This window comes from Streptomyces kronopolitis, from assembly GCF_050953795.1.
Taxonomy (GTDB): domain Bacteria; phylum Actinomycetota; class Actinomycetes; order Streptomycetales; family Streptomycetaceae; genus Streptomyces; species Streptomyces kronopolitis_A.
Map to the genome: position 1 here is coordinate 6444929 of NZ_CP191850.1, position 56972 is coordinate 6501900.

Below are 56972 nucleotides of genomic sequence, written 5' to 3' on the forward strand. Positions count from 1 at the left end.
CCTCCGCATGAGCCGCTCCATCCGCTACGGCGAGCTGAATGACCTGAACGGTTATCCGGAAAGCAGTGGTGTACAAGTGAAAGAGAGAGAAGAAATGCAGCAGAGCACGACGCGGCTGAGCGGACAGCAGGCCGACCCGGAGTTCTTCCGCTTCGAGGAGCGCGGCGAACTGGACTACGAACTCGTTCTGGACGTCCTGCACGGCCGCAGGCTGGGAGTGATCTTCCGGGACGTCATACCGCCGGCGGCGCGCAAGGACCTGACCGAACGCTTCTGGGCCAGCCCCGCCCGGCATCATCGCGAGGGCGAGCCCTCGCACTACGTCGGCGCCTACCACTGGAACAAGGACGTCGACACCTACCTCGACGAGTCGGCCGCGGTCGCCGAGCACGTCCAGCAGGTGATCGACGCCCCCGACTCGCCCTGGCACGTGTTCCGCCAGGGCGTGAACGAGGCTCTGGGGCAGGAGGGCGCGTCCCTCCGGGTGGCGCAGATGAACGGCCGCTCGGCGTGCGCCGCGCTGATCCGCGCGTGGGACAAGGAGGGCGACTTCTCCCTCGACCCGCACGAGGACGAAGCGCAGTGCAAGGACCCGCGGCAACACGGCTTCGAGGTCCAGCGGGTCCTGGACCACCAGATCTGCGCGGTCAACATGTGCACCGAGCACACCGCCGGAGGACGGCTGGTGATCTGGAACATCCGTCCCGACGACGCGACCCGGCGCTCGCTCGGCATCGAGCAGACGGGACTGCCCTATCAGGCCGCGGACCTGGCGGACTTCGAGGAGCTGCGCCTGGACATCCGCGAGGGTGACGTCTACGCCTTCAACGGCGCCTTCGTGCACGCGGTGGACGCCAACGCCGGCAACCGCACGACGGTGTCCTTCATCATGGGCTTCACCGACCCCCGGACGGTCGTGAGCTGGACCTGAGCCCGACCGGGCCGGCGGCCTGACCGACCGCCGCAGACACCTCCAGGGCCCGCCTCTCCCCGAGCGCTCACCGGCTTCGTGCGAAGCCGTGAACGCCCCGGCGCGAGAGGCGGGCCCTGGCGATGTCCACGGTGCGGTGGGCCCGGGGCGGCGGGGTGTCCGCCGCCGACGGCCACGCCGCGGTCGAGGTCACCCGGTGGCGGGCCTCAGCAGTACGGTCCCCAGAGTTCGCCGTCCAGGGCGGCGGACACCACGGGCGAGGTGTCGCGCAGGCCGGCGAGCAGGGCGCGGTTGTGCGCGCGGATCTCCTCGTCGTGTCCGGCCAGCGGGCTGTCCTCGGACAGGTCCAGCAGCCACAGCGGCTGCAGCGTCGCACCGCGCAGCGCCTTTCCTTCCGCGGTCCCGGCGCCCGCGTGCAGCCGGCGCACTCCCGGGAGCCGCGCCGCCATGTAGTACGTGAGGTTGAAGTACTCGGCGGCCGAGACGAGTTGGTCGTGGTCGAGGCCGTGCGCCCGCAGGTAGACGGTGTCACCGCAGCGGTAGTACAGGCAGAAGCCGACGGGCGGTTCGCCGGGGCGCGAGCACAGCACCACCTCGGCTTGCGAACCGGCGAGTTCACCCTGCTCGCGGAAGGACTCTGCCATCGGGGCCACGTCGACGGTGCGGCCGTAGCGCAGCAGCGAACGGGCCAGCAGCCGGGCGACGTCCTGCCAGGACTCGGAGAGCGTCCGGTGCTCCAGCTCGTACCCGGCCCGCTCGAACTTCCGTACTTCGCTGCGGATACTGCGGGCTCGGCCTCCCGACAGCGATTCCAGCCAGGCGTCGTAGCCGCCGGGCGGGATCTCGATCCAGGCATCGGTCGTCAGCGCGACCGGCGCGGTCCGCACCCCCGCCGCGCGCAGCGCCCCCACGTCCTCGGTGGTCAGGTACATCGCCACGCGGGCGGTCTTCGACTCCTCGTGCAGGGGTGAGCGCAGCGCGCGGACCGCGTCGAGCACCGCGGCGGCGGCCTCGGTCCGATCGGTTCCCTCGCCGGTCAGCAGGTGTGCCAGGTAGCCGCGGCGCTGGCCGATGAGCAGGCCGTCCGGCGCGGGTGCCGGCAGGCCGCGGGCGGCCAGCAGGTCGTGCCACCGCAGGCCCGGGGTGGGCTCGTCGGTCACCGCCGCCACGGGGATCGCGGCCCGGCCGCCGCCCGGGGTCTGCACGTGCAGTCCGCCGGAGACCGCCCCGGGTTCGAGGGCGCACACCCGCAGCCACAGCGCCGACGAGTAGAACCTGCCGTCGGCGAGCCGGTCCCACTCGGCGTCCCCGAGGCCGCCGATGGGATCGGCGAAGGTATCCGTCGTGGCGGTCATGGCGCCTCCCCTGTTCTCTGCCGGACCGTGCCCGCGAGTGCGCTGCGCGATCGGACGCTGAATGTGCCGAACATCGTGCGTGAGTGATATCCGGTCGTGTGCGGCCGGTGAGTGACGGGTGGCGGCGAGCGGCGGGTCGATTTTCCCGAGACCGCCGGCCGGCGCCGGCCGCACAGATGAGACGTTGCCGCACGGCTGCGGGACACTTCTCATTTGGATGTGCCGACACTCTAGTCTCCGCGCGGAAGTCCGGTGTCCGCACAGGGCGTTGGCAGCCCCATGTGAGCGCGGAATTGAGTGAGAATTCAGTCGTGCCGGAGACCGGGGTGACACGGTGACACCCGCGGGCCGAGGAGCCCGGTCAGCACCGAGCAGGAGCGGAGACCGCATGTCGGCGGAGCGGGTAACGGCCCAGTACAACGAGGAGTTCCGCACGCCGGGCAGCGGCTTGCCCGCGGTCGCCCGGTACGTCAAGGACTACCCGACGCTCGCACCGTGGCGTGGCGAGTATTTGGCCAGGCCCCTCTTCTTCGCCGAGCGGGAGATTCGCGAGTTCGCCGATGACCTGCGGCACCTTGTCGACATGCTCATTTCCCTGCCGGACCGGATGTTCGGCGGCGATCTGGAGGCGTTCCGGTCGGTGCTCGGCATCGATGACGGCCACTGGGACGTGATTCGGCAGTTCGGTGACCTGACCCCACCCCACTTCGGCCGGGCCGACATGTACCACGACGGCACCTCGTTCAAGCTCCTCGAAACCAATCTGGGGAGCGAGTCCGGCGGCTGGGGCCTGGTGAGTGAAATATCCCAGGCGATGATGGAGGTCGACGCCTTCGCCGACTTCGCACGCCGGAACCGGCTCGGTTACGTGCATCCCATTCGCGCCGTGGTGGAGGCGCTGCGCCGCTTCGGCGCCCCGGTGGCACCCGGCCGCGAGCCGGTGGTGGCCATCCTGGAATGGCGTGGTGGTCTGAAGGACTACGGCGACCTCTGGCGCAACTTCCAGTCCGCGCTGCGCTCGGCGGGCCTGAACGTCCTGCTGGCCGAGGTCGGTGACGTGCACGAACGCGGCGGGGCGCTCTACCTCGGGGACACGAAGATCGACGTGGTCAACCGCGCCTTCGTCCCGGACCAGATCGCCGAGGAGCCCGGCGGCTGGGACCTGGTGGCACCCCTGCTGCGTGCGCACCGGGCAGGTGGGACGCGGTTGTGGACCCCCTTCTCCAGCAACGTGTTCGCCAACAAGGCGTGCATGGCGCTGGTGTCGGACCCGGCGCGGCGGCGCGACTTCAGCGCGGAGGAGTGCCGGCGCATCGACCGGGTGCTGCCCTGGACCCGACTGGTCAACGCTGATGTGCTCGCGTCTGACACCGACCTCGTCGAGGAGTGCCTGGAGCGGCGCGAGGAGCTGATCCTGAAGGCCAACGCGCGCGGCGGCGGAGCCGGCGTCGTGGTGGGCTGGGAATCGGACGCCGCCACGTGGCGACGGGCTCTGGAGAACTCCGCCGTCGAAGGATGTGTCGTACAGCAGAGAGTCAGGCCGCGGTCGGAGCTGGTGGTGGACCCGATATCCGGGGAAACCGAGGAATGGCATTCGTCCTACGGCATGTTCTACACCCCGAAGGGCTGCGCGGGAGCATTTGCCAGGATGGTGCCGGCCGGTTCGGGCAGCGTCATCTCCCTCATGGCGCATGCCGAGGCGCGCAGTGCGGCCGTCTTCCACCAGAGCGAGCGGCCCGTCTGGGGCGAAGTGCCTGTTGTGGGCGCACCGCCCGCCCCTGCGGAGAAGTAAAGAGAAGTCATGATGTCGCAGCATTCCCCCCATCCTTCGGCGTGGCGGCGGGTTCAGACGGCCTGGGGCCTGCCGGACCTCGCGGGGAAAGGCCGCTTCGTCACGGCCAATTTGATCGACAGCCTGGGAAACGGGCTGGTGATGGCGTTCACCGTCGTCTTCTTCGTGAAGACGACGTCGCTGTCACTGGTCGCCGTCGGCGCCGCACTGACCGTCGGTCAGCTGCTCGTCCTGCCCGTTCCGCTGTTCATCGGGCGCCTGTTGGACTCCTGCGGTCCGCGCCTCGTGGTCGCCGCGGGCAACTGGATCTCGGTGGCCGGATTCCTCGGATTCCTGTTCTCGCACGCGGCCTGGCAGATCGTGCTGTGGCAGTTCGTGGTGCAGCTGGGGGCCACCGCCTTCTGGATGGGCAACAGTCCGCTCACCGTCCTGGTCGCCCGGGGCGCCGAGCGGGCCCGCTGGTTCGGCTTCGTCCGTGCCCTGCGCAATGTCGGCGTCGGTTTCGGCGGCGCGGCGTCCGCGGTGGCCCTGAGCATCGGAACCGTCGCCGGGCTGCGGGCGGTCATGGCCGTCAACGTGGTCACCTTCGCCGTCGCGGGCTGGCTCGTGCTCACCCTGCGGGGCGTGGACGCGGGCGAGACGGCCGGCGCCGGGACCGCGGAGCCGAAGTCCCCGGAGCCGGAGCAGGCGGCGGGCGGCACCACCGGACAACCGCCGGCCGGCTATCGCACCGTGCTGAAGGACACGCGGTATCTGCGGCTGGTCGCGGCGAACATCTCCTTCGTCTTCGCCTCCACGGTGCTCTCGGTGCTGCTCGCCGTCTACGCGGTGGACAACCTCGACGTCGGCGCCTGGATCGTCGGCGTGATCGTCGTGCTGAACGCGGTCATGGTCGCGCTGCTCCAGACGCTCGCCAGCCGCTGGATCGAGTCCCGCCGGCCGGTGTCGGTGCTGGTGCTGGCCCTGCTGTGCAACGCGGCGGCGTTCGCCGTCTTCGGCACGCTGCTCGTGCTGCCCGGCTGGGCGGTGATCGCCGGGATGCTGATCGCGATGGTGCTCTACACCGTGGGCGAGATGCTCAGCTCGCCGCCGACCAGCGAACTCAGCGTGGTGATGGCCCCCGAGCATCTGCGGGGCCGCTACCTGGGCGTCTACCAGCTGTCCTGGTCGGTCGGCGGGGCCGCCGCCCCGGCGCTGCTCACGGCGCTGTTGGAGGGCGGTGCGGCGCTGCCCTGGGTGTTCCTCACCGCGATCAGCGTGCTGGCCGTACCCCTCGTGCTCGGACTCGACCGCCGACCCGCGGCCACGGACGAGGCCGCACCGGCCGGGGACGCCGCCCCCGTGGAGCAGTTCGACGGCGACCCCGTCGGCTGAAGCCTTCCCCCCCGCCCGTCGTGCGCGCCTCGCATTCGACGCCGACCGCCGACCGGCAGCACGCTGGGCGGCGGTCGGCGTTTGTGTGTGCGCCGTGAGAGGTGCGCCGTGAGCCGGTCCGTGGCCCCCGGCCTCGGCGTACGGGACGACCATTCGCCGCGCGCCGCCCGGCCCCGCCCCCTGCCACCCCACCCCACCCCACCCCACCCCACCCCGCCCCGCTCCGCACGCGGAAGCCGGCGCAGCCGTGGTGCTTGATCGGCTGCGCCGGCGGGTGACGCGGCGGTCAGGTGGCGGTCAGGCGGCGAACGGGACGAGGCCGGTGTGCTCGGGGCCGCTCACCGCGGTGTGTCCCCCTCCAGGGCCTCGGCGAGGGCCGCGAGGGTGGGGTGTCGGAAGACCAGGACCGGCGGGACCCGGCGCCCGAGTCGCTCGCCGAGCTTGCCCGCGACCGTGGTGAGGGTCAACGAGGTGCCGCCGACGTCGAAGAAGCTGTCCTCCGGACCGAAGTCGTCCTCGACGCCCAGGCACTCCCGCCACACCTCGGCGACGAGGAGCTGCTGCTTGGTGACGGCCCGGCGGGTGGTGGGGGCCGGGGCGGACACCGGGCGGGGGTCGGGCAGCGCGGTGCGGTCGACCTTGCCGTTCGGGGTGAGCGGGATCTCGCCGATCACGGTGTAGCTCTGCGGCAGCATGTACGGCGGCAGTTGCTCCGCCAGGTGGGCGCGCAGTGCCGCCGGCTCCGGGGCGGGCCGGTCGGGGTGCTCGGGGATCAGGTAGGCCGCCAGCTGGTCCGCCCCGGCGGGGGTGCGGCGCACGGCCACCACGCAGTCGGCCAGGGCGGGGTGGCTCTGGAGCGCGGACTCGATCTCGCCGAGCTCGATGCGGAACCCGCGCACCTTGACCTGGTGGTCGTTGCGGCCGAGGAAGACCAGATTTCCGTCGGGCAGCAGCTGGACCACGTCGCCCGTGGCGTACATCCGGGCGCCGGGCTCCGTGGCGTACGGGTCGGGCAGGTACGCCGCGGCCGTGCGGGCCGGGCGGCCGAGGTAGCCGCGGCCGACCGCGCTGCCGCCGACGTACAGCTCGCCGCGGCAGCCCGGGGCGACCGGGCGCAGCCGCGGGTCCAGCACGTAGAGGTGCGCGTTGTCGGTCGCCCGGCCGAACGGGACGCTCGGCCGATGGGCGTGCCGGCCGAGCAGCTCCTCGGTGATCGGGCAGAACGCCGAGGTGACGGTCGCTTCGGTGGGCCCGTACTCGTTGAAGACCTGGCACCCCGGCGCGGTAACGGACAGGATGCGGCGGGCGATGTCGTGCGGCACGGCCTCGGCACCGGTGAACACCAGGCGCACGGAGGCGAGTCGCGCCGCGGCATCCGTACCGGACTCAAGCAGGATCCGCATCTGCGAGGGCGTCGCGTTGAGCGTGGTGATGCCGCGCTCGGCCACCTCCCGCAGGAACTCCTCGGGGTCGTAGGCGGCGGTGGGGCTCGCGAGGTGCAGTTCGGCGCCGGACACCAGGCACTGGAAGATCTCCCAGACCGAGTTGTCGAACGCCACCGAGTGGTTGAGCAGGGCCCGGTCCCGTCCGCCGAGCCGGCACAGCCGCTGGTTCCACTCCAGGAACCCGGTGATGTTGGCGTGGGTGATCGCGACGCCCTTGGGGTTGCCGGTCGAGCCGGACGTGTAGATCACGTAGGCGAGGTGGTGCGGTTGCGCCGCCTCGGCCGGTCCGGGATCCGCCCCGGGCTCCTGGTCCACCGCGACGAGCCGCACGCCGTCGCCGAACAGCGCCGAGGCGGGGTGCCCCGGGTCCGCGACGACCAGGCGTACGCCCGAGTCGGCCAGGAGGTACTGCAGCCGGTCCGCCGGGTAGCCGGGGTCGAGCGGGACGTAGGCGCCGCCCGCCTTCAGCACGCCCAGCAGGGCGATCACCAGCTCCACCGACCGTTCCAGGCAGACACCGACCAGGCTCTCCGGGCGCACGTCCGCGGCCCGCAGTTCCCTGGCCAGGGCCGAGGCCCGCGCGTCGGTCTCGGCGAAGGTCAGCGACCGGCCGTCGCCCACGACGCAGGGCGCGTCCGGGGTGGTCCGCACCTGGCGGTCCCACAGGCGCACCAGGGTGGTCGGCTCGGGCAGCGGCTCGGTCCGGTCGCCGAGGGCGAGGGCGCGCAGCTCTGCGGCCGAGACGATCTCCAGCTCGGACAGCTGGGCCGTGGCGTCGGACACCATCTGCTCGATCACCCGCAGGAGGTGCCGGCCGAAGCCCCGGACGAAGTCCGCGTCGAACAGGTCGGTGGCGTACTCGACGGAGATGCTGAGGTCACCGGATCCGGCGGCGTGGTCCGTCACGTCGAGGGCGAGGTCGAAGCGGGCGGTGCCCAGCCGCCCCTCCAGCTCCTTGCGGTCGTACAGCTCGGTGAAGTGGCCGGCCACCGGCTCCTCGTGCAGGGCGAAGAGCACCTGGAACAGCGGGTTGCGGCTCAGGTCGCGCTCCGGGCTCAGCTCCGCCACCAGTTTCTCGAACGGCAGCTCCTGGTGCGCGTACGCCTGCCGCGCGACCTCGCGGACCCGGCCCAGCAGCTCGCGCCAGGTCGGGTCGCCGGACAGGTCGGTGCGCAGGACGAGGGTGTTCACGAAGTAGCCGACCACCTCGTCCAGTTCCGGGCGCGGTCGGCCGCCTGCCAGGGTGCCGACGGCGACATCGCTCTCGTCCGCGTACCGGCCGAGCAGCACCTGCAACGGGGCCAGCAGGCCCATGAACAGGGTGACGCCCTCGGCCCGGCACAGTGCGCGCAGCCGGTGCGCCGAGTCGGCGGGCAGGCGCAGCAGTTCCCGGCGGCCGCGGTGGCTCGCGACGGCCGGCCGGGGCCGGCTGGTCGGCAGCTCCAGGGCGGGCACGCCGGACAGCCGGGTGCGCCAGTGGTCGAGCAGCCGCTCCCGCTCGGCGTCGGTGAGCCGCTCGCGCTGCCAGGCCGCGTAGTCGGCGTACGTCACGGGCAGCGGTGCCGGGGCGGGGCGGCGGCCGGCGGCGAACTCCGTGTAGAGCTCGCCCAGTTCCCGCACCATCAGGTCGACCGAGACGCCGTCACACGCGATGTGATGGAACGTCAGCAAGGTGAGGTCGCGGCTCGGGGTGCGCAGCACGTCCGCGCGCAGCAGCGGGGGGCGGTCGAGGGCGAAGGGGGCGCGGATCCGCTCGGTCAGCAGCGCGTCCAGGTCCTCCTCGGCGACCTCGGTGCGGCGCAGCGGCACCGGCTCCGGCTCGCGCGGTTCGGGGCGGCCCCGGCCGGCGACGGCGACGAGGGCCGTGCGCAGCGCCGGGTGCCGGCGCACCAGCGCGGACAGGCATTCCTGCAGCAGCGTCAGATCGACCCGCCCGCCGGGCAGCCCCAGGGCGACCGGCAGGTGGTAGGCGGGCACCGCGTCGTTCAGCTGCTCGAAGAACCAGATCCGCTCCTGGCCGAAGGAGAGCTCGGCGGTCGCGGCCGTGGGGATCGGCTCGTCGTCGGAGGGGGCCACGCCGTCCAGCGCGGCGGCGAGCGTGGCGGGCGTCGGATGGGCGAAGACCGACTGGGCGTCGACCGGCACGCCCAGCTCCGCACGCAGCCGCGCCACGGCCCGTACCGCGGTGAGCGACTGGCCGCCCAGGCCGAAGAAGTCGTCGTACGGGGACACCTCGTCGAGCCCGAGCACCTCGGCCCATACGCGGCACACCGCCGCGGTGTGCGGCGGCAGCGGGGCGTAGCCGGGCAGCGGTCCACCCGCCCGGACCGGGCTGTGCGGGAGCCCCCGCACGGCGCCGCGGTCGGCCTTGCCCGCGGGGGTGCGGGGCAGGGCGTCGAGCACCGCGTAGCCCTGAGCCACCATGTGGGCGGGCAGCCGCCGCGCGAGGTGGTCACGGACCTGGCGGGGCAGGTCGTCGGACGTGCTCCGCGCGTCGTGCGCGGGCACGAGGTAGGCCACCAGCTGGTCGCCGCCGGCCGCCTCCCGGTCCACGACCACCACCGCGTCCGCCACGAGGGGGTGGCTGCGCACAGCGGCCTCGACCTCGCCGAGCTCGATGCGGAAGCCGCGCACCTTGACCTGGTCGTCGTTGCGTCCCAGCACCTCCAGCGTGCCGTCGGCGGACCACCGGGCGAGGTCGCCGGTCCGGTACAGGCGCCCGGGAGTGTCCCCGAACGGGTCGGGCACGAACCGGTCGGCGGTCAGCGCGGGCCGGCCCAGGTAGCCGCGCGCCACGCCGGCGCCGCCGATCCACAGCTCGCCGGTGACTCCCGGGCCGACCTCCCGTCCGCTCTCGTCGACGACGTGCAGCCGGGTGTTCGACAGGGCCGTGCCGGTCGTGACCCGGTCGGCCACGGCGTCGATGCGGGCGGCGCCGGCCCACACCGTCGCCTCGGTCGGCCCGTACAGGTTCCACAGGGTGCCGCCGGTGGCGAGCAGGTCGCGGGCCAGCTGCGGATCGAGCGGCTCACCTCCCGACAGCAGTACCCGGCCGTGCCCGTCCGTCCAGCCGGACGCCAGCAGCATCCGCCAGGTGGTGGGGGTCGCCTGGACGACGCTCACCCCCGCCCCGGCGAGGGTGGCGGCCAGCAGCTCGGGGTCGGTGTTGGCGGCGCGCGGGGCCATCACCACCGTCGCTCCCCGGGTCAGCGGCAGGAACAGCTCCAGTATCGAGATGTCGAACGACAGCGGGGTCAGCGCGAGGACCCGGTCGTCCGCCGCGAGGCCGGGGCGTTCGGCCACACTCCGCAGGAACGAGGCGAGCGCCGCGTGGTCGACGGCCACGCCCTTGGGCAGGCCGGTCGAGCCGGAGGTGTAGAGGACGTAGGCGAGGTGGTGCGGGTGCACCACCGGGGCCACCGGCGCGGCGGGTTCCGCGGGGAAGTCCTCGACCAGCAGGACGTCGCGCGCGCCGGACGCGAGGGCCTGCGCGCGGTGGTCCGCGTCGCACAGCCACAGCCCGGCTCCCGCGTCGGTGGTCATGTGCCGCAGCCGGTCGGCCGGGTAGCCCGGGTCGAGGGGCAGGTACGCCGCGCCCGACTTCAGGATGCCCAGCAGGGCCACGACCGTCTCGACCGAGCGGCCGAGACACACGCCGACCAGGCACTCCGGTCCGATGCCGCGTGCCTGCAGCTCGGCGGCGAGCGCCGTGGCCCGGCGGTCCACGGCGGCGTAGGTGGCGCGGTGGGCTCCCGCGACGACGGCGACCCCGTCGGGTGTCGCGGCTGCCTGCTGCTCCCACAGTGCGACGAGGGTGGTCGGCGCCATGAACGGTCCTTTCTCAGCCCCGTGCGGGGAGGGTGCGCGTGATCATCTCTGCCAGCTGTCGTTCGGCGCCGCGCACATAGAGGTGAGGGGCGCCCGGGAACAGATGCAGGGCACAGTCGGCCGAGGTGTGCTCGTGCCAGCCGGCGAGCTCCGTCCGGTCGACGCTGTCGTCGTTCGAGCCGGCCAGAACGGTCAGGGGACAGGGCAGGGGTGCCTCGGCCCGGGGCGTGTACGTCTCGCACAGCGTGAGGTCCGCGCGCAGCAGCGGCAGCAGCAGTTCCTGCACCTCCGCGTCCACGCCCTCGAAATCGGTGGTGGCGAGCAGCTCGTCGTCCGGCAGCGTGTGCCGCGGGTCGCGGTCCGGCAGGCCGGGGGCGCGCATGCCCGACAGGAACAGGTGGTCGGGCAGGCGGGTGCCGAGCGCCCGCAGCCGCCGGGCCGACTCGAAGGCGATCAGCGCGCCCATGCTGTGCCCGAAGAAGGCGTACGGCAGGTCCGTGCGGTCGGCGAGGTGCGGCGCGAGGGCGGTCACGGCCTCGTCCATGGACGTCAGGGCCGGCTCGGCGAACCGGGTCTCCCGGCCGGGCAACTGGACCGTGCAGACCTCGACGGTCTCCGGCAGGTACGCCGCCAGCCGGTAGGCGGACGCGCCGGCTCCGGCGTGCGGGAAGACGAACAGGCGCTGCCGCGCGGTGTGCTCACGGCTGCCGAGCCCGCGCAGCCAGGCCGCGGCCAGGCCGGTGGCCGTCATCGTGACGCTCGCACGGAGCGCGGGGTCAGGTCGGTCCACACCTGCTCGATGTGGTCCAGGCACTCCTGGCGGGTGCCCTGCGCGCCGGTGGCGGTCCAGCCGGCGGGCAGGGCACGATCGGCGAACCAGACCGAGTACTGCTCCTCGTGGTTCACCACGACGACGTACCGGTCCTCGGTGGGGCGCGGGGCGGATGCGGCGCTCATGCGTCAGACCCCCACCCCGGTGAAGAAGTCGCTCTCGCGGCGGCCCCGGCCCGCGGCCACGACCCGGTCGTGCACCCACTTGCCGACGGCGAGGTCGAGTACGCCGAGTCCGAACGGCGAGAAGACCGCCGGACGCCCGTGGTCCCGGCGCAGCCGCTCGCGCAGCAGGTCGCCGAGGGTGCCGTCGACGAAGTCCCGGTTACCGGTGCGCTGTTCGGTCAGGTGCAGCGAGGTGCGCTCGCGTACGGCGTGGTCGACGTCGTCGGTGACGTTCTGGGCGGCGAGGATCATCTCGGGGGAGAGGTCGCGCAGGGACAGGTGCAGGACCACCGGGTTGTGTGCCAGCAGCCGGGGGTCGTGCAGGTGCGGTGCGCCGGCCACGGTGGCCAGCACCACCAGGTCGCAGTCGGTGAACGCGCCCTCCACCGTGTCGGCGATCACGATCTCGGCCTCGGTGTGCTCGGCCATGACGGCGCCGAAGCGGCCCGCCGCCGCCGGGTCGAGGTCGAAGAGCCGGAAGCCGTCGATCTCCCAGTCGAGATCACGCAGGAACCGCCACACGTGCTGGGCGATCAGGCCCGTGCCCACGATGCCGACCCGGCGGGCGCGGCGGGCACCGAGCAGCGTCTGCGCGCCGAGCACCGCGGAGGCCGCGGTCCGCGTCGCCGAGATGATCGAGGACTCCATGCAGGCGAACGGGTAGCCGGTGACGCAGTCGTTGAGGATCAGCGTGGCCGAGGCGCGGGGGATGCCGTGCTGCGTGTTGTCCGGGAAGCTGGCGATCCACTTGTTGCCGGCGACCTCGAACTCGCCGCCCAGGTAGGCGGGCAGGGAGATGATGCGCGACCGGTCCTGGTGCGGGAAGCGCAGGAACGAGCTGTGCGGGTTCGCGCTCTGTCCCGCGTCGTGCGTGAGGTAGGCGGCACGGACGACGTCGACGAGCTCGGGACGGTGCCGGTCGGTCTCGGCGGCGATGTCGCTCGCGCCGATCACGGTCATGGGCGGTGGGGCCAGGGTGGACACGGGGTGGTTCTCCTTCAGTTGGCGGCCAGGACTTCGACGCCGGCGGGCTGTGCCGCTTCCGCGCGCAGCTGCTGGACCCATGTGGGGTCGTAGACGGTCTGGGCGTAGGCATGGCCGCGGTCGGCGGCGATGAAGGCGACCCGGGGACGGTGCGCCCCGGGACGGTGACGAGCGAAGTAGTCCTGGACGGCGGCATAGGTGCTGCCGGTCGAACCGCCCGCGTACAGGCCGTACGTGGTCACCAGGTCGGCGCAGGCCTCGACGGCGCGGACCTCGGAGACGATCTCGACCTGGTCGATCAGTGCCTGCTCGCACAGCGGCGGCACGATGCTGGAGCCGATGCCGGGGATCCGCCGCTTCTTCGGCGGGCCCCCGAAGATCACCGAGCCTTCGGTGTCGACGGCGACCACCACGCAGGCCGGGTAGGTCTCCTTGATCCGGTGGGACAGCCCGGCGATCGTGCCGCCCGTGCCCACGCCGACGAAGAGGTAGTCGAGCGGGCCGGCCTGCGCGATCAACTCACCGGCGGTGAAGCGGTAATGCGCGTCGCGGGCATCCGGATTGGCGTACTGGTTGGGCCAATAGGCCGAATCGAGTTCGACCAGCAGTTCCTGCACCCGGGACAGCCGGGTTTTCAGGTAGCTGCCCGCGGTATCACGGACGGATACCTTCTCCACCCGCCCGCACAGCAGCCGGAGCTGGGCCTCGGTGGCCTCGTTGCAGTTCGGATCGATGACCGGAACGAACGAGATGCCGAGCATCCGGCAGTAGAGAGCCAGGGCCAGCGCGAAATTGCCGGACGACGACTCGACCACCGTGGTGTCCTGCGTTATCTCCCCGCGACCGATTGCCTGTTCCAGAATCCACAGTGCCGAACGGTCCTTGGTACTTCCGGCGGGATTGCAGAATTCCAGCTTGGCAACGACGTCGCACTGCTCGTCCGCCAGAGGAATCAGCGGAGTTCCCATGAGGCCCCTGCGGATTTGCTTGGTCCGTTCGATCAGCAATTGATCAGCACGCCTGTCGAGCATGGGGCGAGTGTGGCACGGGGCCGGTCGGGGCGGCTCAATCGCGACTCAAGTGCGGTGCGGTAAAAGCCTGTCGGCATAAAGAGAGCTGTCGTGCTGTCGTGCCACAGCGGAAAGCCCGCTGCCCCGGTGCGGCACACCGGGGCAGCGGGCTTCTCGGCCGTGAGGTCGGCACGGCGACGGTGGAGCCGTCCGTCCGGTGGTGGCTCCGCTGTCGTGGTCGGGTGGGCTGTTATGCGTGGGCGCTGATGATGCCGCCGGTGCTGAGGACGAGGTAGATGCCGTTGGCGTCGAGGCCGGCGTCGTGCTGGTGGGTCTCCAGGGTGGCGGCGACGCCGTCGTGGCCGATGATCTGCGCGCGGTAGCGCAGCTCGCCGAGCTTGGTGACCTTGGCCTTCCAGCCGCCGGCGAGGGTGAAGGTGCCAGGTCCCTGGTGTCCGCCGCCCATCCAGGAGTGGACCTGGCCGTCGAGGGTGAGGGTGACGAACATGTCGTTGGCGTCGAGTCCGTCGTCGTGGCCCTTCGTCTCCAGCGTGGCCAGGACCTCACCACGCGCCACGATCTTGGCCCGGTAGTGCTGCTCGCCGAGCTTGGTGATCTCGGCCGTGCTCACACCGTCCGCCAGACGCTGGGTACGGACCGGGGAGGCCGCCTTGCCACCGGCGAGCTGCACTCCCGACCAGCCGCCGGCGGCGACCGAGTTCGTGTGCGCGGTGCTCGCGGGCTTCGCGTCGGCGGCGTTCGCGCCGGCGCACACGGTCAGGGTCAGGGCGGCGGCCGCGGTCAGGGTCGCGGCGGCCGCGCGCAGGGTGCGGCGACGAGCGGTGCGGACGGTGCTGGTGGAGTTCATCTGGGGTCCCCCGGGGGCGGTCGTGGTGGGTGGTTTCCTCGGTACGCCACCACTCTGTTCGGGGCCGCTATCGTGAAGCTGCCGCTCCGCTAACACCTGGCTAACGCCCTGGTGAGCGACGGTAAGACGCCGAGCAGAGGACGAAGAACCGTGCTGTGGCGGGCCAGTTGGGGTCACCCGGGCGCTCGGGAGAACCAGGGGCTTCAGCTTCACGAAGTCGACGCACCATCAAACTCGTTACTCCTCCTACGCGTTCACCACCCGGGACTCGCGTCACCGGCTGCCCAGGCCGAGGGGGTATCGGCGGAGTTGGTGCTTTGTGGTGGATTCGTAACAGCGGCATTTGGGACGCAACGCACGGGACCCGAAGCCCCTCTGGTGGGGCAGCGAGGCGCACCAGGCGCCTTCGCAAGGGGGTGGGTCTCACCAAGTGAGGAGATCCACGGGAAGGAAGTCCCATGACCAGGACGAAGAAGACCGGGATGAAGGCGCGGGGCGGCCGGGTGGCCGTGATCGGTGCGATGGGTCTGGCCTCGGTGGCGCTGGCCGCCGCACCGGCGTTCGCCAAGGGCGGTGTGGACATCACGGCCCCGCACACGGGCCAGGTCGGCAAGACCATCACGGTCAAGGCGCACGGCGACGACGACAGCGCCGGCTTCCTGCACCAGCTGTGCCTGGAGGAGAACGGCTTCGGCGAGGGCTGGCACCAGGAGAACTGCAGCGCCGTGGTCGACGGCGAGGCGCAGGTCACCGCGAACGGCACGTCCGCGCGCCGTGGCGACCTGCAGTTCCGTGCGGTGCTGTACGGCCTGACCAGCAAGCACGACCAGAAGCCCGTGCGTCTGCACGCCTCTGACGTGGTGACGGTGCACGTGCGCTGATTCCGTCAGCGCGGCCGCGGGCAGCGGATACGAACACTGCCCGCGGCCACGCGTCCCGCCGGGGTCCGGGGGCAGTCGTCATACCCCCGAGCCCGGCGGCCATCGCATCGGGACCTTCATGGGTCCGGTGGAGCCACGGTGGCGGTCACTGCCAATCGGCGGGCCTGAAGTGCAGTCGCTGGTCCTTCGGCGGAGAGGTGGATGCGTCCGCAACAACGGCGAGTTCATGGGCCTTTCCGCCCGGAAGGGAGAGGTTCCCCTTTCCGTATCCCTCGGAGTCGATCACATAGGCCGTCCGGTAGGAGCCCTTGTCAGGAAAGACCCAGGTGGAGGTGCTCTCGTTGCATGTGCTCGCGATGATCCACTTGTCGGACTTGGTCAGGCACTTCCCGGTGTGATCCCCGTCGTCAACCACGATGTAGTACTCATCGGTCCGATAGGGGCGGTCCGACTGAATGAGTCGGAAGGTGGTTCCGCCCGCGTCGGAGCCATCGTTCGCAACGAGGTGGTCATCGGTACGGACCTGCAGCATCGGACCGTTTGCCTGTGAGGAACTCTGCGCCACAAGCTGGATCTTCAACTCGGTGCCGTGCTCGGGGTCGACGTGATGCGGGTTGTCGAATTGGTGAATGAAATCGCAGCCCAACGCCGCGGCTTGTGCGTACATCAGCAGGAACTGAAAGCCGCCACCATGGTTGGGTCCGCCGAGTCCCCCGTTGCTGGACACGGCCGATACTCCGTGCCAGTCCATGGAGTTCTTCAGGCTGTCGCACGCGGGGCTGTCGGCCGCGTGTGCCTGACCGGTCAGGCCGATGGTGACGAGGGCGGGCAGGCTGAGCATGGCGAGTGCGGCGGCCAGGGGTGCCCGTCGAAGGCGCTTGGACATGGAGGTACTCCCGGGGGATCGGAAATGCGGCCGCCAGCTGCATGCGGCCGGGGGGATGGAGGCATTGCACGAGCCGCGCAATGCGGTGCGCCGGTGTCTGCCAACCGTGGGCGAACCGGCCTCTCCATGGTCTCCATGACCTTGGTGTGCAGCGCGCTTACTTTCGTCAGGCCCCTGCCCCCTCCAAGGGGAGGTGGGGATGGCCGGTCATCCGGCTTTCGTGCCCAAGCGCGCACGGTAGGCGATGCGGGCGGCCTGGACGCGGTTGTCCGCTCCCAGGCGCGTGAGGATCTCACTCACGTACCCCTTTACCGTGCCTTCGCTCATCCCCAGTTCCGCACCGATGGCCGCATTCGACATGCCGCGGGCCAGCAACGTCAGGACATCACGCTGTCGTCGCGTCAGCTCCCTTACCAGAGCGGCCTCTCCGTCGGCGGTGGTGAGTGGTGCCGCGCGGAGGACGGCATCGATGACCCGGCCCGTCACGGAGGCGGCGAAGGCTGCCGTGCCGGCGGCGACGTCGCGCAAGGCGGTGAGGAAATCGCCGGGTGGGGCGTCCTTGAGGAGAAAACCGACGGCGCCGGCGGCGAGGGCCTGCTCGACGTAGTCCTCCTCGTGCCCGAACGTGGTCAGGACCAGGACGGCGGGAGGGGCGGGCATGGCTCGCAGGGCGAAGGTGGCGGCGATGCCGTTCATGCCGGGCATCCGGATGTCCATCACGACGATGTCGGGCTGCAGGCGGCGTGCTTCTTCCAGTGCCTGACGGCCGTCCCAGGCTTCGCCGACCACGATGAGACCGTCCCCGGACTCGATGATGGTGCACAAGCCGGCCCGTACCGCGGCGTCGTCGTCGACAAGCAGGACGCTGGTCACCCTGTGGCACTCCCTGATCGCGGTGGGTGCTGCGAAGCCGTCCGGGCGCTGGCACGGACCGGCGGGGCGAGTAGAACGGTATGTTGCACCCAAATGCATACTTATATATCAGAGTGTTCGTCACGTGAGTCTCGCGTGGGCACTGGGGGTACCGACGGTGCTCGTGCGGACGTCGGACGGGCGCGGAAGCGGAACGGGAGACATGGTGGCCATCCGAGTTCTGATCGCCGACGACAACGAGATCACCCGGTGGGGCATCAAAGCGATCATCGAGTCCAGTGTGGACATCGAGGTGGCAGCCGAGGCCGGTGACGGCCAGGAGGCCGTGGACCTGGCCGTCACCGCGGCGCCCGACGTGGCGCTGCTGGATGCGTCGATGCCGCGCCTGGACGGCATCGCTGCCGCCCGCGCGATCCTCGCGCTGCCCCTCGCTCCGCGGGTGGCGGTCTTGACGGCGTTCCATGACGACACGCTGGTGCACCGGGCCGTTCGTGCCGGTGTCAGCGGATTCCTGCTGAAGGACACAGCGCCGCCGGAACTCCTCAATGCCGTTCGCGAATTCCACCGGGGCCACCGCGTCCTGGGGCCCGCCGTTGCCCGCCGCCTCATCGATCACCTCTCCGAGCACACCTCGCGCCTCACCTCCGACGAGCGCCGTCGCCTCGATGCCCTCACGCCCCGCGAGCGCCGGACGCTCGCCCTGCTGGCCCGGGGACTGACCAATGCGGAGGTCGGCACCGGCCTCGGGGTCGGGGAGGGAACCGTCAAGGGCCGTGTCAGCCTCATCCTTGACAAGCTCGGCGTCGACAGCCGTGTCCAGGCCGCCCACCTCGCCCACCGGGCCGGGATCGCTGTCCACGACGAACCGTGAGGCTCGCAGCACAGGGCCCTCGCCGGACCAGGCTCAGGGGGCTGCGCCGCAGCCTGCGTTGACCCGGGTGCCGGCTGGTGTGTGTCGTTCGGCAGGGCCGCCACCTGCCGAACGGGATCCGGAGAGATCCGCCCCGGCATGGATCCTGGAAGTGGCACACGGCTCCCAGCCGGCCAGCCCGCCCGGTGCCCGAGGCGATCCGTACGGAGCACTTCCCGTGCGCTGACCGACGCCCGGCGGAGGGGAACGAGGTCGGACGGGCGGCCTCTCCTCCCGGGCTTCACCATTTTTTCCTGTTTGACGCTGTGAAGGTGTGTGCGGACTCGTGGTGGACTCGTGGTGGACTGCCTGGCGGACCGATGCGGTGGTCGTGGTCGCGGTGGTGGCGCTGGACCTGGGGAATTTCTGGGCCGAGGCTCCCAACGGGCTCCTGACCGGTATGCCGCGCACCGTGATCGTGCCGGTGGTGGCCATGGTCGGCCTGCTGCTGTGGCGGCGGCGAGGGTTCCCGCGTGCGGTGGCGGCCGGCGTTGTGGCAGGTGACATGATCGCCTTCACGCCGGCCGCGCTGGCGGTGGCGATGTACACCCTCGGCTCTTCGGTGCGCGGCCCGAGAGTGCTGGCCGCCTTCGCCCTCCTAGGCTGCGCGACGGACTTCGTCGCCATCCAGGGAAGCCTCCCCCACGCGGCCCTGCGAGAGGCCGTCTACTCCATGGTCTTGACGGTCAGCCCGCTGGTAGCCGGCTACGCCGTCGCTGTCCGTCGGGACTTCGGCCGGACCACTCAATCACGTCTGGAGGGCCTGGAACGTGAACATCAGTTGCGCCTGGAACAGGCGCGGACAGCCGAGCGGGCCCGCATCGCCCGTGAGATGCATGACGTCGTCGCGCATCGCGTCAGCAGCATGGTGCTGACCGCCGGGGCCTTGCGGGTCGGCCCCGCCTCACACGACCCGGCTGTGGCCACGGCGGCCGACCGCATTGGCACCGACGGTCGTCACGCCCTGGAGGAACTGCGTGAGGTCCTCGGTGTCCTCATGCCCGGTCGCCGCACCACCCGGCCGCGTCCGGAGGTCCCCGGGCCCGGCGCCGTCCAGCTGACAGGGCTCGTCCAACAGGCCGCGGACCGCGGGCAGCAGGTCGAACTGCGCGTCGACGGGTTTCCGGAGGCGCTGCCCCCGACGGTCCAGCGGGCCCTTTACCGCACCGGCCAGGAAGCCCTGACCAACGCGGCAAAGTACGCTCCCGGAGCCGCGGTGACGGTAGGGCTGGCGTGCCGGGTCGACGGAGTCCACCTCACCGTGACGAACGCGGCCGCCACCCGGCCCGCAGTCACCGACCTGCCCAGCGGCGGCAACGGGCTCGTCGGTCTCGCCGAACGCGCACGGCTCCTTGGGGGCACTCTCACAGCCGGTCCCACCGGTGACCATGGATTCGCCGTCGCCCTGACATTGCCCACCCGGACCAAGCGCCCCTGAACACCGCTCCGGACGCGCACTCACTGCGCCGGGGCCCGTGGTTCTCCCGCACCTCGGCATCCGCCGAGACACTGGAGAACCACGGTCCGCCGGGGGAGGTCAGGATCAGGCCCGGACCGTCTGCGTGGCTTCGTACGACGCCCCGTTCACCTTTTCGATCACCTTGACGAGGAAATCGCCCGCGTACATTCTGCCGTCGACGGGAAGGGGCCATCGGCCATTGGACTGGGTAACCGACTGATCAAAGACGATTTTCTTCGCGCTGTTGGTGACGACCACCCGAACATCTGTCGCCTTCGGGTCAACCGCTCCTCTGAACGAGGTCACGTACGTCAATTCACCGTGGGTGACGGTCGTTGCACTCATATCGCAGGGCGGAAAAGCGGAGTCCGGACGCACCTGTGCTCCGTCCTTGAACTTTCTCACCCGGGTCACGACGTGGTCGATGACACGAGAGTTTCTGGGCAGGTCCCCGTGCGTGACACCGTCAATTTTCAAGGATCGGTTGTTCGGTGCTTCCGGAAGTCTTGAGACGCCGTTGTCGACCACACCGTCATCGGGTGAGTAGATCTCCTCGTAGTCCGTGGGTAGCGGAGTCGGTGCCCTGTTCAGGAGCTCCATGAAGCCGCTGTCGTTGAGCTCGCAGGTGGAGGCGGTGACGAGATCCCTCAGGATGCCCTTCCCGCATGCGAGACCCAGTCCCAGCTCCACATACCATTTCTGCCCGGGCCCCAGATTGGGACCCCCGAGCGAAGTCCAGGAAACAATCCTGTTCCCGAAGGAATGATTCGCGGACTCCGGGCTGTAAGGTCGCCCGCTGAGCTGGATGGCGAGGCGGGTGGGGATGCTCCCGAGAGAGTGGGCGACGACCGCGACCTTGCGAGTGGTGCCGAACCGGTTGTTCACCGCGTCAATGAACCGCATGGCGTTCACTTGATTCGAGTCACGCCAGCCTTCGAAGTCCCACGCGAAGAGGTCACTCTCTGGCCAACCCGCCTCCACGAACTTCTTCTTCATATCCGTGAAGGCGCCGGCCGTGTCATTCATTCCGTGCACGAACACGACCGCGGGGAGAGAATCCTCGGCTCCGGGCAGGTTGGCTTCCGACTGTGCGGCAGCGCTGTCGCCGACCGAGGCCGCCCGGGCGTTTGTCATGCCGAAGGATGCCGGACCGGACAGGAAGGCTGCGGCCGTCGCGGTCAAGACGGCCGCCGACGCGAGTCGTCGTCTCGCGAAAATGGCGGTGAAGTCGGATCGGTACATGGGGAATTCCCTTCCGGAGTGGATCTGCGCGTGCGGCATCTCGGACCGATGCCGGTCGGCCGCGGAAGGCCGACGGGAGTCGCCTCGTCGTCCAGTCTCTGTGCGACAGAAGGGAAATTGACGTGCCGTTCGTGGGACGCGGAGCCTTCCGATCGTCCGGTACTCGGATGGAAAACAGGCCCGACGTGCAGGACCTTCGAGGGGTGGCAACCCTGGCCAACGGAAGGTGGATCCACTTCCTGGCCGGGGAGAATACGAGGAGTGCTCAGGGGGCCGCTGCTCCATCCACACCGAGTGCCCGTTTCGCGTGCCTTGCTTCGGCATGCCGACGGTCCTGTTCGCCTCTGGTCCGGCAATTGGAACTGACTGTCCCTTTGTCATACCCGGCACCGGAAATGCCGAAAGGGACCGGGGAATCCCTTGCATTGGAGGAGAATGTTTCATGCGTCCATCTGATGTCCTCAACTCCCACGCCGGTCGAGGCTTCGCATCGGCTGCGGCCCTGATCGTGACGGCTGCTGCCCTTCTCGCCGGCCCCTCCGGGTTCGGCGTGGCGGACGCTCAGGCGGTCCCGGCAGGGGACTCGGCCGAGGGCCTCACGGCGACCGTGTCCCTGGGAGACAGCTATATCTCCGGTGAAGCCGGGCGGTGGGCGGGAAACAGCGGCGCCAATCAGGACGGTGCGTGGAGCGGGACCGACCGCGGTGCACAGGTTTACGGGGCATCAGGGCGATGCCACCGCTCAGATTCTGCCGAGGTGAAGAGCTCCGGCTTGCCGGGGGAGGCGGAAAACCTCGCCTGCTCCGCTGCAGTTGCTGCCGATGTCTACACGTTGGGAGGTCAGGCCGACCAGCTCGCGGACCTTGCGAAGAGGTAGCGGGTCGGAGTCGTCGTGATGTCGCTCGGCGGAAACGACCTGGACTTCAAAGGAACCATCTCGGACTGCGCGAAGGGCTTCATCTTCGGCAACCTCACGGGAAGCCTGGCGGGGTACCACTGCCACGGCGACCAACAGAAGCGAGTGGACGAGAAGTCGGCCGGGGCGAAGGCTGACATCACACGAGCTGTCATGGCGGTCAGAAACGCCATGAGTCAGGCAGGGTACGGCAGTGAATCGTACCGGCTGGTGCTCCAGTCCTATCCCTCGCCTCATCCTGATGCGCACGGAAACGCCTTCATGGGAAAGGGCTACCGTGACCACCAGCGCTGGACCGTCGGGGGCTGTCCCTTCCATGAGGATGATTCGGACTGGGCGCGCAGGAAACTCGTCCCGCAGATCTCCGCAATGATTAAGGAGGTCGCCCGTAGCGCAAAGGCGGAATTCTTGGACGTGCAGGACCTGTTGACGGGGCATGAAGTATGTGCTGCAGATTCCAAACGGGCATCGCTCACCCAGAAGCCTGGAGAGCAGGAATGGGCGAGATTCATCTGGCCCAGCTACACCGAGGGAAAGTGGGATGTGCCGCAGCAAGGTGGCGTGGAGGAGTTCATGCACCCCAACTGCTATGGGCAGCAAGCTCTTGGTCACTGCCTCAAGGAGCACGTACAAAGGGGCGCGGGGGATTCCGCCTGCGCGGGCGCAGCCGGAATCGAACCCCACTCGGTACGCTGGTCGCGTCTCTCCGATTAACCCGGGACGCATTCATCTCCGTTGTCACTCCGGGTTGTCACTCCAGGAAATTTTTTCTGTTTCCCATGTCATGGATCTCGCTCAGCCATCGGGCAGAGTGAGGCGTTCGACGCGGGCCGTGTCGCCGGTGCGGGGGCAGGTGAGGCAGGTGTCGTCGGGGCGCAGGGTGTAGTACATGCAGCAGCTGGCGCGGTCGCGGGTGGGGAGCGGGGTGCCGTCGGGGGCGGTCAGGGTGCGGAAGGCCGCGGCGCCGATGTAGGGGGCGGTGGCGCCCGGGAGCAGTTGGTGGAGTGCGGCCATGGCCCGGGGCTCGTCGTCCAGCAGGTGTCCCAGGTACCAGAGGCCCTCGACGATCTCGTCCGTGGCCATGCCCCACAGGGCCCGTGGTCCGCGGCGCATCCGGGGGGCGAAGCCGTCCAGGACCGGGCCGAGGTGCGCGGCGACGGCGGCACGTACCTCCGCGCGCAGCGCCTCCTCGTCGGGGAGGACCCTCGCGCCGGGCAGCGCCGCCGCGGGATCGTCGGGAAGGCAGCAGAACGTGCCGAGGCGCACCGCCATCCGTCCCAGTTCCCGCTGGAAGGACACGTCCTGCACGGGCAGCCGCGGGACCCGGCGGTGCAGGTACCAGGGGAGGGTGATCAGCAGGCAGGCGGGCCAGGCGTAGCGGTGCAGGGCGAAGCCGGCGACGACGTCCGGCCGGGCCCGTTGTCCGTACTCCCGCATGATCTGTGCGTCCTCCCGGGCGAGGAAGGTCTCCAGGGCCGCGCCGCCGGCCGCGAGACCGGCCGCGCACACCCAGCCCTCGCCGCTGGGCGGTGCCCCGTCCCAGGTGGTCACGCGCAGGCCGGGGAAGACCGCCGAAAGCCGGGTGTAGGCGTCGGCGACGGGGTGGAGGGAAGGCGGAGCGGCGGGGGCTTGAGTCATGCGGGAGACCACCGAATCGCGATCGTTAGCAGGTAAGCCTTACCTTACCCGAGGGTCTACCCGCATGCGCTGCACACCAGTCCTCACGCCACGTGCGCACACCGGCCCCGAGGTCCGTCCCCGCACCGTTTCCCGCGCCGTGCGCACGGCTCCTGGGACGGTCCGTGGCAGGTCACGGATTTGCAGGGCGGCCCGCGCCGCCTATGGTGCTGGGAACGTCAGGAGGAATCGTCATGGAGCAGGGCACAGCGGAGCCGCAGCCGTGCGCGCGGGCGTGGGTGCCCGCGCAGCCCGGCCCCGGCGTGCCCCGGCGGCACTCCGTCCGCGGCCAGGTGCTGGCCGCGCTGCGCCGCGCGCTGGTGGACGGCGAGCTCACACCGGGTGAGGTCTACTCCGCACCGGCGCTCGGCGAGCGCTACGGCGTCTCCGCGACCCCGGTCCGTGAGGCCATGCAGCAGCTCGCGGGGGAGGGCGCCGTCGAGGTGGTGCCCAACCGCGGCTTCCGGGTCGCCGAGCGCAGCGCCCGTGACCTCGCCGAGCTGGCCGAGGTCCGGGCGATGCTGGAGGTGCCCGCGATCGTCCGGTTGGCCCGGGCGCTGCCCCCCGAACGCTTCGAGGAGCTGCGCCCGCTGGCCGCGGCGGGCGTGGCGGCGGCCGCCGGCGGCGACCGGGTCGGCTACGCCGAGGCCGACCACGCCTTCCACGACGCCCTGATGTCGCTCACCGGCAACCGCCGGCTCACCGAGCTGACCGGCGATCTGCTGCGCCGCGCCCAGTGGCCGCCGGCCACCGGATCCCGGCGCACCGCCGAGCTGCTGGCCGATGCCGCCGAACACCACACGCTGCTCGACGCCTTGAGCGCCCGGGAGTTCGCCGTGGTCGAGCGGATCGCCCGGGCGCACGTCTCGGTGGCGCACCGGCCGCACTGAACGTGCGCCCGGCTCAGCCGGGCAGCAGCTCCTCCAGGGGCAGCGCCGCGACATCGGCGGCGGGCCGCGAGAGGTACAGATCGGCGTGGTAGAAGCCGTCGGCCTCCTTGCCCGTGGTGGACAGGCCGTGTCCGGCGAGCGCCTCGAACGCCCCGCGCCGCTCGTCCCCGTCGGCGAACCGCCGCTGGCGGAACGTACGGGTGGGGAGCTTCTCGGTGACCAGTCCGGCCCGGGCCAGCAGGGCGGAGACCGGGCGGTAGGACACCGTCCGCAGCACGAACGCGGCCACCCAGGGCGGTGTGTCGACGGAGTCGAAGAGATGGCCGAAGGTCCGTGCGGTGATGTAGCCGACGCCGCCGGTGACGGTGATCAGGTCCGTGTCCGCCAGCGCGCGCCGCAGTTCCGGGCTCGGTGCGTCCGTCTCCAGGTTCTCCGCGAACCCCTGGTCGAGCAGGCCGACCTCGCGGGCGTAGCCGACGGCGCGGTCGGCCGCGTCGATGCCGGTGATGCGTACGGACTCGGCTCGGCGCCGGCTGGCGAAGAACGTGCGGTCCTCGTCGACGAGTTGACGGGTCGTCGGCGCGTCCGGGCGGAGCGCGGTGTAGCGCTCGTAGAGCTCGGAGAGGGACAGCCGGTGGTTGAGCAGGGCGGCGTTGACCCCGTATGAGCAGCAGAGGTCGACGACGTTCAGTGGTGGACGGTCGCTGCGGTGTCGCGTGAGGGTTTCGGTCACGGTGCGGAACACCGCTTGGCCGTGGTGCGGAATCTGGTAGTCCAGTGGCTGCAGGGTGGTGAAGTACCGACGGGGATCCGGGCAGTTGTAAATCGCCTCGAAATCCGCCTTGCCCCAGTCGGTTCCAGCGGTCGTCTTGGTCACTCCTGCTGTCATGTGGCCTCCTGAAAGGCTGAGCCAATGGGTGGGGCTCAGCTGGTCCCGGACCAGCATCCTGTCCCCGCCGCCGCCTCACAGTGCGACTTGCGGCCATTCTCGGGGTCTGTGGGGCGTGCGGACACACCCCTGCCCCCGGCCTTCGCCCCATGGTCCCACCTCCCGGTTCACCCGGCGCGTCGACCGCCGGCCCCGTGGGGAACCGTCACGCCCCGGCCGATCCGCCCCGGGGACCGGCCGGATCCAGCCAAACGGCGCGGGTGCCGGCATGGCCGAGTAAGGGGGGTTGACGGAAAGCGGAGGAATGCGTTTCGCCTGAGCGGAACGGCGACGGTCCACCACCCGCCGTGCACGGGGTGGTGGGCCGTCACCGGTACCCCCGACGCGGTGGCCGGGGTGCCGCGCGCCCGCCGGCTAGGTCGCCGTCACGGCCGTGGAGAGATGGTCGGCGAGCCACGTCGGCACCCCGCCCATGAGACGGAACAGCCGGGCCGCCTCGGCGCGCAGCCGGTCCGCGTCCGCCTCCGGGGCGGCGTCGGCCAGCGCCGCGAGGGCCGGCGCCGTGCCGATGAGGAAGCCCAGCTCCTCACGGATCCGCAGCGACTCGGCGAAGCCGTGCCGGGCCTCCGCCAACTCCCCGTCCCGCAGCGCGAGTCCGGCCAGATGGCGCCAGGTGAAGGACAGCAGCAGGCTGTCGCCGCGCGCGGTGGCGCCGGCGTGCGCGCGGCGGTAGGCGGCCCGCGCCGCGTCCGGGCTGTCGGCGACATGCTCGGCCATCAGCCCGCGCCGGAAGTCCAGCAGCGGCCGGCCGGCCGCCGCGGGTGCCAGCAGCGCCGCGGCCCGGCCGAGCGCCGAGCGTGCCTCGTCGGCCCGGTCCCGGACGCCCAGGACGGTTGCCGCGTAGGCGAGATGGCCACGCTCGCAGGCCGCCCCGCCCCGCTCGTCGTCGTCGGCCGCCAGGGCCTCGGCGGCGCGCAGCGCGTCCTCGGCCTCGGCCCAGCCGGTGGCCGTGAAGACACAGCGCTCGGCGAGCAGGGCCGCCCTGCGCAGGGCCGACGGGGCGTGCCGGACGGCGTGCGGCTCCAGCAGGGCCGCCGCGTCGTCCCAGCAGCCGCGGGAGCGCAGTCGCCAAACGGCACGGTCGAGGGGATCGTCCCCCTCGACCGTGCCGAGTGCTGGTATGTCCGGTGCGGATGCGGGCCTCGGTACCGTGACCGGCACCGGATCCGCAGAACTGCCCGGATCCACGGGATCCGCTGATTCTGGCATGGCGGTATCCGCCACATTGCCCTCCCCAAGCGCGCCATTGAGCTGGAAATCGGAAGCCGTGCGCGCATCTCAGCACGAATTCCGTCGCCGGGCCAAGGGGGCGGGTGAATGATTTCACAATCACCCGGGGCGCGGTCCGGGCCGGGCGCGCGGCCCTGATCGGGCGTATTGCGGCGCGAGCGCGGGCGGCCGCGGGCGGACACCGGCGGGGTGAAGCCGCCCGATCGAGTTACCCCGAACGGCCCAGCGCCGCCCGCCGGATCGCACCGGCGCCGCGGGGGCGGGGCAGGGCCCGGCCCGCGGTCAGCTCATCCGCAGCGCGAGGAAGAAGTCGAGCTTGTCCTCCAGGCGGGACAGATCGCGTCCGGTGAGCTGCTCGATCCGGCCGACGCGGTAGCGGAGCGTGTTGACGTGCAGGTGCAGGCGGGTGGCGCAGCGGGTCCAGGAGCCGTCGCAGTCCAGGAACGCCTCCAGCGTCGGGATGAGTTCGGCGCGGTGCTTGCGGTCGTACTCGCGCAGCGGGTCCAGCAGCCGGGCGGTGAAGGCGCGGCGGACGTCATCGGGGACGAACGGCAGCAGCAGGACGTGCGAGGCCAGTTCCTCGTGCCCGGCGGCGCAGACCCGGCCTGAGCGGGCGGCGGCGACCCGGCGGGCGTGCCGGGCCTCCTCCAGGGCGCCGCGCAGGCCCTCCGCGGAGTGCACCGCGGCGCTCACCCCGACCGTCAGCCGCCCGTCGTCCGCCAGTCCGCGGCCGAGCGGCTCCTGGACGACCCGGAGCAGCTCGGCGGCGCGCAGCCCCGTCGCGGCGGAGTCCCCGGACTCGTCCGGCACGGGCATCGGCACCAGGGCCACCGCGTCGTCGCCGGTGTGTGCCACGGCGATGCGGTCGGAGGGCTCGGGTCCGGCGGTGTCGGGGTCGACCAGCATCTCCTCCAGCAGGCTCTGCGCCACCGGGCCGCCGGGGACGTCCCCGTCCTGCCACTCGACCCGGGCCACCACGAGCTGCCAGTGCGGCGCGGCCCCCAGACCGGGCAGCAGCACCGGGGCGGCCACCCGCAGCCGGGCCGCGATCTCGGCGGGCGGGGCGCCGGTCTGGACGAGCTCCAGCACCTCCTGGGCGAGCCGGCGGCGCACCGTGCGCGCCGCGTCGCGCCGGTCGCGCTCCACCGCGATCAGCTGGGTGACGCCGTGCAGCAGGTCCAGCCGCTCCTCGGACCACTCGCCGGCGTCCGCCTCGACGGCCAGCAGCCAGTCGCTCAGCAGCGTCCGGCGCAGGTCACGGCCCTCCTGGCGGACCGGGAACAGCGAGTAGGTGACTCCCGCGAGGGTGACGCGGTGCGGGCCGCGCCGGCCGCTGCGGGCGGCCGCCAGATGTTCGCCGGCGAGCCGGGCGGCCAGCTCACCGGAGAGTGGTGGCCCGGCGTCCGCCAGCGTCGAGCCGGCGATCTGCCGTCCGGTGGGGGAGAGCACCCAGGCCCGCAGGTCCAGGTCGGAGCCGAGCAGGTCCAGCACCACCTCCGGGCCGCCGCCCGTGGGGCCCGACGTCATCAGCCGCCGGTGGCGGTCCACCACGGCCGCCAGGTCGCCTGCCCGCTCGCTGGAGACCTGGCGGACGACGTGTTCGGTGATGGAGGCGAACGAGACGTCCTCGACCACCGAGAACAGCGGCAGCCGGTGCTGTGCGCAGGCCTGGATCAGGTCGTCGGGGACCGAGCCCAGCTCGGCCTCGCCCGCCGCGAGTCCGGCGACGCCCGCGGCGGCCAGGAGGCGCACGAAGGGTTCGGAGTCCGCCGCCTCGCGGCGCCAGGCCAGGCCCGTCAGGACCAGTTCGCCGCCGGACAGATAGCGGCTGGGATCGCGCAGATCGGTGGTCATCACTCCGCGTACCGTGCGGTCCAGTTCGTCCTCACCCCCGAGGAGCCTAAGGCCCAGGGTGGGGGTGTCCAGGAGTACGCGGAGCCGCATGACCTCGCCCGCCGTTCTTTGCTGTCTGGTGTTGCCGGTGGAATGCCGCGAGGTTTCCGAGCCTCGACTTTCGTTCGAATCTACAAGACGGGTGGCCTGGCCAGCCAACCGCTTCATGGTTTCGGTGACTGCACCGGACGGGTGCCGGGCGCGTTCACTGAGCCCATCAGATGAACAGGGCATGAATCGCTCCGTGGCGCTGAGCGCGCCGCATCCGCACCATGAAGCACCGAGCGACCGATTACCTTCGTAGAATTCGTAGAAGAGGCCACCCATGGACTTCCTTCGCCCCGCCAGCTGGGAGGAGGCGCTCGCCGCCAAGGCCGAGCACCCCACCGCTGTGCCCATCGCGGGCGGCACGGACGTGATGGTAGAGATCAACTTCGACCACCGCCGCCCGGAGTACCTGCTCGACCTGAACCGCATCGGCGATCTCGACGAGTGGGAAGTCGGCGAGCGGACCGTCCGTCTGGGTGCCTCCGTGCCCTACACCAAGATCATGGAGAACCTGCGGGCCGAGCTTCCCGGCCTGGCCCTGGCCTCGCACACGGTGGCCTCCCCGCAGATCCGCAACCGCGGCGGCGTCGGCGGCAACCTCGGCACCGCCTCGCCGGCCGGCGACGCCCACCCCGCGCTGCTCGCCGCCGGCTGCGAGGTCGAGGTCGAGTCGCTGCGCGGCCGCCGGATGATCCCGATCGACGACTTCTACACGGGTGTCAAGCGCAACGCGATGGAGCCCGACGAGCTGATCCGTTCGGTGCATCTGCCCAAGGCCGACGGCCCGCAGCAGTTCTCCAAGGTCGGCACCCGCAACGCCATGGTCATCGCGGTCTGCGCCTTCGGCATCGCGCTGCACCCCGAGACCCGCACGGTGCGCACCGGCATCGGCTCCGCCGCGCCCACCCCCGTACGGGCCCGGGCGGCCGAGGACTTCCTCGCCGCGGCGCTGGAGGAGGGCGGCTTCTGGGAGTCGGGCCACGCCCTTCCCCCGTCGCTCGCCCAGCAGTTCGGGCAGCTCGCCGCCGGCGCCTGCAACCCCATCGACGACGTGCGCGGCAGCGCCGCGTACCGCCGGCACGCGGTCGGCGTCATGGCGCGCCGCACCCTCGGCTGGACCTGGGAGTCCTACCGCGGCAACGCCCACGGCACCAAGGGAGGCGCACAGTGCGCGTGACATTCACCGTCAACGGCCGCCGGCAGGAGGCCGACGACGTATGGGAGGGCGAGAGCCTGCTCTACGTCCTCCGCGAGCGGATGGGCCTGCCGGGCTCCAAGAACGCCTGTGAGCAGGGCGAATGCGGCTCCTGCACGGTCCGTCTGGACGGGGTGCCGGTCTGTTCCTGTCTGGTCGCGGCCGGCCAGGTCGAGGGCCGCGACGTGGTGACCGTGGAGGGGCTGGCGGACTTCGCCCGGCAGCGCGCCGAGCGGGGCGGCTGCGCCGGCGGCACCTGCGGCACCGGTCCGGACGAGGCCAAGCGGTGGGCGGCCAAGCCCGCCACCGACGCGCGGAGCGGCGGCCCGGCCGCCGGGCAGCCCGAACTCTCCCCGATCCAGCAGGCGTTCATCGACGCCGGCGCCGTGCAGTGCGGTTTTTGCACCCCGGGGCTGCTGGTCGCCGCCGACGAACTGCTGGAGCACAACGACTCCCCGTCGGACGCCGACATCCGTGAGGCGCTGTCGGGCAACCTGTGCCGCTGCACGGGCTACGAGAAGATCCTCGACGCGGTCCGGCTGGCGGCCGCCCGCGGCGATTCCCGTACCGCCGGACAGGGAGCCTGATCGCCATGGCAGGTGTCACCCGCACCCCCACCCACCTCACCCAGGGCGGCAAGACCCGGGCCGGCATCGGGGAATCCACCTTGCGGCCCGACGGCACCCTCAAGGTGACCGGCGAATTCGCCTACTCCTCGGACATGTGGCACGAGGACATGCTGTGGGGCTACACGCTGCGCAGCACCGTCGCCCACGCCGAGATCCGCTCCCTCGACACCGGCGAGGCGCTGGCGACCCCCGGGGTCTACGCCGTGCTGACCTACGACGATCTGCCCACCGAGGTGAAGAACTACGGTCTGGAGATCCAGGACACGCCGGTCCTCGCGCACGGCAAGGTGCGCCACCACGGCGAGCCGGTGGCGCTGGTCGCCGCCGACCACCCGGAGACCGCCCGCCGCGCCGCCGCCAAGATCAAGATCGACTACCGCGAACTGCCGGTCGTCACCGACGAGGCCTCCGCCACGGCCGAGGGCGCACCGCTGGTCCACGAGAACCGCACCGACCACCACATCGGCCACGTACCGCACCCCAACATCGTGCACCGCCAGCCGATCATCCGCGGCGACGCCGACGAGGCCGCGAAGCGGGCCGATGTCATCGTCTCCGGCGAGTACGTCTTCGGCATGCAGGACCAGGCCTTCCTCGGCCCGGAATCCGGTCTCGCGGTGCCCGGTGAGGACGGCGGCGTCGATCTGTACGTCGCCACCCAGTGGCTGCACTCCGACCTGCGCCAGATCGCCCCGGTCCTCGGTCTGCCCGAGGAGAAGGTGCGGATGACGCTCTCCGGCGTCGGCGGCGCGTTCGGCGGCCGCGAGGACCTGTCGATGCAGATCCACGCCTGCCTGCTGGCGCTGCGCACCGGCAAGCCCGTCAAGATCGTCTACAACCGGTTCGAGTCCTTCTTCGGCCACGTCCACCGGCACCCGGCCAGGCTCTGGTACGAACACGGCGCCACCAAGGACGGCAAGCTCACGCACATGAAGTGCCGGATCGTGCTGGACGGCGGCGCCTACGCCTCCGCCTCCCCGGCCGTCGTCGGCAACGCCTCGTCCCTGTCGGTCGGCCCCTACGTCGTCGACGACGTCGACATCGAGGCCCTCGCGCTGTACTCCAACAACCCGCCCTGCGGGGCGATGCGCGGCTTCGGCGCGGTCCAGGCGTGCTTCGCCTACGAGGCGCAGATGGACAAGCTCGCCACGAAGCTGGGAATGGACCCGGTCGCCTTCCGGCAGCTGAACGCCATGGAACAGGGCACGCTGCTGCCGACCGGCCAGCCCGTCGACTCGCCCGCGCCGGTCGCCGAACTGCTGCGAAGGGTCAAGGCGATGCCGCTGCCGCCCGAGCAGCAGTGGCGCACGGCCGGCGCGGGCGCCGACGTCCGCGCGCTGCCCGGCGGGCTGTCCAACACCACCCACGGCGAGGGCGTGGTCCGCGGCATCGGCTACGCCGTCGGCATCAAGAACGTCGGTTTCTCCGAGGGCTTCGACGACTACTCCACCGCCCGGGTGCGGATGGAGGTCATCGGCGGCGAGCCGGTCGCCACCGTCCACACCGCGATGGCGGAGGTCGGCCAGGGCGGCATCACCGTGCACGCCCAGATCGCCCGTACCGAACTGGGCGTCCAGCAGGTCACCATCCACCCGGCCGACACCCGGGTCGGCTCGGCCGGCTCCACCTCCGCCTCCCGGCAGACGTATGTGACCGGCGGCGCGGTGAAGCACAGCTGCGAGGCGGTGCGCGAGAAGGTCCTCCAGAAGGGCCGCGCCAAGTTCGGCACGTACCACCCCGCCTGGGCCACCGCCGAACTCCTGCTGGAGGGCGGCAAGGTCACCACCGACGGGGGAGAGGTACTGGCCGATATCGCCGACGTCCTGGAGGACGAGGCGATCGACCTGGAGCTGGAGTGGCGGCACCGCCCCACCGAGGCCTTCGACCTGCACACCGGCCAGGGCAACGGCCACGTCCAGTACTCCTTCGCCGCCCACCGCGCGGTCGTCGAGGTGGACACCGAACTCGGCCTGGTCAAGGTCATCGAGCTGGCGGTCGCCCAGGACGTCGGCAAGGCGCTCAACCCGCTGTCCGTCGTCGGCCAGATCCAGGGCGGCACCACCCAGGGTCTGGGGGTGGCCGTCATGGAGGAGATCATCGTCGACCCCAAGACCGCGAAGGTGCGCAACCCGTCCTTCACGGACTACCTCATCCCCACGATCCTCGACACCCCGACCATCCCGGTCGATGTGCTCGAACTCGCCGACGAGCACGCCCCGTACGGGCTGCGCGGCATCGGCGAGGCCCCCACCCTGTCGTCCACCCCGGCCGTCCTCGCGGCGATCCGGAACGCGACCGGGCTGGAGCTCACCAAGACGCCGGTGCGCCCCGAGCACCTCACCGGCACCTAGGAACCGCCTCCGGGTGGTGCGCGGCGCAGGATCCTGCCGGCCTGCCGCGCGCACCACCCGGAGGTTCGCACCACGCAGTCACTGCTCCGCCCCGCACGGAGTCAGTACCCGTTCGTCTCGGGCCGTCCCCCGGGTCGTGCAGCCGACGTTCCATCCCAAATCTCGCATCCGATGCGAGGGCCCCTGTGAACCTTGGGAGTAAGGCATCATGACCCAGCAGTCCACCGAGCCGCGGACCACGGCGGACGACGCGGGCGCCGGCTCGCGTCAGCCCGCCGGCCGGTCCTGGCTCGACCGGTACTTCCACATATCCGACAGAGGATCGACGCTCGCGCGCGAACTGCGCGGCGGCATCACCACCTTCATGGCGATGTGCTACATCCTCCTGCTCAACCCGCTCATCCTGTCGACCCCGGACGTCGAGAAGAACACCCTCGCGCACGCCGGCGTGGTCACCGCGACCGCGTTCGCCGCCGCGGTCTCCACCCTGCTGATGGGCTTCATCGGCAAGGTGCCGCTGGCGCTGGCGGCCGGCCTCAACGTCTCCGCCGCACTGACCGCCCAGGTGGTCCCGCACATGACCTGGCCGCAGGCGATGGGCATGTGCGTGATCTACGGCGTGATCATCTGCCTGCTGGTGGTCACCGGCCTGCGCGAGATGATCATGAACGCCATCCCGCTGGCGCTCAAGCACGCGATCACCATGGGCATCGGGATGTTCGTCGCCCTGCTCGGCCTGGTGAAGGCCGGGTTCGTGGGCAAGGGCGAGGGCGGCCCGGTCACCCTCGGCCTGAACGGGCAGCTCTCCGGCTGGCCGGTCCTGTTCTTCTGTGTCACGCTGTTGTTGATCTTCATGTTGCAGGCGCGCAAGGTGTCCGGTGCCATCCTCTACGGCATCGTGGCCGGCAGCGTCCTGGCCATCGCCGCCACCAGGATCGGCGGGCTGACGGCCAAGGACTGGGGCGGGACGCCTCCGGAACTGAGCGGCAGTGCGGTGTCGATGCCCGACTTCGGCCTCTTCGGCCATGTGGAATTCGGCGGCTGGGGCTCGATCGGAGCCCTCGGCGTGGGCATGATCGTGTTCACCCTGGTGCTGGCCGGCTTCTTCGACGCGATGGCCACCATCATCGGCGTCGGCACCGAGGCCGGACTGGCCGACGACAAGGGTCGGATGCCGGGGCTGTCCAAGGCGCTCTTCGTGGACGGCGCGGGCGGGGCGATCGGCGGGATGGCCGGGGCCTCCGGCCAGACCGTGTTCATCGAATCGGCGAGCGGCGTCGGCGAGGGCGCACGGACCGGTCTGTCGTCCGTCGTCACCGGCCTGCTCTTCGCGGCCTGCCTGTTCTTCACCCCGGTCACCCAGCTGGTGCCGGCCCAGGTGGCCTCGGCCGCCCTCGTCGTCATCGGCTCGATGATGATGAGCGCCGCCGGGCACGTGGACTGGCGCGACCGGGCGGTGTCGATCCCGGTCTTCCTGACCGTGGTCCTGATGCCGTTCACCTACAGCATCACCGCCGGTGTCGGCGGCGGCGTCCTCGCCTACAGCGCCATCAAGGCCGCGCAGGGCAAGTGGCGCGAGGTCGGCGGCTTCATGTGGGCGCTGTCCGCGATCTTCCTCGTCTACTTCTCGCTCCATCCGATCGAGCAGTGGCTGGGCGTCAGGTAACCGCCCCGCCCGCCCCGCCCCCGGCTTCGGTCGGGGGACCCCATCCGTCCGTTAGGAGACCGACATGCTGGACATCGCCGACGAGCTGCACCGGTGGGTCGAGCAGGGCCGCGACTTCGCGGTGGCCACCGTCGTGGCCACCCACGGCAGCGCGCCCCGCCAGCCCGGAGCCGCCCTCGCCGTCGACGGCGCCGGCACCGCCATCGGGTCGGTCTCCGGCGGATGTGTGGAGGGGGCGGTCTACGAACTGTGCCAGGAGGCGCTGCGGACCGGCCGGCCGGTCCTGGAGCGCTTCGGATACAGCGACGAGGACGCCTTCGCCGTGGGCCTGACCTGCGGCGGCGTCATCGACATCCTCGTCGAGCCGATACCGGCCGCGGCCGCGCACCCCGCCGGCGGCGGCCCGGCGGCGAGGGAGCCGGCGGACCGCACCGCCGGCACGCTCGCCACCGGGCTGGCCGCCGCCGCCGCGGGGGAGCCGGCGGCCCTCGCCCGGGTCGTCCGGGGCCCCGACGGCTTCCTCGGCCGCGCCCTGCTGGTCCGGCCCGACGGCAGCCACACCGGCACCCTCGGCGGCCACCCCGGCCTGGACCGCACCGCGCTCGCCGAGGCCCGCGCCCTGCTGGACGCCGGGCGCACCGCGACGGTCGCCCTCGGCACGGGTACCGACGACGCACCGCAGGGCGGCGGGGCGCAGCCGGCGGGCTCGCGCTGCGGCACCACGATCGAGCTGCTCGTGGAGTCCTCCGTTCCCGCGCCCCGCATGATCGTCTTCGGCGCCATCGACTTCGCCGCCGCGCTGGTCAAGGTCGGAAAGTTCCTCAACTACCACGTCACGGTCTGCGATGCGCGCCCCGTCTTCGCCACCCGCGGACGCTTCCCGGACGCCGACGAGATCGTCGTCGACTGGCCGCACCGCTACCTGGACTCCCAGGAACTCGACGCCCGCGCGGTGTTGTGCGTGCTGACCCACGACGCCAAGTTCGATGTGCCGCTGCTGGAGCGCGCCCTGCGGCTCCCGGTCGCCTACGTCGGGGCGATGGGCTCCCGCCGCACCCATCTGGACCGTCAGCGGCGGCTGCGTGAAGTCGGCCTGAGCGAGCTGGAGTTGAACCGGCTGCGCTCGCCCATCGGGCTCGACCTCGGTGCCCGCACCCCGGAGGAGACCGCGCTGTCCATCGCGGCCGAGATCGTCGCCAACCGCCGCGGCGGCACCGGCACCCCGCTGACCGGTGCGCACACCCCGATCCACCACGACACGGCCCGCCGGGTGGGACGGATCGGCTCGGTGGCCTGAGCGCACGGCGGAGGCGGTCGGCGCGGGCGTGGGCGCACGGCGGGGCGTGGGCGTACGGAGCCCTTTTCCCGGCGTGCATCCCGCCCGATTTCCCCGGCGTGCACCGCGCCCGAAGCGGCGCAGATCACACCGCGTTCCGGCCCTCTTCGGCCGAAAGGACGAGGGGGCACCCCGGGGGATATGGCAGCATGGGGAAATAGCGGCGCCCGTGCTGAGGGTGCCGGTATGTGTCCGCGCGAGCAAGGAGGTGATCGGGATGAGTCCCGAAGGAAGTCCTTGCCGCAGCGTTGCAGCGTACTGACCGCTGCTCTCTCCGAGCCGCTGACGGTGTGCCCGTAGGGCCTCCGCGCCGGCTTCGCGGTATGTCTTCACCCTGACACCAGGGCGCTTCCGGTCGTGTCCGGCCGCCCTGTTCCCCTTTTTTCGACGTTCCTCGCATTTTCTCGATGACCCTCGGGGACTTTCCGCAACCCGCGGATTTCCCGGATTTACCGGGCCGCCGATTTCATCGAGTCACCGAGTTCATCGAACTTTTCGCATTCTTCGCGCGGAGGCCATATCGGCCTGCCCGAAAACGGCCGGTCATGCGCCCGGCCCGAACGCTGAGACGCGCCCGCACCGCCTTTCGCCGTGCCGTGCGCGGATTCCGCGTGCTCCGGGCCGCCGGTATGCCCTGCGCGCAGGGAGGATTTGTCATGACCCATCTGCTCACCCCCCAAAAGCTCGCTCCGCCGGGCCGCAGGCTCCGCCGGGAGCGGCAGACCGCCGAAGCGGCGGCCCGTACCCGGCAGGTCGCCGACCGGCTGGCCGAGGTCAGCGGCCGCCCCGCCGCCCCGCTCCTGCAGGAGCTGCAGACCACCCCCGCCGGGCTGTCCTACGGCCTGGCCCAGCACCGTCTGGAGCGCGACGGCGCCAACGTCCTCACCCCGACGTCCGCCCCCCGCTGGTACACCCAGCTCGCCAAGGCCTTCTGGAACCCCTTCATCCTGGTGCTGGCGGTGCTGGTCACCGTCATGTACGCGCAGTGGCTCCAGGTGGCCGACGAGGAGCCGTTCGACCCGAAGATCGCGATCCTGGGCGCGATGGTGCTGATCAGCGTGGGACTGCGGTTCTGGCAGGAGTACCGCTCCAACAGCTCCGCCGCCGCCCTCCAGGCCCTGGTCACCACGACCACCGCCGTACAGCGGCTGGCCGGCAACGGGCGGATGCCCACCACCGTCGAGATCCCGATGGACGGCGTGGTCAGGGGCGACCTCATCAAGCTGGCCGCCGGTGACCTCGTCCCCGCCGACCTGCGGCTGCTGACCGCCAAGGACCTGATGATCAGTCAGGCGGCGCTGTCCGGTGAGTCGCTGCCCGCGGCCAAGGCCGACACCCGCTTCCCCGACGACGGGCAGCGGCTGACCCGCGACCCGGTCGAGGCCGACAACCTCGCCCTCGCCGGGACCTCGGTGACCTCCGGCACCGCCACCGGTGTGGTCGTGGCGACCGGCTCGGACACCTACTTCGGCTCCATGGCCGGCGCGCTGACCGGCGAGCGTCCGGAGACCGGCTTCGACACCGGCGTGAAGAAGGTCAGCATGCTGCTGATCCGCTTCATGCTGGTGATGGTCCCCATCGTCTTCCTGATCAACGGCGTGACCAAGGGCGACTGGGCCGAGGCCTTCACCTTCGCGGTGGCCGTCGCGGTCGGGCTCACGCCCGAGATGCTGCCGATGGTCGTGACCACCAACCTGGCGCGCGGCGCGGTCGCGCTGTCCCGCCGCAAGGTGGTCGTCAAGCGGCTGAACGCGATCCAGAACCTGGGCGCGATGGACGTGCTGTGCACGGACAAGACCGGCACCCTCACCGAGGACCGGATCGTCCTGGACAGCTACCTCGACATCCACGGCGAGCCCGACGGCGAGGTGCTGGAGTACGCCTACCTCAACAGCCACTTCCAGACCGGGCTGCGGAACCTGCTGGACCAGGCCGTCATCGACCGGATGCACGAGGCCGAGGAGGTTGTCGTCGACGCCCGCTTCACGCTGGTCGACGAGATCCCCTTCGACTTCGCGCGCCGGCGGATGTCGGTGGTCCTGCGCCGCAACGACGCGGACGGGCCGGCCGGCGAACACGTCCTGATCACCAAGGGTGCCGTCGAGGAAGTGCTCGACCGGTGCAGCCATCTGTCCGGCGGCGGCCGCCGCGCCGAGCTGACCGACACCCTGCGCCGCCAGGTCCTGCACACCGCCGCCTACCACCAGCGGCAGGGCATGCGCGTACTCGCCGTGGCCACCCGCACCCTGCCCGGCGAGGGCGGCGGCCGGGAGGCGCGTGCCGGCTACGGCGTCGAGGACGAGTCCGGGCTGACCCTGGTCGGCTTCCTGGCCTTCCTCGACCCGCCGAAGCAGGACGCCGCCCGGGCACTGGCTGCCCTGGCCGACAGCGGGATCGCGGTCAAGGTCATCACCGGCGACAACGAGCTGGTCGCCGCCCGGGTCTGCGCGGACGTGGGCCTGGACGTCGGCACCGTGGTCACCGGCGCCGAGCTCGACGGCCTCGACGAGACGCAACTGCGCGCCCTGACCCGCACCACCACGGTCTTCGCCAAGGCCGACCCCACCCAGAAGGCCCGGATCGTCCGGGCGCTGCAGGCCGACGGGCACACCGTCGGATTCCTGGGCGACGGCATCAACGACGCCGCCGCGCTGCGCGACGCGGACGTCGGCATCTCCGTCGACACCGCCGTCGACATCGCCAAGGAGTCCGCCGACATCATCCTGCTGGAGAAGGACCTGATGGTCCTGGAGCAGGGGGTGCTGCGCGGCCGGCTGACCTTCGGCAACACCATCAAGTACCTCAAGATGACGGCCTCCTCGAACTTCGGGAACGTCTTCTCGGTACTGGCCGCCTCCGCGTTCCTCCCCTTCCAGCCGATGCTGGCCATGCAACTGCTCGTACAGAACCTGCTGTACGACATCTCCCAGCTGGCCACCCCGTGGGACCGGATGGACCGCGACTACCTGCGCACCCCGCGCACCTGGGACGCCCGGGGCATCGGACGCTTCATGCTCGTCCTCGGGCCGACCAGCTCGGTCTTCGACATCACCACCTTCCTGCTGATGTGGCACGTGTTCGGGGCCAATAGCGAGGTCCATCAGGCGCTGTTCCAGTCCGGCTGGTTCGTCGAGGGCCTGCTGACCCAGACGCTGGTCGTCCACATGCTGCGCACCCGCCGGATCCCCTTCGTGCAGTCCCGCGCGACCCTCCCGGTGATGGTGATGACAGTGGCCGTGACGGCGATCGGCCTGTATCTGCCGTTCTCGCCGCTGGCCGGTGTGCTCGGGATGCAGGCGCTGCCGATGGCCTACTTCCCGTGGCTGGTCGCGACACTGGGCGCGTACTGCCTGCTCACCCAGGGCGTGAAGACCTGGTACATCCGCCGGTTCGGCAGCTGGCTGTAGCCGGACCCGGGGCCCGGGGACGCCGGCCCGGCGCGCGATAACGGGATGAGGATCCCGGCGCGCCGGTCTAGCGTCCCCGGGGTGACCCACGACGACACCCCTACGGCACCCCACCTCGGGGACATCCCCGACGAGGACCTCGGCGAAGCCCTGGACCTCGTGTATCTCGCGTTCCATCTGACGCCGACCGACAAGACCCATGCCCGATACCGTCAGTTGCTGCGGAACGGCACCCGCATCGGCGCGCGGGACGGTGGGCGGCTGGCCGGAGTGGCCGGCGCCCACCGCCTCACCCTCTCCGTCCCGGGCGGTCAACTCCCCTGCGCCGCACTCGACTTCGTCTCCGTGGCGCCCACCCACCGGCGCCGCGGGGTGCTGACGTCGATGATCGGCGAACTGTGGCGCCGCTGCGGGGCCGACGGGCAGCCGCTGGCCTGCCTGTGGGCGTCGGAGAGCGCCATCTACGGCCGCTACGGCTTCGCCGCGGCCACCGAGACCTGTCGGGTGGAGATCGACTCGTCCCGGCCGCTCGCGCTGCGCCTCGCGGCCGACCGCCGTCCGCTGCGACTGATCGACCCCGCCGCGGCCCCCGCCCTGCTCGCCGCGCGCTACGACGCGAGCCTGGCCGACCGCGCGGGGCGCTTCACCCGCGACGAGGCCTGGTGGCGGGCCCAGGTGCTGGACCTCGACGGCGCCCGCGGCAGCAGCCCGGGCGGCTTCGGCCCGGTGCGCGTGGTGGCGCTGGGCGCGGAGGACCAGACGCCCGGCGGCTACGCGCTCTACCGCACCCGCCCCGCGGACGACGACGGACCCGGCGCGGTCGCGGTGGCGGAGCTGGAGGCCGAGTCCGCGCCGGCCGCCGCCGCCCTGTGGTCCTACCTCGCCGCCATCGACCTGACCTCGACCGTACGGATCCGGGCCTGCCCCGCCGACGACCCGCTGCTGTACCTCGCCGCCGACCGGGACCAGGTGCGCGTCACCGGCCAGGAGCCCTGTCTGTGGCTGCGGCTCGTGGACGTCCGCGCCGCCCTGACCGCCCGTTCCTGGGCGGCGCCCGTCACTCTCGTCCTCGATCTGAGCGACGGTGAGCTGCCCGCCAACGCGGGCCGTTTCCGGCTCACCGCCACCCCCGCCGGGGCCACCTGGGAACCCACCGGGGAGGACCCCGATCTGTCCCTGGACGTACGGGAGTTGGGTGCCGTCTATCTGGGCGGCACCCCCCTCCGGCGCTTCGCACACGCCGGTCTGGTCACCGAGCACACCCCGGGTGCGATCCGCCGACTGGACGCCGCCCTGCAGACCGACCGGCTGCCCTTCACGGCGGACAACGATTGACGGGGGGCGGGGTCGGGGTCGGGGGCCGGGGGCCGGGGGCGCGGGGGCCGGGCGCGGTGAGGCCGTGGCGCCCGCGCCCGGCGCGCTCAGACCGCGTCCCCCCGCTCCCACCGGGTCCGCAGCGCCGCCATCACCAGCACGTCATGCCACGCGCCGTCCCAGTGCAGGGCCTCGCGCAGCCGGCCCTCCACCTCGAAGCCGCACTTCTCGTAGGCCCGCCGGGCGCGCGGGTTGTAGTCGTAGACCTCCAGCTCGACGCGGTGCAGCCGCACCCGGTCGAAGGCGTACGCCAGCAGCAGCCGGACCGCCTCGCTGCCGATGCCGCGGCCGGTGGCGTGCGGGACGAGGGCGATCCGGAACACCCCGTGGGCGTTGTCCCGGTCGATCCGGCTCAGCGCCAGCTCGCCCAGGAACGCACCGCTCTCCCGGTCCTCCACCGCGAGGTCGAGCCGGTCCTCGCGGTCGGGGCACCCGGCGCACCACTCCTCGATCTCCGCGCGCGTGAAGTCGTGGTGGGTGCCGGTCAGCCGGCGGGTCTCCGGGTGCAGACAGGCGGCGTGGAAGGCGTCCGCATGCCGTGCCGACAGTGGCACGAGCCGGATCCGGTCGCCGGTGAGCACGGGCTTCTCGCGCAGTGCGGTGGCATCGATCATGAGGGGAGGATGTCCGGGCCGCGAACCGCACGGCAAGGGAATTAACCGGCCGGGACCGGGGACGGGGGAGGGGGAGGACCGCCCGCCGGACACGCTGGACCACTTGGCTCCTTGCACGCCGAACCGCTTGACCGGTGCCGCCTTCGCGGAATCTGATGTTCCCATCGCTGCCGCCGCGGCAGGAACGCTGTCGCGCGGCAACGGCCGTACGCACCTCAGCTTCCCGGCGTGGGTGCCCCGGACCCTCCGAACACAGGAGAAAGCATGCGGACACCGATGACGATCGCGGACTTCCTCGACCGCGCCGACCTGGGCTTCCGTGAGAGCACGGGCGTGATCGACGAGCCCCGTCAGCCCGCTCCTGCGGTGCCCGTCGCGACCTACGGGCTCTTCGCCGACCGGGTCCGTGCCTGGCAGGCGGGCCTGGACGCCCTCGGGGTCGGGGAGGGTGAGCGGGTGGCCGTGGTCAGCCACAACTCCACGCGCATGCTGGAGCTGTTGTTCGCGGTGCCGATGAGCGGCCGGATCTGCGTACCGGTGAACTTCCGCCTCAAGCCCGAAGAGGTCGCCTACGTGGTCCGGCAGAGCGGGGCCTCGGTCCTGCTCCTCGACCCGGAGGTGGCGGACGCCCTGGCCGGCGTCGAGGTGCGCCACCGCTTCGTGCTCGGCGAGCAGACCGAGACCGAGCTGATGCGGTTCGGCGTGCAGCCGCGCCCGTGGTCGCACCCCGACGAGGACGCCACCGCGACGATCAACTTCACCTCCGGCACCACCGCCCGCCCCAAGGGCGTGCAGCTGACGCACCGCAACATCTGGGTCAACGGCATGACCTTCGGCCTGCACACCCGCGCGTGGGAGCGCGATGTGTACATGCACACCCTGCCGATGTTCCACTGCAACGGCTGGGGAATGCCGTACGTGATGGCCGGACTCGGGGTCAAGCAGGTGGTGCTGCGCAAGGTCGACGGCGCGGAGATCCTGCGGCGGGTCGAGGAGCACGGCGTCACCCTCATGTGCGGTGCGCCCGCCGTCTGGAACGCCGTGCTCGGCGCCGCGGCGAGCTGGCCCGGCGAGATCCCGGGGCGCGACCGGGTGCGCATCGTCTGCGCGGGGGCGCCGCCGCCGACCGCGACGATCGCCCGCGTGGGGGAGGAACTGGGCTGGGAGTTCACCCAGATCTACGGGCTCACCGAGACCTCGCCCCTGCTGACCTTCAACCGGACCCTGCCCGGCGACGCGGACCTGCCCGCCGGGGAGCGGGCCCGCAAGCTGTCCCGCGCCGGTCTGCCCGCGCTCGGGGTCCGGCTGAAGGTCTCCGACTCCGGCGAGGTCCTGGCCCGCTCGAACACGGTGCTCGACGGGTACTGGGACAAGCCGGAGGAGACCGCCGAGGTGCTGGTGGACGGCTGGTTCCACACCGGCGACGGCGGCACCCTCGACCCCGCCGACGGCCACCTCACGATCTCCGACCGGAAGAAGGACGTCATCATCACCGGCGGCGAGAACGTGTCGTCGATCGAGGTCGAGGACACGATCTTCAGCCACCCGGCGGTCGCCGAGGTCGCGGTGATCGGCGTGCCGCACGAGAAGTGGGGCGAGACCATCAAGGCCCTGGTGGTCCTCGCCGAGGGCGCCTCGGCCGAGGAGTCCGACATCATCGCGCACTGCAAGCGGCACCTGGCCGGCTTCAAGGCCCCGACCTCCGTCGAATTCCGCGACGCGATCCCCCGCACCGCCACCGGCAAGATCCAGAAGTTCAAGCTCCGCCGGCCGTACTGGTCCGGGCGCGACCGGGACGTCAACTGACCCCCGGACCCACCGGCGAGGCGAGGCGGGCCGCAGGGGTCTGGCGCGAAGTCCGCGCAACCGCAAGGGTGGGGGACCGCGCCACCGGGCAACGCGAGGAGAGCCACCGATGGACCAGCCGGAGCAGGAACTGTCGTACGCCAGCGGGGTCGCCGCCCGGCCGTTGCTCGGGCACACGATCGGGACCGATCTGCGCCGCACCATCGCGCGCTGCGGCGCCCGGGAGGCGCTGGTCGAGGTGGCGAGCGGGCGCCGCTGGACCTACACCGAACTGGGGCGGGCGGTCGACGAGGTGGCGTGCGGCCTGCTCGCCAAGGGGATCGGGAAGGGGGACCGGGTCGGTATCTGGGCCCCCAACTGCGCCGAGTGGGTGCTCGTGCAGTACGCGACGGCGCGGATCGGCGCGATCCTCGTCAACGTCAACCCGGCCTACCGCGTCCACGAGTTGGCCTACGTCCTGCGGCAGGCCGGCATCGTGTGCCTGGTCTCCGCGACCCACCACAAGTCCAGCGACTACCGGGGGATGATCGAGCAGGTGCGGGCCGACAGCCCGGCGCTGCGGGAGGTCGTGTACCTCGCGGATCCCTCGTGGGACGGGCTGGTGGCCGCCGGTGCCGCGGTGCCGCCGTCCGAACTCGCCGCGTGCGAGGCGACCCTGACCGCCGACGACCCGGTCAACATCCAGTACACCTCCGGCACCACCGGCTTCCCCAAGGGCGCCACCCTCTCCCACCACAACATCCTCAACAACGGCTACGCGGTCGCCGAGACCCTCGGCTACACCGAGCACGACCGGGTGTGTCTGCCGGTGCCCTTCTACCACTGCTTCGGCATGGTCATGGGCAACCTCGGGGCCACCTCGCACGGCGCCTGCATCGTCATCCCCGCGCCCGCCTTCGACGCCGCCGCGACCCTCAAGGCCGTCCAGGACGAGCGCTGTACCTCCCTCTACGGCGTCCCCACCATGTTCATCGCCGAGTTGAACCACCCCGACTTCGCCTGCTACGACCTCACGTCGCTGCGCACCGGCATCATGGCGGGCTCGCCGTGCCCCGAGGAGGTGATGAAGCGGGTCGTCGCCGAGATGCACATGTCCGAGGTCTCCATCTGTTACGGCATGACCGAGACCTCGCCGGTCTCGACCCAGACCCGCCGCGACGACGACCTCGTCCACCGCACGGCGACCGTCGGGCGGGTGCTGCCGCACATCGAGGTGAAGGTGGCCGATCCGGCGAGCGGGGTCACGGTGCCGCGCGGCACCCCGGGCGAACTGTGCACCCGCGGCTACAGCGTGATGCTCGGTTACTGGGCGGAGCCCGAGCACACCGCCGAGGTCATCGACGCGGCCCGGTGGATGCACACCGGAGACCTCGCGGTGATGAACGACGACGGCTACCTCCGGATCGTCGGCCGCATCAAGGACATGATCATCAGGGGCGGCGAGAACGTCTACCCGCGCGAGATCGAGGAGTTCCTCCACTCCCACCCCAAGATCGCCGATGTGCAGGTGGTCGGGGTCCCCGACGAGAAGTACGGCGAGGAGATCGCGGCGTGTGTCATCCTCCGCGACCCGGGCGACCCGCTCACCCTGGAGGAGTTGGCCGCCTTCTGCCGCTCCCGGCTCGCCCACTACAAGGTGCCGCGCCATCTCGACCTCGTCGAGGCCTTCCCGATGACGGTCAGCGGCAAGGTCCGCAAGATCGAACTCCGTGAGCGGCTGGCCGGGGAGGCGGGGCGGTCACCGCGGTCACCGGATGCCCGTCATCTGCCGGGCGCCTGAATCCGGTTGACGCTCCGGGTGATATCCGGTTCGATGCGGCGATGACTGATCTCCGCATCGAACGGGTGGACGGCGAGGCCGCGATCCGGGACTGGCAGCACGTCCACAACACGATCATTCCCACGGCCGTGCTGTCCCTCGACGAGGTGCGCGAGCGCGCCGGGCGCAACCACCTGGAGGTGGCCTACCGGGGCGACACGCTCGTGGGCTGCTCGACGGTACGGCCGCCCACACCGGACGCCCCGGTGGGCACCGTCATCGCCCGGGTACTGGCCGCCCACCGCGGCCGGGGGATCGGCGAAGCCCTCTACGCGCGGGGGCTGGCGCGGGCGCGGGAGCTGGGGGCCGAGGTGATCGAGACGGTGGTCCTGTCCGCCAACACCGAAGGCCTCGACTTCGCCCTGGCACACGGCTTCGCCGAGGTGGAGAGGTATCTGCTGCCGGGCGACGGCATTCCCTGGATCACCCTGCGGCTGCCCTGAGCCGCCGGCCGGCCGGCAGCTCAGGGCAGCCGGTCTCCCGCGCGGTCAGGGCCGGCGCTCGCCCGGCCAGTCGAGCAGCAGGCGCTGCGCGCGCGGCAGCGAGGCGACCACGAGGTCGTACGAATCCTCGATCATGTCGAGAACGAGCCGGTCGGGCAGGGCGCCGTCCAGCGACACGGTGTTCCAGTGGCGCTTGTTGAGGTGATGGCCCGGCACCACCTCGGGGTGCGCGGCGCGCAGCCGCTCGGCCGGCTCGGGCTCGCACTTGAGGCTCACCGTGAGCGGTGTCGCCGGCAGCGACGTCAGCGCGAAGATCTTGCCGCCGACCTTGAAGGCCGACACGTCAGGGTTCCGCGGGAAGGGGAACTCCTCGGCCGCACCGTTGAAGTCCAGGCAGGCCGTCCGCAGGGCGTGGGCGTCGATCATGCCGGCATTATCGCCGGGCCGCGCCCGCCGGGCTCGCGCCGCATGCAGACCCGTGGCCGGCGGTCGAGCCCCAGGGCGGCCTCCCGGGCCCGGATCGCCCGCAGCCCCGGAGTGAGGCCCGCACCGGGCAGGACCCGGAAGCCGATCCTGGCGTAGTACGGCGCGTTCCACGGCACCTCGGCGAACGTCGTGAGCGTCACCGGGACCGGCCCGCCGTCCCGCTCGGCCCGGTCGATGAGCGCGCGGCCGATGCCACGGCGGGCGTGGTCGGGTCGGACCGACACCTGCGCGACATGGGTGCATCCGTCGACCGGTTCCCACAGCAGGAAGGCGACCGGCCCCGCGGCCCCGCCCGTACCGTCCCGCTCCGGATGTGCGACGAGTGCCCGTCCGGCGCCCTGGAAGACGGCCAACTCCGCGAGCGACGGCGGCTCGTCGTCCGCCACCCAGGCCATGCCGAGGGTGTGGAACGGCGCCCCGGCGGCGCGCTCGACGTCGCGCAGCAGGGGCAGCTCGGCAGGGGACGCCCGGCGGATGATCACCCGGCGAGTGTCGCCGCTTCCGGCGGGCGCGGCGAGGGGATTTCCGCGGGCGGCCCGGTCACCGCCCCGCCGCGCCGTACTTGATCAGCTCGTCGGCCGGGTCGTTGACCGGCTGCGGGGTGCCGGTGAGGTCCATGACGAACAGCGGGAGACGCAGTTCATCGGCGCGGGAGCGGGCGTCCCGGGCGTAGCCGGCGAGGGAGAAGAAGACCGCCAGGGCCGAGTCGTTGAGGCCGTTGAGCCAGACGCACTCGATCTCCCGCAGGGCCGTGGAGTGGGTGGTGGGGTCGACCTGGGCTACCACGCCCGTGCCGCGCAGGTCCACGCCGGAGGCGGTGCGCTCCTGGGTCCGGGCGACATCGGCGTAGCCCAGCCACTTCAGATACTGCTCGGCGGCGGTGACGCAGTCACGGGCCGTACGGATCGTCACCGGGCGGAACGCGGGGCGCGCCAGGCCGTGCGGGGTGCGCAGCGGGAACGCGGGGGCGGGGCGCGGCCCGGGCGGGCCGGGGGAGGGGAAGTTCGGCGGCGGCAGGGCGGGGGCCGGAGCGACGGGGACCCGGACGACCGTGCCGCAGGCGCAGCCGGACTCCGGCGCCGGCCATTCGTCCTGCCGTCCGCAGACCTCGCAGCGCACCTCCACCCAGGAGGACTGCCAGGTGCGGTGGAGTATCTCGACGGGCACCCCGCCGCGCAGCACGGGCAGGGTCAGCGGGGCACCGCAGGCGCACGGGAACGTGGGAGGGGTGAAGGCGTTCTCACGGCGGCACGTGGGGCACCGCACCGGCACGCTGTCGGCCATGGTGGGCTCCTGGCAGTCGGGCGGCAGACAGGTCGGATCTGCTGCTGGCTCCATGGTCTCTCCAAAACCGGCCGCCCGGGGCGGAATTGAGGGAGTGCCCCGGGCAAGAGCGCGGGGCACGGCCCGGAGACGGACGGGCCGCGGACACGCGGCAGGGCCCGGAGTCCGTGACCGTGACGGACTCCGGGCCCTGCGGTGGTTCCCGCCCGGCGGCGCGAGCACAGGCGCGACAGACATCGCGCCGCCGGACGGAGTCGGTGAAGCGGGCGAACCGAGCGGCCCGCGCGCTCCCTTTCCGTACCGGCCGGCCACCCCTCAGCGGGCCGGCCGGTACGGATGCGCGGGGACGGTGACCTCCCGTCAGTCCTCGCGCAGCTCCTGGACGCGTGCCTCGACGCGCTTGCCGTACTCCGCGTCGGCAGCGTGGAAGTGCGCGAGGTTCTTCTCGATCACGTCGTCGCGGCCGACCTGGGAGAGGCCGCCGGCGATGGTCTCCACCAGGCGCTTCCGCTCGTCCTCGGACATCAGCCGGTAGAGCTCACCGGCCTGGAAGAAGTCGTCGTCCTTCGCGTGGGCCGGGGCCTCGTGGGTGCCGGTGTGGCCGGAGACGGCGAGCGGGGCGGAGAGCGCCTCGTTGGTCTGCACGGGGCCGCCGTAGGAGTTGGGCTCGTAGTTCTTGGCGTGCCGGTCGTAGCCGTTGGCCGCCATCAGGCCGTCCCGGCCGTAGTTGTCGGCCCGGCCGCCGGCGACGCCCTTGGGGGCGTTGACCGGCAGCAGGGTGTGGTTGACGCCCAGGCGGTAGCGGTGCGCGTCGGCGTAGGCGAACAGCCGGCCCTGGAGCATCTTGTCCGGGGACGGGCCGATGCCGGGCACGAAGTTGTTCGGGGAGAAGGCGGCCTGCTCGACCTCGGCGAAGACGTTGTCGGGGTTGCGGTCCAGGACCAGCCGGCCGACCCGCTGGAGCGGGAAGTCGGTGTGCGGCCACACCTTCGTCAGGTCGAACGGGTTGAAGCGGTAGTGCGCGGCCTCCGCCGCCGGCATGATCTGCGCGTACAGCGTCCAGGAGGGGTAGATGCCCCGCTCGATGGACTGGAGCAGGTCCGTCTGGTGGCTGTTGGGGTCCTTGCCGGCCAGCTCGGCGGCCTGCTCGCCGCTCAGGCAGCGGACGCCCTGGTTGGTCTTGAAGTGGTACTTGACGAAGAAGGCCTCGCCCTCGGCGTTCGTCCACTGGTAGGTGTGCGAGCCGTAGCCGTTCATGTGGCGGTAGGAGGCCGGGATGCCGCGGTCGCCCATGAGCCAGGTGATCTGGTGGGTGGCCTCGGGGGAGTGCGCCCAGAAGTCCCAGACGTTGTCCGGCTCCTGCTTGCCCGTGAAGGGGTCGCGCTTCTGCGAGTGGATGAAGTCGGGGAACTTGATCGGGTCCTTGATGAAGAACACCGGGGTGTTGTTGCCGACGAGGTCGTAGTTGCCCTCCTCGGTGTAGAACTTCAGGGCGAAGCCGCGCGGGTCGCGGGCCGCGTCCGGGCCGCCCAGGCTGTCGGCGACGGTCGAGAAGCGGATGAAGGTCTCGGTCCGCTTGCCGACGGTGTCCAGGAAGCCCGCGCGGGTGAAGGCGGTGACGTCGTCGGTCACCTCGAAGTAGCCGTACGCGCCGGACCCGCGGGCGTGCACGACCCGCTCCGGGATGCGCTCGCGGTTGAAGCGGGCGAGCTTCTCCAGCAGCTGCTGGTCCTGCAGGACGAGCGGGCCGCCGGCGCCGGCGGTGGCCGAGTTCTGGTTGTCGGCGACGGGGGCGCCAGCCTCCGTAGTGAGAAAGCGCGCCGTCAGCGTGGGCTTCGACATGGTGACCTTCCGTACGAGAGCGCGGAAGTTGGCTTCCGCTGTCGGAGCGTAAGAAGGGCTCCGACCAAACGTCAACAGTTTGTTGAAACTACGCCCTGGCGGGGGGCGGGCGTGCGGGGCGGAATTCCGGGCGGCGGCCGCGCCTGGGCGCGACCGGACAGGTGTCGGCGCGATCGCCGCCCGGAAGCTTGCGGGGTCCGGTGACGGGACCCGTGGACGTACCCGCCTCAGCCGGCGGTGGGCCGGCCCGAGAGGCGCTCGACGCCGCGGAGCAGGGCGGAGTGGTCGAGGCCGCCGTCCCCCTGGGCGCGCAGCGAGGCGACGAGGCTCGCGACGAGGGTGCCGACCGGGAGCGCGGCGCCGACGCCGCGGGCCGCTTCGGTGACGATGCCCATGTCCTTGTGGTGCAGGTCGATGCGGAAGCCGGGCGCGAAGTCGCGGTGCTTGAAGTTGTCCTTCTTGCGGGTCAGCACGGTCGAGCCGGCCAGCCCGCCGTTGAGGACGTCCAGCGCCGCGGCCAGGTCGACGCCGGACTTCTCCAGGAAGACCACGGCCTCGGCACAGGCCTGGATGTTGACGGCGACGATGAGCTGGTTGGCGGCCTTGACGGTCTGGCCGGAGCCGTGCGGCCCGCACAGCACGATGGTCTTGCCCAGCGCCTCCAGGAGGGGGCGGGCGGCGTCGAAGTCGGCCCGGTCGCCGCCGACCATGATGGACAGCACGGCCTCGACGGCGCCGGCCTCGCCGCCCGAGACGGGCGCGTCCAGGACGCGGATGCCCTTGTCGCCGGCGGCCTCGGCCAGGTCGACGGAGGTCTGCGGGGTGATCGAGGACATGTCGATCAGCAGCGCGCCGGGCCGGGCGTTCTCCAGGATGCCGTCGGGCCCGTAGGCGACGGCCTCGACCTGCGGGGAGGCCGGGACCATGGTGATGATGACGTCGGCCTCGGCGACGGCCCCGGCGATCGAGCCGGCCGTGCTGCCGCCGGCCGCGGCCAGCCGCTCCAGCTTCTCCGGCTCCAGGGTGTAGCCGGTGACCGGGTAGCCGGCCTTGAGGAGGTTCTCGGCCATGGGTGAGCCCATGATGCCCAGGCCGATCCATGCGATCGCCGGGCGGGTCGGGCGGGGGGAGTCAGCGAGCTTGCTCATGCGGGTGCCTCTTTCGGGAACGGTGCGTCGTCAGGCGGGGTGGCGCCGGGAGCCTGCGGGGCGGTCCGCCGCCCGCTGCGGGGCCGGCAGCCAGCCGAAGGCGTCCGCGCTCGGCCCGTCGCCGGGCTTGTACTCCAGGCCGGTCCAGCCGCGGTAGCCGGCCTTGTCCAGGCGGCCGAGCAGATCGGCGAAGTCGAGGCCGCCGGTGCCGGGGGCGCCGCGGCCCGGGTTGTCGGCGATCTGCACGTGCGCCGTCTTCGCCGTGTAGCGGTCGATGACCTCGTGCAGGTCCTCGCCGTTCATGGACAGGTGGTAGAGGTCCATCAGGAAGCGGGCGTTGTCCAGGCCGGTGGCCGCGTTCACCGCGTCCACGACCTCGATCGCCCGGGGGGCCGAGACGATCGGGCAGTGCGGCGACTCGGGCGCGTTGAGCGCCTCGATCAGCAGGGTCCCCTCCACCTCGGCGACCGCGCGGGCGGCGAAGGCCAGGTTCTCCAGTGCCAGTTCGTCCTGCTCCGCCGCACGCACGCCCTCGGCGCGGTTGCCGTACAGGGCGTTGAAGGACGTGCAGCCCACCGAGCGGGCGAACTCGACGGCCACCGGCACATTCGCCCGGAACCGCTCCGACTCCGGGCCCGGAACCGACAGCGCACCGCGGTCGGGACCCGGCAGCCGCCCGGCGTAGAAGTTCAGCCCCACCAGGTGGGTCCCCGCGTCCCGCAGCGCGTCCCGCAGCGCGGCCGTCTCCGCCGGATCGGGCACGGGGGCGTCCACCCACGGCCACCACAGCTCCACCGCCGTGAACCCCGCCGCCCGTGCGGCCGTCGGCCGCTCCAGCAACGGAAGCTCGGTGAACAGGATCGACAGATTGACGTTGAAGCGGGTGTCCGGGAAACCCATCAGGCGGCGCCCCTTCCGGATAGTGGAACTGTTTTTCTGCTTAATGGAACACTGCCCGGCGGTCTCCGAGGCTGTCAAGGGGGCCCCGGGGCAATTTCTGGTGGCCGGGCCGAACCGCGCGTAGGTTGAGCGGCGTGCGATTGCGAGTGGAGTTCACGACGGAACCGTTCGACCTGGACGAGGCCCCCGCCCATGCGGTGGTGGCCCGGGACGTCGTCACCGGCGCCCGGCTCGACGCGGTCGACGTCGGCCCGTTCGGCAACACCGCCGAGGGGGACGCGGACCGGGTGCTCGCCGCGGTCGGCGACCTGCTGCGGGAGACCCTCCGGGCGGGCGCCACCCGGGTGTCCCTCCAGGTCAATGTGATCGCCGGCGCCGAGCCGGGCGAGGGGGAGGCGTCGTGACGGAGCCCGCCGACCACCCGTTCGTTCAGGCCGTCAAGCCGCTGGTCGACGCGATGGGCGGCCGGCTGGTCGCACCGGACCAGGCGCAGGGCGACGATGTCGTGCTGGCCTGGGAGGGGCAGGACCGGGTGGCGGTGCGCCTGCCCCATCTGTCGGAGTCGCTCGACCACATCCTCGTCGAGCTGCGGCGCCGGCACGGCAAGCCGCTGGCGGAGCTGGACCGCAAGACCAAGCAGTCGGTGGTGCGGATCCTGGAGACCCGGGGCGCCTTCTCGGTGCGCCACGGTGTCGAAACGGTCGCGACCGCCCTCGGCGTCAGCCGCTTCACCGTCTACAACTACCTGAACCGCGAGACCGCCTCGCGGGAGGGCGGAGCCCGGGCGGAGGGCGAGTAGCGGGCGGTCCGGTCGGCGGCGGCCGTGCGTCCCGCCGGGCACGCGATCGGCTGTGCGGCCCCCGGAATTCCGCCCGTAATCACCCGCCCGTGGCTTTTGTGTGGGCCAGATTTCAACAAAGTGTTGACGTGGTCTGGTCGGGGGTCTTAGCTGTTTCCAGCCAAGCTCCCGTATCTCCCTGCCACGGAGGCTTCCCGTGACTTCGAGTTCACCGCGCTCGACGGGGGACACCCCCGTGCCCCCGCCGGGGCTCAGCCGGTTCAACACCGCCGACGACGAGGCGGCCCGGGCCGTCCTGCACGAGGTGTGTGCCAGCCGGACCTGGGGGGAGCGGATGCTCGCCCGGCGCCCCTACGCCACCACCGAGGCCCTGTTCGCCGCCAGCGACGCCGCCATGGCCGAGCTGACCGCGGACGACCTGGCCGAGGCGATGGCCGGGCACCCGCCCATCGGCCGGCCGAAGCCGGGCGATGCCGCCTCGCACCGCGAGCAGAGCGGGATGGCCGGCGCCTCCGACACGCTCAAGGCGGAGTTGCTCGCCCTCAACCTGGACTACCAGGAGAGGTTCGGGCACGTCTTCCTGATCTGCGCCACCGGACGCACCGGTGAGCAGATGCGCGACGCCGTCCGTCACCGGATCGGCAACACGCCGGAGACGGAACGCGAGATCGTGCGCGGAGAGCTGGGCAAGATCAACCGCATTCGGCTCACCCGTATCGCGACGCACGCAGAAGGAGACGCAGCATGAGCGGCGAGACGGCTGCACGGACGTCGGTGTCCACGCACATCCTGGACACCAGCGTGGGCCGCCCCGCACAGGGTGTCGCCCTCACGCTCTCGGTGCGCTCCGGCCGCGACGGCGCCTGGGCCGCCCACGGCGCCTCCACCACCGACCCGGACGGACGCTGCAAGGACCTTCCGGCGCTGCCGGACGGCACCACCCACGTGCGACTCGACTTCGCCGTCGAGGAGTACTTCGAATCCAGCACCGCACACCAGCAAGCCGAGGAACAGCAGGACGCCCCCCGCGCAAGGGACAGCGGAGTCTTCTTCCCGGAGGTGGCGATCACCTTCGCCGTCACACCGGGCGAGCACTATCACGTACCGCTGCTGCTCAACCCGTTCGGCTACTCCGTATACCGAGGGAGCTAGCACCGACATGACTGCCCATTCCCGCCCGGTGATGCTCGGCCAGAATCAGTACGGCAAAGCGGAAAACCGCGTCGTCAAGATCACCCGCGAGGGGGACACCCACCACATCAAGGACCTGAACGTCTCGGTCGCGCTCTCCGGCGACCTGGAAGAGGTCCACCTCTCCGGCTCCAACGCCCACTGCCTGCCCACCGACACGACCAAGAACACCGTGTACGCCTTCGCCAAGGAGCACGGGATCGAGTCGGCCGAGCAGTTCGGCATCCATCTGGCCCGGCACTTCGTCACCAGCCAGGAGCCGATCCACCGGGCCCGCATCCGGATCGAGGAGTACGCCTGGGAGCGGATCGCCACCTCCGACGCCAACTCCCGCTTCATCGGCTCCGACGAGGTCAAGCACTCCTTCGTCCGCAAGGGCCAGGAGACCCGGCTGACCGAGATCACCTACGACGGTGAGCGGTGGCAGGTCATCTCCGGCCTCAAGGACCTCGTGGTCATGAACTCCACCAACTCGGAGTTCTGGGGCTACATCAAGGACAAGTACACGACGCTCAAGGAGGCCTACGACCGCATCCTGGCCACCGAGGTCTCCGCCCGCTGGCGGTTCAACTGGACCGACGACGAGCAGCGCATGCCCGGCTGGGAGCGTTCGTACGAGCAGGTCAAGAAGCACCTGCTGCAGGCGTTCGCGGAGACCTACAGCCTCTCCCTCCAGCAGACGCTGTACCAAATGGGATCGCGCGTCATCAACAGCCGCTCCGAGATCGACGAGATCCGCTTCTCGCTGCCGAACAAGCACCACTTCCTGGTGGACCTGGAGCCGTTCGGCATCAAGAACGACACCCCCGACGGAGCCGTCTACTACGCGGCGGACCGCCCGTACGGCCTGATCGAGGGCACCGTCCTGCGCGACGGCGCCGACGCCCTGATCCCGGTGGACCTGACCAACCTCTGAGCGCCCCGGCGCACACCGTGCCCGCTCCCCGTCCCGCGCGGGGAGGGGCACGCACCCCGAGGGGAGCCAACCGTGGCACAGCGACCGCACCCGCGACCGGGCCGCGCCCGCGACGTCCCCCCACTCGGCACCCGGAGCACCCCACGGGCGGCGGCCCCCGCCGGCCGCACCTCCCGGCTCCGGCACGCGCATTCCGCGGGGCCCCGCCGTGCCCCCTCCCTGCCGGAACCGAACGAAGGAACGCACCATGGCTGCATCGGCAACTCCTGACGGCGCGGTGACACCGCGCCTCGTCATCGAGAACTGTGCCCTCGCGACCGTCGACGCCCAGGACACCGAGTACGCCACCGGCCATGTGGTGGTCGCCGGCGACGTCATCGAGTCGGTGGGCCCGGGCAAGGCACCCGAGGGGCTCGCCCACGTCGTCCGCCGGGTGGACGGCACCGGGCATCTGGTCACGCCCGGCCTGGTCAACACCCACCACCACTTCTACCAGTGGATCACCCGGGGCCTGGCCACCGACCACAACCTGTTCAACTGGCTGGTGGCGCTCTACCCGACCTGGGCACGGATCGACGCCCCGATGCTCAAGGCGGCCACCCAGGGCTCGCTCGGCATGATGGTCAAGGGTGGCGTCACCACCGCCTCCGACCACCACTACGTCTTCCCGCGGGGCGCCGGCGACCTGGTCGCCGCCGAACTGGCCGCCGTCGCCGAGATCGGCGCCCGGATCACCCTGGCCCGCGGTTCCATGGACCGCAGCGAGAAGGACGGTGGACTGCCCCCGGACTTCGCCGTCGAGACCACCGAGGGCGCCCTCCTGGGCACCGAAGAGGCCATCGACAAGCACCACGACGCCTCCTTCGGCTCGATGGTGCACATCGCCGCCGCACCCTGCTCGCCGTTCTCCGTCTCCACCGAACTCATGCGGCAGGGAGCCGAGTTGGCCCGCCGCAAGGGCGTGCGGCTGCACACCCACGGCTCGGAGACCGTGGAGGAGGAGAAGTTCTGCCACGAGCTGTTCGGCATGGGCCCCACCGACTACTTCGAGTCGACCGGCTGGCTCGGTGACGAGGTGTGGATGGCGCACTGCGTCCACATGAACGACTCCGACATCGCCGCCTTCGCCCGCACCGGCACCGGCGTGGCGCACTGCCCCTCCTCCAACGCCCGCCTCGCGGCCGGTATCGCCCGCGTCCCCGACATGCTCGCGGCCGGCGTCCCGGTCGGCCTCGGCGTGGACGGCACCGCCTCCAACGAGTCCGGCGAACTCCACACCGAGCTGCGCAACGCCCTGCTGATCAACCGTCTCGGCGCCCACCGGGAGGCCGCGCTGAACGCCCGCAAGGCGCTGCGGCTGGGCACCTACGGCGGTGCGCAGGTTCTCGGCCGGACCGCCGAGATCGGCTCGCTGGAGGCCGGCAAGCTCGCCGACCTGGTGCTGTGGAAGCTCGACGGCCTCGGCCACTCCTCCATCGCCGACCCGGTCACGGCCCTGGTCTTCGGCCCGCCCGCACCGGTCACCCTCTCCCTCGTCGGCGGCCGGCCGGTCGTCGAGGACGACCGCCTCAGCAACGTCGACGAGGACGCCCTCGCCCGCACCGCGCGGGCCGAGGCGCAGCGTCTGGCCCGGATCGCCGCCGGGGACTGACCCCCACGGCGCGATCACGAGGCCGACGCACCCCGACTCGGCCGGGAGGGACGGCTCCCGGCCGGGCGCGTGGATCCGAGCGGGATCCACGACGCCGGCCCCGGGGGTACGGGATTCGCCCGCACCCCCGGGACGGTCCGCCCCGCCGCCGTCCACGCGCCACGAGCGCCCCCACCCGCATCGCTCACCAGGCGACTTCTCCGCCACGCACCACATGGCAAGCCCTCCGTGACAGCCTCGCGCCGCCGTCCCCGGCGCCGCAGAAAACGAAGGAGGCCCGCAGTGGCCGCACAGACCGGGCAGAAGTCGGAGGGGGACCGGAAACATCCGGTCGACGAGACCCTCCCGCCCCTGAAGATGTTCACCAGCGGCCTGCAGCACGTGGCCGCGATGTACGCGGGTGTGGTGGCCCCGCCGATGATCGTGGGCCCGGCCTGTGGGCTCGGCCCCACCGAAACCGCGTTCCTGATGGGCGCCAGCCTCTTCACCGCCGGCATCGCGACGCTGCTGCAGACGCTGGGCTTCTGGAAGGTCGGCGCCAAGCTGCCGTTCGTCAACGGGGTCTCCTTCGCCGGCGTCACCCCGATGGTCGCCATCGGCAAGGCCCAGAGCCCCGGCCACGCGCTGCCCGTCATCTTCGGCGCGGTGCTGGTCGCCGGCGTGCTGGGCTTCTTCCTCGCCCCGTACTTCTCCAAGCTCGTACGGTTCTTCCCGCCGGTGGTCACCGGCACCGTCATCACCCTGATCGGCGTCTCACTGCTGCCGGTGGCCTTCAACTGGTCCCAGGGCGGCAATCCGCAGGCCTCCGACTTCGGCTCGCTGACCAACATCGGGATGGCCGCGCTGACCTTCGTGATCGTGCTGGCGCTGCGCCGGGTGCTGCGCGGCTTCCTCCAGCAGATCGCGATCCTGCTCGGGCTGATCGCCGGCACCCTGCTCGCGATACCCGTCGGCATCACGCACTTCTCCGCCCTCGGCAAGGCGTCCCCGGTCGGCTTCCCGACGCCGTTCCACTTCGGTGCGCCGCAGTTCGACGTCGCCGCGATCGTCTCCATGTGCATCGTGATGCTGGTCTGTATGACGGAGTCGACGGCGGACATGCTGGCCCTCGGCAGGATCGTCGGCCGCCCGGCGGACGAGCGCACCATCGAGGGCGGACTGCGCGCCGACACCCTCGGCACGGCTCTGAGCCCGCTGTTCAACGGCTTCGCCAACAGCGCCTTCGCGCAGAACATCGGCCTGGTCGCGATGACCAGGGTGCGCAGCCGCTACGTCGTGGCGACCGGCGGGCTGATCCTGGTCGTGCTGGGGCTGTGTCCGGTGGCCGCCTCGGTGATCTCACTGGTGCCGCTGCCGGTCCTCGGCGGCGCCGGCATCGTGCTCTTCGGCTCGGTGGCCGCCAGCGGCATCCAGACGCTGGCCTCGGCCGCCATGGAGAAGGGCGACAACGCCCTGATCGTCGCGGCGGCCGTCGGTGTCGGGCTGATCCCGATCGCCGCCCCGGACTTCTACCACCACCTGCCCAAGGACCTGCTGGTCGTCCTGGACTCCGGCATCAGCACCGGCTGTCTGGTCGCCATCGTCCTCAACCTCGCCTTCCACCACTTCGGCAGGAGGGACGGGGACCCGGCAGCGGACTCCGGCGCCCTCGCCGAGGCGGCACTCCCGCCACAGCCCC

The 56972-nt window shown here is 71.6% G+C and carries 46 protein-coding genes (1 of these 46 cut by a window edge); 25 read left to right on the forward strand and 21 right to left on the reverse strand.

The genetic code is table 11. The features are described from left to right. Positions 1-94: 94 nt before the first annotated feature. On the forward strand, positions 95-931 hold the full coding sequence (locus ACQP17_RS28460) for a 2OG-Fe(II)-dependent halogenase WelO5 family protein (RefSeq protein ID WP_433858828.1): 837 nt from the start codon (positions 95-97) through the stop codon (positions 929-931). A 206-nt stretch (positions 932-1137) separates the two neighbouring features. On the opposite strand, the gene ACQP17_RS28465 is transcribed toward ACQP17_RS28460, so the two are convergent. After that, positions 1138-2286 carry a GNAT family N-acetyltransferase gene (locus tag ACQP17_RS28465; protein ID WP_433858829.1) on the reverse strand — a complete coding sequence of 383 codons (1149 nt, stop codon included), beginning with the start codon at positions 2284-2286 and terminating at the stop codon, positions 1138-1140. Positions 2287-2674: 388 nt separating this feature from the next. On the opposite strand from ACQP17_RS28465, the gene ACQP17_RS28470 reads away from it, so the two are divergent. Both ACQP17_RS28470 and ACQP17_RS28475 read left to right on the forward strand, forming a co-directional pair. Continuing rightward, positions 2675-4078 carry a hypothetical protein gene (locus ACQP17_RS28470; RefSeq protein ID WP_433858830.1) on the forward strand — a complete coding sequence of 468 codons (1404 nt, stop codon included), beginning with the start codon at positions 2675-2677 and terminating at the stop codon, positions 4076-4078. Positions 4079-4087: 9 nt separating this feature from the next. Next, positions 4088-5452 (forward strand): MFS transporter, encoded by a 1365-nt coding sequence (locus ACQP17_RS28475; protein WP_433858831.1) that lies wholly within the window; start codon positions 4088-4090, stop codon positions 5450-5452. Positions 5453-5790: 338 nt separating this feature from the next. Here the strand turns inward: ACQP17_RS28475 and ACQP17_RS28480 are convergent, their stop codons facing one another. The 6 genes from ACQP17_RS28480 to ACQP17_RS28505 all read right to left on the reverse strand — a co-directional run bounded on the left by ACQP17_RS28480 (position 5791) and on the right by ACQP17_RS28505 (position 14583). Then, entirely contained in the window at positions 5791-10725 is a 4935-nt protein-coding gene (locus ACQP17_RS28480) for an amino acid adenylation domain-containing protein (RefSeq protein ID WP_433858832.1), read from the reverse strand. Between the two features lie 13 nt (positions 10726-10738). Continuing rightward, positions 10739-11515, reverse strand: coding sequence for a thioesterase II family protein (locus ACQP17_RS28485; RefSeq protein ID WP_433858833.1), 777 nt, complete (start codon positions 11513-11515; stop codon positions 10739-10741). Further along, positions 11473-11682: an MbtH family protein gene (locus ACQP17_RS28490; protein WP_433858834.1), complete on the reverse strand. Its 210-nt coding sequence runs from the start codon at positions 11680-11682 to the stop codon at positions 11473-11475. Before ACQP17_RS28490 ends, ACQP17_RS28485 begins: the two co-directional genes overlap by 43 nt. Before the next feature lie 3 nt (positions 11683-11685). Further along, complete coding sequence (sbnB, locus tag ACQP17_RS28495) at positions 11686-12681, reverse strand: 2,3-diaminopropionate biosynthesis protein SbnB (protein WP_433860028.1); 996 nt, start codon at positions 12679-12681, stop codon at positions 11686-11688. A 38-nt stretch (positions 12682-12719) separates the two neighbouring features. Then, the gene (gene sbnA / locus ACQP17_RS28500) at positions 12720-13736 is read right to left on the reverse strand and encodes a 2,3-diaminopropionate biosynthesis protein SbnA (RefSeq protein ID WP_433858835.1); all 1017 of its coding nucleotides are present in this window, start codon (positions 13734-13736) and stop codon (positions 12720-12722) included. Between the two features lie 229 nt (positions 13737-13965). After that, positions 13966-14583, reverse strand: a complete 618-nt coding sequence (locus ACQP17_RS28505; RefSeq protein WP_433858836.1) for a hypothetical protein — start codon at positions 14581-14583, stop codon at positions 13966-13968. A 458-nt stretch (positions 14584-15041) separates the two neighbouring features. Between ACQP17_RS28505 and ACQP17_RS28510 the strand changes: the two genes are divergently transcribed. Next, entirely contained in the window at positions 15042-15464 is a 423-nt protein-coding gene (locus ACQP17_RS28510; RefSeq protein ID WP_433858837.1) for a hypothetical protein, read from the forward strand. Positions 15465-15609: 145 nt separating this feature from the next. On the opposite strand, the gene ACQP17_RS28515 is transcribed toward ACQP17_RS28510, so the two are convergent. Both ACQP17_RS28515 and ACQP17_RS28520 read right to left on the reverse strand, forming a co-directional pair. Then, a complete protein-coding gene (locus ACQP17_RS28515; RefSeq protein ID WP_433858838.1) occupies positions 15610-16350 on the reverse strand; it encodes a hypothetical protein in 741 nt (246 codons plus the stop codon). Between the two features lie 207 nt (positions 16351-16557). Beyond that, a complete protein-coding gene (locus tag ACQP17_RS28520) occupies positions 16558-17223 on the reverse strand; it encodes a response regulator (protein ID WP_433858839.1) in 666 nt (221 codons plus the stop codon). A 202-nt stretch (positions 17224-17425) separates the two neighbouring features. Here ACQP17_RS28520 and ACQP17_RS28525 point away from each other — a divergent pair, with 202 nt between their 5' ends. Both ACQP17_RS28525 and ACQP17_RS28530 read left to right on the forward strand, forming a co-directional pair. Further along, a complete protein-coding gene (locus ACQP17_RS28525; protein ID WP_433858840.1) occupies positions 17426-18094 on the forward strand; it encodes a response regulator in 669 nt (222 codons plus the stop codon). A gap of 325 nt (positions 18095-18419) precedes the next feature. Beyond that, positions 18420-19571, forward strand: coding sequence for a sensor histidine kinase (locus ACQP17_RS28530; RefSeq protein ID WP_433858841.1), 1152 nt, complete (start codon positions 18420-18422; stop codon positions 19569-19571). A 105-nt stretch (positions 19572-19676) separates the two neighbouring features. On the opposite strand, the gene ACQP17_RS28535 is transcribed toward ACQP17_RS28530, so the two are convergent. Next, the gene (locus ACQP17_RS28535) at positions 19677-20834 is read right to left on the reverse strand and encodes an esterase/lipase family protein (protein WP_433858842.1); all 1158 of its coding nucleotides are present in this window, start codon (positions 20832-20834) and stop codon (positions 19677-19679) included. Between the two features lie 892 nt (positions 20835-21726). Here ACQP17_RS28535 and ACQP17_RS28540 point away from each other — a divergent pair. Beyond that, positions 21727-22464, forward strand: coding sequence for a hypothetical protein (locus ACQP17_RS28540; RefSeq protein ID WP_433858843.1), 738 nt, complete (start codon positions 21727-21729; stop codon positions 22462-22464). A gap of 81 nt (positions 22465-22545) precedes the next feature. Here ACQP17_RS28540 and ACQP17_RS28545 read toward each other — a convergent pair whose 3' ends face one another. Beyond that, positions 22546-23388 carry a (2Fe-2S)-binding protein gene (locus ACQP17_RS28545; RefSeq protein ID WP_433858844.1) on the reverse strand — a complete coding sequence of 281 codons (843 nt, stop codon included), beginning with the start codon at positions 23386-23388 and terminating at the stop codon, positions 22546-22548. Positions 23389-23621: 233 nt separating this feature from the next. On the opposite strand from ACQP17_RS28545, the gene ACQP17_RS28550 reads away from it, so the two are divergent. After that, positions 23622-24317 (forward strand): GntR family transcriptional regulator, encoded by a 696-nt coding sequence (locus tag ACQP17_RS28550; RefSeq protein ID WP_433858845.1) that lies wholly within the window; start codon positions 23622-23624, stop codon positions 24315-24317. Positions 24318-24330: 13 nt separating this feature from the next. Here the strand turns inward: ACQP17_RS28550 and ACQP17_RS28555 are convergent, their stop codons facing one another. The 3 genes from ACQP17_RS28555 to ACQP17_RS28565 form a co-directional block, all read right to left on the reverse strand. After that, positions 24331-25206, reverse strand: a complete 876-nt coding sequence (locus tag ACQP17_RS28555) for a hypothetical protein (RefSeq protein WP_433858846.1) — start codon at positions 25204-25206, stop codon at positions 24331-24333. A 414-nt stretch (positions 25207-25620) separates the two neighbouring features. Continuing rightward, entirely contained in the window at positions 25621-26475 is an 855-nt protein-coding gene (locus tag ACQP17_RS28560) for a hypothetical protein (RefSeq protein ID WP_364879719.1), read from the reverse strand. A 303-nt stretch (positions 26476-26778) separates the two neighbouring features. Beyond that, positions 26779-28440, reverse strand: a complete 1662-nt coding sequence (locus tag ACQP17_RS28565; RefSeq protein WP_433858847.1) for a PucR family transcriptional regulator — start codon at positions 28438-28440, stop codon at positions 26779-26781. Between the two features lie 274 nt (positions 28441-28714). Between ACQP17_RS28565 and ACQP17_RS28570 the strand changes: the two genes are divergently transcribed. The 7 genes from ACQP17_RS28570 to ACQP17_RS28600 all read left to right on the forward strand — a co-directional run bounded on the left by ACQP17_RS28570 (position 28715) and on the right by ACQP17_RS28600 (position 40356). Continuing rightward, positions 28715-29614, forward strand: coding sequence for an FAD binding domain-containing protein (locus tag ACQP17_RS28570; RefSeq protein WP_433858848.1), 900 nt, complete (start codon positions 28715-28717; stop codon positions 29612-29614). Further along, on the forward strand, positions 29605-30219 hold the full coding sequence (locus tag ACQP17_RS28575; protein WP_433858849.1) for a (2Fe-2S)-binding protein: 615 nt from the start codon (positions 29605-29607) through the stop codon (positions 30217-30219). Before ACQP17_RS28570 ends, ACQP17_RS28575 begins: the two co-directional genes overlap by 10 nt. A gap of 5 nt (positions 30220-30224) precedes the next feature. Next, positions 30225-32612, forward strand: a complete 2388-nt coding sequence (locus ACQP17_RS28580) for a xanthine dehydrogenase family protein molybdopterin-binding subunit (RefSeq protein ID WP_433858850.1) — start codon at positions 30225-30227, stop codon at positions 32610-32612. A 208-nt stretch (positions 32613-32820) separates the two neighbouring features. Then, positions 32821-34278 (forward strand): NCS2 family permease, encoded by a 1458-nt coding sequence (locus ACQP17_RS28585; protein WP_433858851.1) that lies wholly within the window; start codon positions 32821-32823, stop codon positions 34276-34278. Positions 34279-34342: 64 nt separating this feature from the next. After that, positions 34343-35575 (forward strand): XdhC family protein, encoded by a 1233-nt coding sequence (locus ACQP17_RS28590; protein WP_433858852.1) that lies wholly within the window; start codon positions 34343-34345, stop codon positions 35573-35575. 695 nt (positions 35576-36270) lie between these two features. After that, positions 36271-39021: a magnesium-translocating P-type ATPase gene (mgtA, locus tag ACQP17_RS28595; protein ID WP_433858853.1), complete on the forward strand. Its 2751-nt coding sequence runs from the start codon at positions 36271-36273 to the stop codon at positions 39019-39021. An 81-nt stretch (positions 39022-39102) separates the two neighbouring features. Then, entirely contained in the window at positions 39103-40356 is a 1254-nt protein-coding gene (locus tag ACQP17_RS28600; RefSeq protein ID WP_433858854.1) for a GNAT family N-acetyltransferase, read from the forward strand. Between the two features lie 86 nt (positions 40357-40442). Here ACQP17_RS28600 and ACQP17_RS28605 read toward each other — a convergent pair whose 3' ends face one another. Then, on the reverse strand, positions 40443-41009 hold the full coding sequence (locus ACQP17_RS28605; protein WP_433858855.1) for a GNAT family N-acetyltransferase: 567 nt from the start codon (positions 41007-41009) through the stop codon (positions 40443-40445). A gap of 264 nt (positions 41010-41273) precedes the next feature. Here ACQP17_RS28605 and ACQP17_RS28610 point away from each other — a divergent pair, with 264 nt between their 5' ends. From ACQP17_RS28610 to ACQP17_RS28620, 3 genes are all read left to right on the forward strand, one after another. Next, positions 41274-42815 (forward strand): AMP-binding protein, encoded by a 1542-nt coding sequence (locus tag ACQP17_RS28610; RefSeq protein WP_433858856.1) that lies wholly within the window; start codon positions 41274-41276, stop codon positions 42813-42815. A gap of 109 nt (positions 42816-42924) precedes the next feature. Further along, positions 42925-44595 carry an AMP-binding protein gene (locus ACQP17_RS28615; RefSeq protein WP_433858857.1) on the forward strand — a complete coding sequence of 557 codons (1671 nt, stop codon included), beginning with the start codon at positions 42925-42927 and terminating at the stop codon, positions 44593-44595. Between the two features lie 41 nt (positions 44596-44636). Continuing rightward, a complete protein-coding gene (locus ACQP17_RS28620) occupies positions 44637-45077 on the forward strand; it encodes an N-acetyltransferase family protein (RefSeq protein ID WP_433858858.1) in 441 nt (146 codons plus the stop codon). A gap of 45 nt (positions 45078-45122) precedes the next feature. On the opposite strand, the gene ACQP17_RS28625 is transcribed toward ACQP17_RS28620, so the two are convergent. The 6 genes from ACQP17_RS28625 to ACQP17_RS28650 form a co-directional block, all read right to left on the reverse strand. Next, positions 45123-45503: an MmcQ/YjbR family DNA-binding protein gene (locus ACQP17_RS28625; protein ID WP_433858859.1), complete on the reverse strand. Its 381-nt coding sequence runs from the start codon at positions 45501-45503 to the stop codon at positions 45123-45125. Next, entirely contained in the window at positions 45500-46045 is a 546-nt protein-coding gene (locus ACQP17_RS28630; protein WP_433858860.1) for a GNAT family N-acetyltransferase, read from the reverse strand. Before ACQP17_RS28630 ends, ACQP17_RS28625 begins: the two co-directional genes overlap by 4 nt. A gap of 58 nt (positions 46046-46103) precedes the next feature. Next, positions 46104-46847, reverse strand: coding sequence for a hypothetical protein (locus ACQP17_RS28635; RefSeq protein WP_433860029.1), 744 nt, complete (start codon positions 46845-46847; stop codon positions 46104-46106). A gap of 360 nt (positions 46848-47207) precedes the next feature. Further along, entirely contained in the window at positions 47208-48689 is a 1482-nt protein-coding gene (locus ACQP17_RS28640) for a catalase (protein WP_433858861.1), read from the reverse strand. A gap of 227 nt (positions 48690-48916) precedes the next feature. Next, positions 48917-49837, reverse strand: a complete 921-nt coding sequence (locus ACQP17_RS28645) for a 2-hydroxy-3-oxopropionate reductase (protein ID WP_433858862.1) — start codon at positions 49835-49837, stop codon at positions 48917-48919. Positions 49838-49867: 30 nt separating this feature from the next. Next, complete coding sequence (locus ACQP17_RS28650) at positions 49868-50737, reverse strand: TIM barrel protein (protein WP_433858863.1); 870 nt, start codon at positions 50735-50737, stop codon at positions 49868-49870. A gap of 134 nt (positions 50738-50871) precedes the next feature. Here ACQP17_RS28650 and ACQP17_RS28655 point away from each other — a divergent pair, with 134 nt between their 5' ends. The 7 genes from ACQP17_RS28655 to ACQP17_RS28685 all read left to right on the forward strand — a co-directional run. Continuing rightward, on the forward strand, positions 50872-51141 hold the full coding sequence (locus ACQP17_RS28655; RefSeq protein WP_433858864.1) for a hypothetical protein: 270 nt from the start codon (positions 50872-50874) through the stop codon (positions 51139-51141). Beyond that, positions 51138-51536 (forward strand): helix-turn-helix domain-containing protein, encoded by a 399-nt coding sequence (locus ACQP17_RS28660; protein ID WP_433858865.1) that lies wholly within the window; start codon positions 51138-51140, stop codon positions 51534-51536. The genes ACQP17_RS28655 and ACQP17_RS28660 overlap by 4 nt, the downstream gene beginning before the upstream one ends. Positions 51537-51771: 235 nt before the next feature. Then, positions 51772-52284: a 2-oxo-4-hydroxy-4-carboxy-5-ureidoimidazoline decarboxylase gene (uraD, locus tag ACQP17_RS28665; RefSeq protein ID WP_433860030.1), complete on the forward strand. Its 513-nt coding sequence runs from the start codon at positions 51772-51774 to the stop codon at positions 52282-52284. Then, complete coding sequence (gene uraH / locus ACQP17_RS28670; protein ID WP_433858866.1) at positions 52281-52688, forward strand: hydroxyisourate hydrolase; 408 nt, start codon at positions 52281-52283, stop codon at positions 52686-52688. The genes uraD and uraH overlap by 4 nt, the downstream gene beginning before the upstream one ends. Positions 52689-52695: 7 nt before the next feature. Beyond that, positions 52696-53643 carry a factor-independent urate hydroxylase gene (pucL, locus tag ACQP17_RS28675; protein ID WP_433858867.1) on the forward strand — a complete coding sequence of 316 codons (948 nt, stop codon included), beginning with the start codon at positions 52696-52698 and terminating at the stop codon, positions 53641-53643. A 247-nt stretch (positions 53644-53890) separates the two neighbouring features. Then, the gene (locus ACQP17_RS28680) at positions 53891-55294 is read left to right on the forward strand and encodes an 8-oxoguanine deaminase (RefSeq protein ID WP_433858868.1); all 1404 of its coding nucleotides are present in this window, start codon (positions 53891-53893) and stop codon (positions 55292-55294) included. 282 nt (positions 55295-55576) lie between these two features. Continuing rightward, positions 55577-56972, forward strand: partial view of a nucleobase:cation symporter-2 family protein gene (locus ACQP17_RS28685; protein WP_433858869.1) — the 5' portion only. The gene runs 65 nt beyond the window's last position; the window shows 1396 of its 1461 coding nt (coding positions 1-1396); it begins with the start codon at positions 55577-55579; the stop codon falls past the right edge of the window.

Excerpts from the sequence above, each read along its gene's own strand:
- ACQP17_RS28460 (WP_433858828.1), top strand. The coding sequence starts at position 95 with ATGCAGCAGAGCACGACGCGGCTGAGCGGACAGCAGGCCGACCCGGAG.
- ACQP17_RS28465 (WP_433858829.1), bottom strand. The coding sequence starts at position 2,286 with ATGACCGCCACGACGGATACCTTCGCCGATCCCATCGGCGGCCTCGGG.
- ACQP17_RS28470 (WP_433858830.1), top strand. The coding sequence starts at position 2,675 with ATGTCGGCGGAGCGGGTAACGGCCCAGTACAACGAGGAGTTCCGCACG.
- ACQP17_RS28475 (WP_433858831.1), top strand. The coding sequence starts at position 4,088 with ATGATGTCGCAGCATTCCCCCCATCCTTCGGCGTGGCGGCGGGTTCAG.
- ACQP17_RS28480 (WP_433858832.1), bottom strand. The coding sequence starts at position 10,725 with ATGGCGCCGACCACCCTCGTCGCACTGTGGGAGCAGCAGGCAGCCGCG.
- ACQP17_RS28490 (WP_433858834.1), bottom strand. The coding sequence starts at position 11,682 with ATGAGCGCCGCATCCGCCCCGCGCCCCACCGAGGACCGGTACGTCGTC.
- sbnB (WP_433860028.1), bottom strand. The coding sequence starts at position 12,681 with ATGACCGTGATCGGCGCGAGCGACATCGCCGCCGAGACCGACCGGCAC.
- sbnA (WP_433858835.1), bottom strand. The coding sequence starts at position 13,736 with ATGCTCGACAGGCGTGCTGATCAATTGCTGATCGAACGGACCAAGCAA.
- ACQP17_RS28505 (WP_433858836.1), bottom strand. The coding sequence starts at position 14,583 with ATGAACTCCACCAGCACCGTCCGCACCGCTCGTCGCCGCACCCTGCGC.
- ACQP17_RS28510 (WP_433858837.1), top strand. The coding sequence starts at position 15,042 with ATGACCAGGACGAAGAAGACCGGGATGAAGGCGCGGGGCGGCCGGGTG.
- ACQP17_RS28515 (WP_433858838.1), bottom strand. The coding sequence starts at position 16,350 with ATGTCCAAGCGCCTTCGACGGGCACCCCTGGCCGCCGCACTCGCCATG.
- ACQP17_RS28525 (WP_433858840.1), top strand. The coding sequence starts at position 17,426 with ATGGTGGCCATCCGAGTTCTGATCGCCGACGACAACGAGATCACCCGG.
- ACQP17_RS28535 (WP_433858842.1), bottom strand. The coding sequence starts at position 20,834 with ATGTACCGATCCGACTTCACCGCCATTTTCGCGAGACGACGACTCGCG.
- ACQP17_RS28545 (WP_433858844.1), bottom strand. The coding sequence starts at position 23,388 with ATGACTCAAGCCCCCGCCGCTCCGCCTTCCCTCCACCCCGTCGCCGAC.
- ACQP17_RS28550 (WP_433858845.1), top strand. The coding sequence starts at position 23,622 with ATGGAGCAGGGCACAGCGGAGCCGCAGCCGTGCGCGCGGGCGTGGGTG.
- ACQP17_RS28555 (WP_433858846.1), bottom strand. The coding sequence starts at position 25,206 with ATGACAGCAGGAGTGACCAAGACGACCGCTGGAACCGACTGGGGCAAG.
- ACQP17_RS28560 (WP_364879719.1), bottom strand. The coding sequence starts at position 26,475 with ATGCCAGAATCAGCGGATCCCGTGGATCCGGGCAGTTCTGCGGATCCG.
- ACQP17_RS28565 (WP_433858847.1), bottom strand. The coding sequence starts at position 28,440 with ATGCGGCTCCGCGTACTCCTGGACACCCCCACCCTGGGCCTTAGGCTC.
- ACQP17_RS28570 (WP_433858848.1), top strand. The coding sequence starts at position 28,715 with ATGGACTTCCTTCGCCCCGCCAGCTGGGAGGAGGCGCTCGCCGCCAAG.
- ACQP17_RS28580 (WP_433858850.1), top strand. The coding sequence starts at position 30,225 with ATGGCAGGTGTCACCCGCACCCCCACCCACCTCACCCAGGGCGGCAAG.
- ACQP17_RS28585 (WP_433858851.1), top strand. The coding sequence starts at position 32,821 with ATGACCCAGCAGTCCACCGAGCCGCGGACCACGGCGGACGACGCGGGC.
- ACQP17_RS28590 (WP_433858852.1), top strand. The coding sequence starts at position 34,343 with ATGCTGGACATCGCCGACGAGCTGCACCGGTGGGTCGAGCAGGGCCGC.
- mgtA (WP_433858853.1), top strand. The coding sequence starts at position 36,271 with ATGACCCATCTGCTCACCCCCCAAAAGCTCGCTCCGCCGGGCCGCAGG.
- ACQP17_RS28605 (WP_433858855.1), bottom strand. The coding sequence starts at position 41,009 with ATGATCGATGCCACCGCACTGCGCGAGAAGCCCGTGCTCACCGGCGAC.
- ACQP17_RS28610 (WP_433858856.1), top strand. The coding sequence starts at position 41,274 with ATGCGGACACCGATGACGATCGCGGACTTCCTCGACCGCGCCGACCTG.
- ACQP17_RS28615 (WP_433858857.1), top strand. The coding sequence starts at position 42,925 with ATGGACCAGCCGGAGCAGGAACTGTCGTACGCCAGCGGGGTCGCCGCC.
- ACQP17_RS28620 (WP_433858858.1), top strand. The coding sequence starts at position 44,637 with ATGACTGATCTCCGCATCGAACGGGTGGACGGCGAGGCCGCGATCCGG.
- ACQP17_RS28625 (WP_433858859.1), bottom strand. The coding sequence starts at position 45,503 with ATGATCGACGCCCACGCCCTGCGGACGGCCTGCCTGGACTTCAACGGT.
- ACQP17_RS28635 (WP_433860029.1), bottom strand. The coding sequence starts at position 46,847 with ATGGCCGACAGCGTGCCGGTGCGGTGCCCCACGTGCCGCCGTGAGAAC.
- ACQP17_RS28640 (WP_433858861.1), bottom strand. The coding sequence starts at position 48,689 with ATGTCGAAGCCCACGCTGACGGCGCGCTTTCTCACTACGGAGGCTGGC.
- ACQP17_RS28645 (WP_433858862.1), bottom strand. The coding sequence starts at position 49,837 with ATGAGCAAGCTCGCTGACTCCCCCCGCCCGACCCGCCCGGCGATCGCA.
- ACQP17_RS28650 (WP_433858863.1), bottom strand. The coding sequence starts at position 50,737 with ATGGGTTTCCCGGACACCCGCTTCAACGTCAATCTGTCGATCCTGTTC.
- uraH (WP_433858866.1), top strand. The coding sequence starts at position 52,281 with ATGAGCGGCGAGACGGCTGCACGGACGTCGGTGTCCACGCACATCCTG.
- pucL (WP_433858867.1), top strand. The coding sequence starts at position 52,696 with ATGACTGCCCATTCCCGCCCGGTGATGCTCGGCCAGAATCAGTACGGC.
- ACQP17_RS28680 (WP_433858868.1), top strand. The coding sequence starts at position 53,891 with ATGGCTGCATCGGCAACTCCTGACGGCGCGGTGACACCGCGCCTCGTC.